We start from the raw sequence: 56044 nt of genomic DNA, 5'->3' as shown, positions 1-56044 counted from the left end.
TTCTGGGCCTTCGGGTACAACACCACCGCGATCCCGATCGCCGCCTTCGGACTGCTCAACCCGATGCTCGCCGGCGCGGCCATGGCCTTCTCCAGCGTGTCCGTGGTCACCAACAGCCTACGGCTGCGCAGGTTCAAGGCCAAAGCCGACCAGCACACCACCCCGGACGCCTCCGAAACCGCACCGGCACGCGAGCCGGTGAACACCTGACGCATCGTCGTCGACACCAGAGAAGGGAACACAGAAGATGACTGCACACGACCACCACGCCCACAACCACGGCGACCACAGCCACGGGGATACTTCTGGCGGCTGCAGCGGACACGCGCCCAAGACCGAAGACCTCGCCGCAGCGCAGGGTGACGATGTTACCGAATGTCTAGTGATGCCCGGGACCCCGGTGATCAAGTCACAAGCCGAAGAGGCAGGGCTCTACCGCGACTACCAGGGCCAGCGGTATTGGTTGTGCTGTGACGCCTGCGGGCCGCTATTCGACGCCGATCCCGACCGGTACGCGAACGCGGCTTGAACAATCAGTATGAGCGATTCCGGGCTTGCCGAGGTGACAGATCGGCCCCGATTCCTCGGTATTCGAAGAACACCGGACCACGGCGGTGATCACGGTGATGAGGACACCGACCCTCACGAGGATATGGACCACCTGGCAGACGGCGGGCCGGTGCCCGAGGGCATGACCGAGCCCGCCGACCCCGAATACCCGGTGGGCAGCGAAGTGAGGTGGACGGCTGACCACATGGAAGGCGTGGAGGGAGTGACGGCCACGATCGCATCATCAACCGAGGAGACCGGCTACGTCGTCAACCATGAAGCTGACGGAATGACGAGGACCAACCACAAATGGGCCGTCGAGAGCGAGATCGACCCCGATGCCCGAGCGGGCCCCGCACAGAGCCAGTAGCGCTCTGTGATGAGGTGCCAGCCGTGCATCGAAGAGGAGGAATGAGACCGGTATGAGCAACCAGCACAATGCGCACGCCCAGCACGAGGGGCAGCCCGATCACCACAACCACCGGGCCAATCCCGGTCACGACCACCAGCATGAGGCTCACCACCAGCACGAGAATACCCACGATGGGCATACCGGGCATGAACACCACGGCGGTCACGACCACGAGGGCCACGAAGGTCACGGGCACGAAGGTGAGCACCACGCTGGTCATGAAGCACATGGCGGGCACGCGGGGCACGGCCACGGCGATCACGGTGACCATGTCGGGCAGTTCCGGCGGCTGTTCTGGATCATGCTCCTGCTGGCGGTGCCGGTCGTGGGCTTCAACCACATGTTCGCCGACTTGCTCGGCTACCAGCTGCCCGATGCCGCGTGGGTGTGGTGGGTCTCCCCGGTGCTGGGCACGATCATCTATGTCTGGGGTGGTCAGCCGTTCCTGACCGGCGCGGTCTCAGAGATCCGCGCCCGCCAGCCTGGGATGATGTTGTTGATCGGGTTAGCCATCACGGTGGCGTTCATTGCCTCCTTAGGTGCAAGCCTTGGCCTTCTGGACCACGAACTGAACTTCTGGTGGGAACTGGCGCTGCTGGTGGTCATCATGCTGTTGGGCCACTGGATCGAGATGCGGTCGCTGGCCCAGACCACCTCGGCGCTGGATTCCTTGGCTGCGCTGCTGCCCGATGAGGCCGAGAAGCTTCAGGGTGATGACATCGTCAAGGTGGCACCGGGCGACTTGGTGCTCGGCGATGTGGTGATCGTGCGGCCCGGATCGTCGGTGCCGGCTGATGGCAGGATCGTGGACGGTTCGGCCAGTATGGACGAGTCGATGATCACCGGTGAGTCCAAGGCGGTGCGTCGTGATAACGGTGACCAGGTGATTGCCGGCACCGTCGCTACCGATTCCGGCCTGCAGGTAGAGGTCACCGCCATTGGCGATGACACCACCCTGGCAGGGATCCAGAAACTGGTTTCCGATGCCCAGTCCTCCTCTTCGCGGGCGCAGCGCATCGCCGATACGGCCGCGGGTTGGCTTTTCTGGTTCGCCCTCGGTGCGGGCCTGATCACTGCGATCGTGTGGTCTTTGCTGGGCGTGCCGGATGCTGCGGTGGTCCGGACCATCACCGTGCTGGTGATCGCCTGCCCGCACGCTCTGGGTCTGGCGATTCCGCTGGTGGTCTCGATCGCCACCGAGCGTGCCGCACGCGGTGGGGTGCTGGTGAAGGACCGGCTCGCGCTTGAGTCGATGCGGACAGTGGATTCCGTTCTGTTCGACAAGACCGGGACCCTGACCAAGGGAGAGCCCACGGTCTCCGGCGTCGAACCGGTCGGGCAGCGCAGTGCAGATGAGGTGCTGGCACTGGCAGCGGCCGCAGAGTACGCAAGTGAGCATCCCTTGGCCAAGGCGATCGTGGGCGCCGCACGCGACCGCGACCTGCACCTTGCCAGTGCCCAGGACTTCTCCTCCTCTCCGGCAGTCGGAGTTAAGGCCACCGTCGAGGGCGCTGCCATCGAGGTGGGAGGCCCGTACTTGCTGGACCAGCACAGCCTGAGCGAACTGGCTGTCGTAGAGGACTGGCGAGCCGAGGGTGCCATCATCCTGCACGTGATAGCCGACGGGGAAATCATCGGGGCACTGCGCCTTGATGATGAGATCCGCCCGGAGTCCCGTGATGCTGTCGATGCGCTGCACGCTGCAGGTGCTCAGGTGGTGATGATCACCGGGGACGCCCAGGCGGTTGCCGATACGGTGGCCGCTGAACTAGGCATCGACCGGGTCTTTGCAGGTGTGCGACCGGAAGACAAGGCAGCGAAGGTCGAGGAACTGCAGAGCGAGGGCCGTAAGGTGGCGATGGTCGGGGACGGTGTCAATGATGCCCCTGCACTGGCTCAAGCAGACGTGGGCATCGCGATCGGTGCCGGGACCGATGTGGCGATCGGGTCCGCAGGGGTGATCCTGGCCTCCTCCGATCCCCGTTCTGTGCTTTCAGTGATCGACCTGTCCCGAGCCAGTTATCGCAAGATGAAGCAGAACCTGTGGTGGGCTGCGGGCTACAACCTCGCCGCAGTCCCCCTGGCCGCTGGTGTACTCGCACCGATCGGGTTCGTGCTGCCGATGAGCGTCGGTGCCATCTTGATGTCTGCGTCCACCGTCGTGGTGGCGCTCAATGCCCAACTGCTACGCCGCTTGGACCTGGAGCCGGCTGTCAGCACCGCCAAGTTCCTCGACCAGGCCCCGGCCGAACGATCGGCCACCAACACCAGTGCAAAGACTCATCAGGAGCAGAGATGACTACCACAGCAACCTCACCGCAGTCCCGAGAAGAACCTGGTCACGGCTACATCAGCGACAAGCACCGCTACCTCGCCCGTCTCAAGCGCATCGAAGGGCAAGTCCGCGGCATCCACCGAATGGTCGACGAAGAGATCTACTGCATCGACATCCTGACCCAGGTCAGCGCCGCAACCTCCGCCCTGGAAAACGTGGCGCTCGGCTTGCTGGAAGACCACCTCAAGCACTGCGTCGTCGGTGCGGCCAAGGCCGGCGGAACCGAGGCCGAAGAGAAGATCAAAGAGGCCTCGCAAGCGATTTCCCGACTCGTCAAGTCCTAGAAGGAGGGCTCGTGGGCACCACCCGCACAGTTCTCAGCACCCTCACTGGACTCCTCACCAACGCGTTGGCGACTGAACTCTTCAGCGCGGCACCACGAGCGTCTCGAAACGGCTGCGAATCCAGCATCACGGCAGTTCCAACGCATTGGGCCCTCGAGATCACGATCCGCGCCAGGGCGCGTTGTTGACCCCATCCCGGTGCACCTGACACAGGCGTGGGCGAGCCGTAACCCTACTCAGGTCGATCGTGACCAAGCCAGCCTCAGTTCATCCAAGCCCGACCGAGTCGTGCTGCTTGGAGACCCGATTCGCGGGGCGCGATGCGCGTACCCACGCCACGACAGCCAAGACGGTTCCGAGAACGCCTATGACGCCCAGAACGAGGGCGATCGCGGGCATGCCGATGCTCGCGCCAAGGATGCCTGCCAGGGGGTAGGTGATAAGGAAGCAGGCGTGGGATAAAGAGAACTGCGCGGCGAACACCGCGGGCCGGGTCTGCTCGGTGCTATTGCGGCGCAGCAGCCGCGCGGAGGGGGTGAGGATGGCCGAGGTCGCGGCCCCGAGCAGTACCCACACCGTCAGTAGCGCGAGCCACTGCGCAGTGCCGTCCATCCACGCGATCACCCCCGCCCCGGTGAGCAGAATGAGCGGCAGGGCGATACCGCCAGTGAGCATGACCCGTTGGTCAGGCAGGGTGTCGAGGAGTTTGGGCATCCCGAGGGCGACAAGCATCGAACCCCCGCCGTAAGCGCCGAGCATCAGGGCGACATCGGCTTGGGAGCGGCCCAGATCGCCCTGGACGAGGACGACGGTGTTGACAATCACCATCGCGGTGGTGGTCGCGACGACGAGGTTTAGCCCCATCAGGCCCCGCAGTTCGCCGCTGGCCCAGAAGGCGCGCGCACCCCGGGTGAGGCGCTCGAAGAACGGCGAGGGTGGCGGTGCTTCGATGTGCGGGAAGCGGGAGGCGATCACCAGGGCCGCCGAGGCGAGGAACCCGAGCACGGTTCCGACGAAGAGGTTGTGGTAACTGATGACTGTGAGCAGGAGGGCGGCGAGCATCGGACTCACGAGTGATTCCAGGTCGTAGGCCAGCCGTGACAGCGAAAGCGCGCGAGTGTACTCCCCCTCATCGGGCAGCACCGAGGGGATGACGGCCTGAAACGCTGGAGTGAACGTCGCCGACGCCGACTGGAGCAGAAAGATCAGGATGTAGATCTGCCAGGCCTCCGTCACGAACGGAAGAGATACGGCGACCGCGGCCCGGATCAGGTCGGCCCCGATGAGCAGTGCTTTGCGGGGCAGACGCGCGGTCAGTGCCGTAGCGATGGGCGAGACGGCGACGTAGGCGACCATCTTGATCGTCATTGCTACCCCCATCACGATCCCGGCGTCACCGCCGGCGATGTCGAAGGCGAGCAGCCCGAGCGCAACGGTGAGCAGGCCCGTGCCGAGCAGTGCGATGACCTGCGCGCTGAACAACTTCGCGTAGGTCGGGTTCCGCAGGACGGCGATCATGAGGTCGGGCCTAACAGGTCGAGAATGAACAATGCGACAGCCCTACTGCGGGGGCGGGTGATGGTGCGGCGGGATCTGTCCGTTCGCCACGGCGTGCTCGGCCTGCTTGATCGCCTCGACCACCAGTGCCACGGCATGCTCATCGGTGAGGCGGTAGAGCACGCTCGTGCCCTCCTGACGGGTCGTGACCATCCGCGCCATCCGCAGCCTGGCGAGGTGCTGGGAGACCCCGGACGGCTTCTTACCCACCAGTTCGGCCAGCGCGTTCACCGGGAGCTCCTCAGCCTGCCGCAGCGCGAGCACGATCCTGATTCTCGTCGGGTCGGACAGGATGCCCAGCACCTCAGCCGCCAGGTCGACGTACTCCGATGACGGGTCCATCCCGCAAGACTTAGTGCCTGCATTCATACGCAGACACTAACACGCGCCGTGTGGCACTGTCCGCGGACGGGGATCCCTTCGTACCACGTTCCATAACTCTCCCCCTCGGACGAAAACCTGGCAACACGCTGACATCGGGGTTCTACCGTGAATTCGGCGGCGATCGAAACCAATCTCCGGAGCGTCCGGCGTGTTTTCTCCAGCGATGTAAAGGAATCAGGCAACGGGGCTTGTCCCACGCAACGGTGTGCTACCCGGGCGCGATCCAACTTATGCCACCCGTATGAATCCACCGAAGACGAACCTTCTAGTTACAACGACGCGGGTGCTCGGCTTCGCAGACTGCACGGAGAACGGGTCGCTGGCACACAAGCCGTACCCCGTGGGGAATTTCGTGCCCCATCGGCTGTTTGCGTCGGGCGCGGTTGTCGCGGGCCGTTAGTCCCAGGCCTTTGCTCTCCGTTGCCCGTAGCCTGGAGGCATACGACCACTTTGGGATGTGACACCATGACGACCTTCGACGTCCAGCCCGATCTCCAGCCCGCGTGGCGTGGGTTCGCCGAGGGGCCGTGGACACGGACGATCAACGTGCGCGACTTTCTCGCCCGTAACTACGAGCCGTACCACGACGGGCCGGAGTTCCTGGCCGGTCCCACCACCAAGACCAGTGATCTCTGGGAGACCCTGGAGCGCGACTACCTGTCGGTGGAGTTAGAGCGGCGGGTCTATGCGGTGGACACCACCACCCCGGCGGACATCGACGCGTTCGCTCCCGGGTACATCAGCGCCGACGATGACGTCATCGTCGGGCTGCAGACCGATGTCCCACTGAAGCGCGCGATGATGCCGGCCGGCGGCTGGCGGATGGTGGAGACCGCGATCGGTGAGGCCGGCGGCGAGGTTGATGAGCGGATCAAGGAGATTTTCACCAAATACCGCAAGACCCACAACGACGCGGTGTTCGACATGTACACCCCGCGGATCCGCTCGGCGCGTACGGCGCACCTGATCACCGGGCTGCCGGACGCCTACGGGCGCGGCCGGATCATCGGTGACTACCGGCGGGTGGCCCTGTACGGTGTCGATGCGCTGATCGCGCAGAAGACCCAGGCGCTAGCGGATCGGGACGGAGATGGATTCTCCGAGGAGTGGGCCCGGTCCCGGGAGGAGCACGCCGAGCAGATCAAGGCCCTCCGCAAGTTGATCACGCTCGGCACCCAGTACGGATTCGATCTGACCCGCCCTGCGGCCGATGCCCGGGAGGCGGTGCAGTGGACCTACCTGGCCTATCTGGGGGCGATCAAGTCCCAGGACGGCGCGGCCATGAGCTTCGGGCGGCTGTCGGGATTCTTCGACATCTACATCGCCCGGGACATCGCCGCGGGCGTGCTGACCGAGAGCCAGGCCCAGGAACTCATCGATGCCCTGGTGATCAAGTTGCGGATCGTGCGGTTCCTGCGCACGAAAGCCTACGATCAGGTCTTCTCCGGCGACCCCTACTGGGCCACTTGGACCGACGGCGGGCTGGGTGAGGACACGCGGACCATGGTCACCCGCACCTCGTTCCGGCTGCTGCAGACCCTGCGCAACCTGGGCCCGGCACCGGAGCCGAACATCACGGTGCTGTGGGACGAGTCGCTGCCGTCGGCCTACAAGGACTTCGCCGCAGCGATCAGCGTGGAGACGTCCTCGCTGCAGTACATCTCCGATGCCCACGTGCGCGAGCATTTCGGTGACGACGCGGCGATCGCCTGCTGCGTCTCGGCGATGCGCATCGGTCGGCAGATGCAGTTCTTCGGTGCCCGGATGAATATCGGCAAGACGTTGCTGTACGCGCTGAACGGTGGCCGTGACGAGAGGTCCGGTCAGCAGGTGGTGCCCGGCTTCGAACCGGTGGCCGGGACCGGACCACTGGACTTCGAGGAGGTCTGGGCGAAGTTCGACGCCATGCTCGGCTGGGTGGCTGAAACCTACGTCGAGGCACTGAACATCATCCACTACAGCCACGACAAGTACGCCTACGAGGCGATCGAGATGGCCCTGCACGACAGCGAGATCGTGCGCACCCTGGGCTGCGGGATCGCCGGGTTGTCGATCGTGGCGGATAGCCTCGCGGCCATCCGGTACGCCCAGGTCACCCCCGTGCGCGACCGGACCGGGCTGATCACCGACTACCCGACGACAGGGCACTTCCCCCGCTACGGCAACGACGACGATCTGGCAGATGACATCGCCCGGCGGGTGGTCACCACGGTGATGAACAAGATCCGCGGGTTGCCCCGCTACCGTGACGCGGTGCCCACCCAGTCGGTGCTGACGATCACCTCCAACGTGGTCTACGGCAAGGCCACCGGCTCCTTCCCGTGTGGGCACCAGGCCGGTACCCCGTTCTCCCCCGGTGCCAACCCCGGCAACGGCCGGGATACCCATGGGATGGTCGCCTCGATGCTGTCGGTGGCCAAACTCCCCTACGGCGATGCGCTGGACGGGATCTCCCTGACTAACACGATCACCCCTTCCGGGCTGGGGCAGACCAAGGACGAGCAGGTGGCGAACCTGACCGGGGTGCTGGACGCCGGGTTCGGCTCAGGGTTGTTCCACGCGAACATCAACGTGCTGAACAAGGACACCCTGACCGATGCGATGCAGAACCCGGAGAACTACCCGAACCTGACCGTCCGGGTCTCGGGCTATGCGGTGAACTTCGTCAAACTCACCCGTGAGCAGCAACTCGATGTGCTGTCCCGCACCTTCCACTCCTCGTCATGACGACCCTGAAAAGCTCGCGCGGTGCAGCCTTGCCGGGCGACGAGGGCTTCATGGCCCCACGGCAGCGGCTGGCCGGCGCCGGCCTGGCCGGGCTGCCTGAGTCGGCATTGGAACACGGTGAGCGCTTCGCGGCAATGCGCAGTGGCGAGTTGGGCTCGGTGCACTCCTGGGAGTTGTCTACTGCGGTCGACGGGCCGGGCACGAGACTGGTGGTGTTCCTTGCCGGGTGCCCGCTGCGCTGCCAGTTCTGTCACAACCCCGACACCGTGCGGATGGAGGACGGGCACGCGGTGATGGCCGACGACGTACTCGCGCTGGTGCGCCGGTACCGCAAGGTTTTCGCTGCCACGGGCGGTGGGCTGACCCTCTCCGGCGGTGAGGTGCTGATGCAGTCGGCGTTCGCGGCCCGCATCCTGGCCGGGGCCAAGCAGATGGGCGTTCATACCGCGATCGACACCTCCGGGTACCTCGGCACGGCCTGCACGGAGGCGATGCTGGGCGATGTCGACCTGGTGCTGCTGGATGTGAAGTCCGGTGATGAACAGACCTATGAGCGGGTGACCCGCGCGTCACTGGCGCCCACGCTTGAGTTCGGCGATCGGCTGGCCGGCGCCGGGGTGGAGATCTGGGTGCGTTTCGTGCTGGTGCCCGGGCTGACCGATGCTGCCCAGAACGTGGATAACGTGGCCGGCCACGCGGCCCGATGGGACACCGTGAGCCGGGTCGAGGTATTGCCGTTCCACCAGATGGGCCGGGACAAGTGGACCGCCCTGGGCCTGGATTACACACTCGCGGACACCGAGCCGCCGTCGCCAGAAATGACCGAGCGGGCGCGCGAGCAGTTCCGGGCCCACGGCCTGACCACGTACTGAGTAGTCAGCCGGTTTCGCTAACGAGGAGCGGATGCAGGCCGATAGGAGGGAGTAGACGACGAACGGAGGACGGTGGACGGGATCCTCGCCATCTCTCATCGCGTGGCGCAGATCGAGGCGACCCTCGGCTCGGTCGCGGCCCCACGCGTGCAGCCCTCCGCAGCACCTGCCGCATCATTCGCCGAAGTCCTCGCCAACGCCGTCGCCGACACGACCCCGACTGTGACCGCAGCATCTTCCAACCTTGGACCATCTGGGTTCCAGGTCAATACCGACGGCATACCGGTCGATCTCGCGGCCTACGGAAACGGCCGCATCCCTCGAGACGCTCTCGAACCAGTGGGCAACACCGGCCACAGACTGTGGGCACCCGCCGCCCAGTCCTTCGAGAAACTGCTGACGGCGGCTGCGGCCGACGGCGTGACCATCGGCGTCACCGACTCCTACCGCCCCTACGACGTGCAGGTCGACGTCGTTCGACGCAAGGGCCTGTACTCCGAGGGCGGCCTGGGCGCCAGGCCGGGCACCAGCCAACACGGCTGGGGAATGGCCGTGGACCTCGACCTGAACGCACCGGCGCAAGCATGGATGCGCACAAACGCCGCACAGTTCGGATTCGTCGAGGACACCCCGCGCGAGCCCTGGCACTGGGCATTCCAACCCTCCTAAATACGGAGATCCGGTACCCGCCGATTTCAGCCCACACTCTGGGTGTTGCACGCGCCGGTAACGCTTGCGGATGACTGCCCGCGAGCCTGGGACCAATACCTGCGCCGACCGCGAGAATGAAGGACATGAATTCGGAACCTTCTGACGTGAACCTGCCCCGAGTACTTGTCGTAGACGATGAGCCACCGCTGGCACGACTGGTCGCGAACTACCTGGAACAGCACGGTTTCGAGGTACAGGTCACTGGTGACGGCAGCGACGCGATCCAGCGGGCTCGCCAGTGGCATCCCGGCGTGATCGTGCTCGACCTCGGCCTGCCGGGAACAGATGGTGTCGAGGTTTGCCGCGCGGTACGCACCTTCTCCGACTGTTACATCATCATGCTCACCGCTCGGGCGGAGGAGGTGGACAAACTCATCGGGCTGTCGGTGGGCGCCGATGACTACGTCACCAAACCCTTCAGTCCGCGTGAGTTGGTCGCCCGGGTGCGGGCCATGCTGCGTCGCCCACGCCAGGACACCGGGCCGCGCGGGGCGGGCGTGTCCTTCGGCTCGCTGAGCATCGATGTCCTGAGCCGGGAGGTATACATCGAGGGGGAGCCCGTAGGGCTGACCCGCACTGAGTTCGACGTCCTCGCGGCGCTGGCGGAGCGCCCGAACATGGCCTTCTCGCGCCGTCAACTCATCGAGACAGTGTGGGGACCGGGGTGGGTGGGTGATGAGCGCTTGGTCGATGTCCACATCGCGCAACTGCGGCGAAAACTCGGGGATGACGCCTCGGCGCCAAAGTTCATCAGGACGGTGCGGGGCGTGGGCTACCGGATGGGCCGCGGGGAGTGATCCCCGCACCGCGCGGTCGGTGGGGTCTCGGCGCCCGGCTCCTGGCCACCCTGAGGCTGTCGGTGGCAGCCGGATCGCTGCGGCACCTACCGTATCTCTTCGAGCGCCTCTACCGCGCCGAGGCGGCTTGGGACCGCGCCTACGAGTGGGCAGGAATCGGGCTCGCCATCAGTCACTCCATCGTCCGAGCCCACGGCGGCACCGTGACCGTGGACAGCGCAGGCCCAGACCACAGCGCTGTCTTCACCGTCGAACTGTCCCTGGTCGCCTCGAACCGGCCGCAGCCCCGCTCAACCTGACGGCGCGCTCTCCTTGGCGATCCTGATCGGGCAACTCGGGAGCCGATCGCGTCTCGTCGCGTGCCTCGGCGCCGGGAAAGAGAGCTCTGATGGCCCACATGCCAAGGGCCATGAAGACCAGGCAGATCGCGAGAAGCGGTATCCAAACGCCGATATCCATGACGGGTCCTCCTGCCTGTCCCGGTCCGGTCACCTGACGGGTTCAGGCACGCCCGGCTCGGGGACCACGTGGTCTGCAGACCACTGATGAGTGCCGCTGCGAACAATCAGCGCGATGCTGACGGCGATGCTGACCAGGGCCCACAACTGGGGCTGTGTCAGGCCAAGGATGACCGGGTCGTTGGTCCGCAGGAACTCCACCAGGAAACGTGACAGGCCCGACAGGCCCAGGTACGCCCCAAAGACTGCCAAGGGCGCCCACCGCCGGACAAGCACCACCAGGACGGCGGCGGCAACCGCTGCCAGGATCGCCTCATACAGCGGGGTGGGGTGGACAGGCACATCTGTGGCGACCACGCCGGAGGGGAAGGCCATCCCCCACGGCAGATCGGTGGGACGCCCGTAGGTTCCATCACCACTGACGAAGCAGCCCAGTCGGCCGATGCCGTACGCCACCGTCAAGGGGACGGCGACCGCCCCAGCGACGATGTCCACCGGTAACTGGTGGCGCCGAATGACGACTAGGGCCGCAATGACGCCCCCCACCAGTCCGCCGTACCAGGTGAAGCCCATCCCGCCCAGGTCGTGCACGGTGATGGCGGGATATTGTTCGAGCAGGTAGTAGATCTTCGCGCCGACGAACCCCCAGAGCGTCGCCCACAGCACCAGCGCGTGAGCGGAGTCCTTCTTCAGCCCCCGCCGTTCGAAGGCCCGACCCAGCAACCACGCAGCCACCAGGGCAGCGGCCGCCTTGCTCACTCCGTAACTTTGCACATCGATCCCGAGGATCGTGAACAATTCCGGACGCATGCTCTCCCCACTTCTCGTGTCACGCATCACCGCTCCGCCGGCGGTGTCTTTCACACCACGATGACCGACGTTCACGAAGAAGACTTGCGCCGTTGGATGAAGGTTCGCTGAAGACACTGAACGCCCGCTTTGAGTAGTCACGGGCGAGTTGCCGCGCGACTGCGCCCACCAGGCCCTCGAGCCCTTCGGCGCCTCCCACCGCGGGGCGGCGGTCGCTTCTTCGAAGGTTCTTCGCTCTGAATTCTCGAATGGGGGTCTGGCCGTGGCCCGGAGGCACCGCTCCCCCGTTCCTTCAAGCCGTGCAGCAACCGCCACCACGTCTTCATGGTTTCTTCATCGTCCCTTCGGCGGTATGGACACATTCGGGTGGTTATCTGGTACGCATACCCAGCAGGGGTATAGGAGGTGTGGGACTGTGAAGACGAAGGTGTATCGAGTGTGGGGGCTGACGTGCGAGGTGTGCCTGGCGCGGCTGCTGGAGCGGGTGCGCAACTTACCCGGTGTGAGGACCGCCGCGCTCGATCTGGTCAGAGATGGTGAGTCGCGTCTGGCGCTCACCGCCAGCCCCGCCCTCCCGCCGCAGGCCGTTCGTGCCGCGGTCGAGGACACCGGGTTCTCCCTGTCCGCCCCGGCTGCCGAGTCAGCAGCATCTACGGAGGTGTGATCGTCATGAGTGTGCTCGATTGGTCAGTGATAGTCGGCGGTGTTGTGTTGACCGCGTTGCTGGTGTGGTACTTCTTCGGCCCGAAGCAGTCGCGCCGCGCCGAAGTCGCCGGCGGCGTGCAGGAAGTGACGGTCACCGTCAGGGGCGGCTACAGCCCCGACCTCATCGAGGTTCAAGCCGGGATGCCGGTGCGGTTGCTGTTCGACCGGCAAGAAGGCGGGGACTGCTCCTCCCGGGTGATGTTCCCCGAGTTCAAAATCAACCAGGGCCTGCCGGCCAACACTGTCACCGCGGTGGAGTTCACCCCCACCTCCGCCGGGGAGTACGGCTTCGCCTGCGGGATGAACATGCTCCAGGGCAGGGTGCGGGTCGTGGGCGAGCCGGGCCACGAGTCCGCTGGCGGGCGCGCGGCAGTTGCGGTGGCCGAACGGCTCGGCCATGACCACGGCGGGGTGGCCCCGCGCATCCAGGACCACCACGGCACTCCGAGCGGCGAGGTCGGGCACGGGGAGCTGGTGGATGGTGTGCAGGTCGCCGAGGTCAGGATCCGTGGCGGCTACCACCCCCAGGTGCTTCGACTGGCGCCCGGTGTGCCGGCACAGTTGGTCCTGGTCAGGCAGGAGAGTGGGGCGTGCTCTGAGCGATTCACCATCCCGGCACTCGACGTGGACGTCGCCGTCCCCGCCTTTGGCAGCACTGTCCTGGACGTTCCCGCCCTTGCCGAAGGGCGGTATGAGTTCACCTGCGGGATGGGGATGCTGCACGGTGCCCTCGAGATCGGTGACCCACCCGGCACAGACACCGGCACCGGCACCGGTTCCACCGGTGCCGAATCCCCGGCCCCGGTGGCGGTTTCACCGCCGGTAGCACCGGAGGAGGACGCTGAGGAGCAGGAGAGAGCCGCAGAGATCACCGACCTGCGCCGGCGGGTGCTGCTGGGGGCCGTGTTGAGCCTGCCGGTCGTGCTGGCGGTGATGGCGGTGGAGTTCTTCGCCGCAGCGTGGGTCCCGGACTTCTTGATGAACAATTGGGTGCAGTTGGCACTGATCACCCCGGTGATGTTCTACACCGGCTGGCCCATCCACAAGACCGGGTGGCTAGCCCTGTCCCACCGCACCGCGGAGATGAACTCCCTGATCACCCTCGGCACGATCGCCGCCTACGGCTACAGCCTGGTGGTCACGTTCGCCCCGGGGCTGCTGCCCGTGGAGACCCGGGAGGTCTATTACGAGGCGGTCGGGGTCATCATCACCCTGATCTTGCTGGGCCGGCTATTGGAGACCAAGGCCAAGGCCGGCACCGGGGAAGCGATCCGGACTTTGATCGGTCTGCAGCCGCGCACCGCCCGGGTGGTGCGCGCCGGGCAGGAGCTGGAGATCCCTATCGATGAGGTCGTGGCCGGTGACGTGGTCGTGGTCCGTCCCGGGGAGAAGCTGCCGGTGGACGGGCAGGTGGTGGAGGGCACGTCCACGGTGGATGAGTCGATGGTCACTGGGGAGCCTATCCCGGTGACGAAGTCCTCCGGTGATGAGGTCATCGGCGCCACCATCAACCAGACCGGTTCTTTCCGGTACGCCGCTACCAAGGTCGGTGCGGACACGATGCTGGCCCAGATCATCAACCTGGTGCGCCAGGCGCAGGGGTCCAAGGCCCCGATCCAGCGCCTGGTGGACAAGGTCTCCAGCTACTTCGTGCCCGCGGTGATCCTCATCGCGATCTGGGCGTTCGTGGTCTGGACCCTCGTGGGCCCCTCACCGGCACTCATCTTCGCCCTGGTCGCCGCGGTCTCCGTGCTCATCATCGCCTGCCCCTGCGCGCTGGGGCTGGCCACACCGCTGTCCATCACCGTGGGCACCGGCAAGGGAGCTACCGCCGGCATCCTCATCCGGTCGGCCGAGGCGCTGGAGACTGCGCACAGACTCGACACGGTGGTGCTGGACAAGACCGGCACGATCACCAAGGGCGCCCCGGCCCTGACCGACGTGCTGCCCGGCGAGGGCTTCACCGACATCGAGTTGCTCACCCTGGTCGCGGCGGTGGAACGCTCCTCCGAGCACCCGCTGGCCAGCGCCATCGTCGCCGGTGCCCAAGACCGCGGCGTGCGGCTTCCCGAGGTGGCCTCGTTCGACTCGGTCACCGGGCAGGGCGTGCGTGCCTTGGTCGAGGGCCGGGAGGTCCTCGTTGGTAACCGGCGCCTGCTGGGCAGTGTCGGGGTGCAGCCGCAGACTGACGCCGCGGACCGTTTGGCCGCGGACGGCAAGACCCCGATGTTCGCCGTCGTCGACGGGCGTTTCGCTGGGGTGATCGGCGTGGCCGACACGCTCAAGGACGGGTCGGTGGCCGCCATCGCCGCCTTGCAGAAGCGTGGCATCGACGTGGTGATGATGACCGGGGACAACCGTGCCACGGCTGCGGCCATTGCCCGCCAGGTTGGCATCACCCGGGTGGTGGCCGAGGTCATGCCCGAGCATAAGGCCGCCGAGGTCAAGCGCCTGCAGGGCGAGGGCCGGGTGGTGGGCATGGTCGGTGACGGCATCAACGACGCCCCGGCCCTGGCTCAAGCTGACGTCGGCTCGGCGATCGGCACCGGCACCGACGTGGCGATCGAGTCCTCCGACATCACCTTGATCTCCGGGGCACTGTCCGGAGTGGTCACCGCGGTGGACCTATCTCGGGCCACGATGCGTAACATCCGGCAGAACCTGGTCTTCGCGTGGATGTATAACGCGATGGGGATCCCGATCGCCGCTGGGGTGCTCTACCCCGCCCTGGGCCTGATGCTCAGCCCGATGATCGCTGCGGCCGCGATGGCACTGTCCTCCCTGTCCGTGGTGGCCAACGCCAACCGCCTGCGCGCTTTCACCCCTTCGACTGTCCCCGAGGTCACCAACATCCCCGCCTCCGACCCGGTGGTGGAGGTTGGGCTCGACGACGAACAAGGAACGCAGAACACCATGTCCAACAACTCTGCACAGGTCACCGACCCGGTGTGCGCGATGAGCATCGACCCAGCATCCGCCGCCGACAGCGCCGAGCACGAGGACAACACCTACTACTTCTGCTCCATCCACTGCGCGCAGACATTCCGGGCAGACCCGGCCAGATACGCCACCTCGCTGGCTCCCTAACCCACACACCCCGCGGGCGCCGGCATCACGCCGGTGCCCACGAAGATCCCGGGAGGCGATCACGATGACCACCGACCAGCACACACGGGCCCTGCTGCTCCGGCTGCGCCGGATCGAAGGCCAGGTCCGCGGCATCGCCCGCATGGTCGAGGACGACAAGTACTGCATCGACATCCTCACTCAGGTTTCGGCCGCTTCCCGGGCGCTGCAGAGCGTGGCATTGGTGCTGCTTGAGGGGCACATGGCCCACTGCCTGCTTGACGCCGCACAAGTTGACGAACTCCAGCAGGAAGCCAGGCTCAAGGAGGCCTCCGATGCCATCGCCCGCCTGGTCCGCAGTTGAGGGAGGGGGAAGTTCGTGGCCATCGACTATGACGCCCCACGCCCCCGCGAGGAGGATGGGCCCGACACGATGCCCCTGACCGCGCTGACCCGGGCAGCGCCGGCGCACCAGGAGGAGGCCGACGAGGCCGAGTTAGCCGAGCAGTATGAGTTGCCCGGCGCGGACCTGTCAGGTGAGGAGCTGGCCGTGGCGGTGGTGCCCCCACAGAAGGACGAGTTCCTCTGCACCCGGTGCTTCCTCGTCCACCACCACAGCCAACTGGCCCACCACGACGCTGGCCTGCCGGTGTGCGCCGAATGCGCGTCCTGACCGCGGGGCCATCGAAGGCATGATGACAAGAACGAAACGAAGGAGAGTTGAGATGAACGTTCAGGTAGCCATCAACGGTTACGGCGTGATCGGTAAACGAGTGGCCGACGCGGTGCGGGCCATGCCCGACATGGACCTGGTGGGGGTGGCGGACGTGGCCACCGACTGGCGAGTGCGTACCGCGACCGAGCGGGGCATCCCCGTCTTTGCCGCCACCGAACAGGCCGGTGCAGCCATGGCCCAGGCCGGGGTGCCGATGGCCGGCACCCTGGATGAACTGCTGGCCCAGGTCGATGTCGTGGTAGACACCACTCCCAAGAAGGTCGCCGCCACCAACGCCGAGGTCTACCGCGCTGCCGGGGTCAAGGCCGTGTTCCAAGGCGGGGAGTCCCACGCCACCACCGGGCACTCCTTCGTCGCCCAGGCAAACTACGACACAGCACTAGGCCTGCAGGCCACCCGGGTGGTCTCCTGCAACACCACCAGTATCGTGCGCGTGCTCGGCGCGCTGCAGGATGCGGGCCTGCTCGCCCGTGCGCGTGGGGTGCTGATCAGGCGGTCCACCGACCCCAGCCAGTCCCACCAGCGCGGCATCATGAACACCGTGGTCCCCGAGGACTCCATCCCCTCCCACCAGGGTCCCGACGCCCGCACAGTCCTGCCGAAGTTGGACGTGGTCACCATGGCCGCCAAGGCGGCCCACACCCAGACTCACAACCACTTCTGGACGCTGCAGTTGACCCGCCCGGCCAGCCGGGAGGAAGTCCTGGTCGTCCTGCGGGGCGCACCCAGGATCGCGTTCATCCGCATGGCCGACGGCCTAACCGCCTTGAATACCACCGTCGAACTCATGGGCGACCTAGGCCGGCCCCGCGGTGATATGTGGGAGGTTGCAGTCTGGGAGGACGTCCTGACCGTCGAGGGCGACGAGGCCTACCTGACCTACCAGGTCAACAACGAGGCCATCGTCACCCCCGAGACCATAGACGCGATCCGGGCCCTGACACAGACCGCCACCGACGGTGCAACGTCGATCGCACTGACCGATGAAGTCCTCGGGATGCGCCGCGAGTTCCTCCCCAGCCCTGTCCCCGTGACCGACTGACACCAGCCGGTGCTCGGCGCCCAGCACATCACGGCCGTGTGGCCGAGAAGGAGGCGATCATGACCACCACTGGTTCCACGGTCATCGTCACGATCAATGCTCTGCTGCTCAAACGGCTCCGGCTGCCCGCCCAACAAGCCCCGGACGCACCCCAGCGCGCCGTCCGGGAGCCGAAGCCCACCGCACCGGTGCCGGCCGGCACCCGCTGACCGGGGTCGACGTGGAAGTACATTCTGGCACCACCGCTTCGGCCGCTTCGGTAGCCGAAGCGGTGCCGCAGCGGCCGCGGCCGTTGCGGATGCTGTGGATCACCGCAGCCTGGGGGGCGTGCTTCGTGGTGATCGAGTGGGGCCTGCGCGACGCCCCGCTGCTGTGGTACGCCGCACTGCGTGCCCTGGTCGCCGGCGCCGCACTGGTGGCCCTGGGAGCCATCCAGCGCCGTCCGACCCCCCGCAGCGCACGTGCCTGGGGGCTGATCACGGTCCTCGGGCTGGTCAACGTCACGCTCGCCTTCTCAACCATGTTCGCCGGGGTTGCCGGTGGTGCGACCGGCACCGCCGCGGTGCTGGCCAACGCCCAGCCGCTGATGATCCTCCTGCCCGCCTGGTGGCTCTACGGGGAGAAACTCTCCCCCCGGACCACGTCCGCCCTGGTCGTCGGCTTCGCCGGGCTCGTCCTGGTCGCGCTGCCCGGCGGCGGGGGTAGCGGCGCCGCCCTGTCGCTGCTCTCGGCAGTGGCCGTGACCGCCGGCACCCTACTCTCCCGCCGTCTGGTCGGACTGGACCTGGTCACGGCCACCGGCTGGCACCTCCTCATCGGTGGGGTGGCCCTTGCCGGCCTCGCCGCGGCCGTGGAGGGTGCTCCGGTGATCAACTGGACCCCCCGCTTTGTTGTGTCGCTGGCGTTCCTGGCGCTGGTGGGCACCGCGGCGACCACGGTGGCGTGGTTCGGCGAGGCCCGCCGCAGCCGACTGGACACCCTGACCACCTGGACTTTCCTGACCCCCGTCCTCGGCATCGCCCTGGCCGCCGTCCTGCTGGGCGAACGCCCGGGCGGGTGGACCGCTGCCGGGCTCCTCGCCGTGCTGGCAGCCATGTGGATTACCCTGCGGCCACCACGCCGCACCACGACTCCCGCGCAGACCACCGGCCCGCCAGAAGTGGGCTTCGTCCCAGACCCGCGCCCGGGCATATCCGACAGCCGCCAGATGGCCACCGCACCGGACTTACCAACCGAAGGAGAAACGTGACGCACCCGACGACCCACCCGAGCCCGTCACCGGCGGCACCGGCCCCCACCGGGGCGGTCCCCCCGCAGGAGGCGGTGATCTTCGAACTAGACGGGGTAGTGACTGACACCGCCACCGAGCACGGAACCAAGGCTTTCCCCGGTGCCGTGGACCTGCTCAACCGGCTGCGGGCCGGTGGGGTGCCGGTCGCGTTAGTCACCGCCAGCCGCAACACCAGCGCGCTGCTGGAGGCCGCTGGCCTGGCGGGGGTCTTCGACGTGATCGTGGACGGGGACCGTGCTGCCGAGTTGGGCCTGCCCGGCAAACCCGACCCGGCGATGTTCCTCACAGCAGCCGCTGAGCTGGGCGTGAACCCGGCCCAGGTCGCCGTTGTGGAGGACGCTGTCGCCGGTGTCCAGGCGGCCCGCGCCGGCGGGTTCAGCCTGGTCGCGGGCATAGCCCGGGCTGGGCAGCGGGCCGAGCTGGAGGCCGCCGGGGCCCACCTGGTGGTCGAGGACGTCGCCCAACTCGACCTGGGTGCGTTACGCGCCGACCCCTGGACGCTCGTATACGAAGGTTTCGACCCCGCCCACGAGGGCCACCGCGAGGCACTGACCACCTTGGGTAACGGCTATCTCGGCACCCGGGGCGCGGCCCCGGAGCGTGCCGCTGACGGGGTGCACTATCCCGGCACCTACCTTGCCGGTGTCTACAACCGGCTCGTCTCCTCGGTCCATGGTCGCCAGATGGAGGACGAGCATCTGGTCAACGCCCCCAACTGGCTGATCCTCGACCTCGGCCCACAGGGCGCGCAGTCGTGGTGGTCCACCGGCGGCCTCACCGTGTCCGGGGAGAGGCGTGAGTTGGACCTGCGCCGCGGTGTGCTCACCCGGACCGCCGTGCTCACCGACCCGGGCGGGCGGCGGCTGCGGCTGCGGCAGCGGCGCCTGGTCTCTATGACCCGGCCGCACCTGACGGCCCTGGAGACGACCATGGTCCCCGACGGCTGGAGCGGGATACTGAAGGTGCGCTCCGGCATCGACGCTGGTGTCCGCAACGGCAACGTCGCCGAGTACACCGCGTTGGCCGACTGTCATTTGCGCACCACCGGCGCCGAGAAGGCCGGGCCGGGCACCCTTCTGGTGGAGGTGGAGACCGTCCAGAGCCAGGTCCGCATCGCCACGGCGGCCCGTACCACCGTCAACGGGGGCATCCCGGACGCAGACTTCGAGCGCGACCACGAACTGCACTCCCTGGTGCTCAAAGTGCCGGTCACAGACGGTGAACCGGTCACCATCGACAAGGTTGCCGCCGTGTACACGTCCAAAGACCCGGCGATCGCCTCGCCCCGGCTGGCGGCCCTGGGCGAGTTGACTGCCGCCCCGCAAGGGTTCGACGGGCTCCTCAACGAACACGTGGCGGCGTGGCAGCGGCTTTGGGACCGCTACGGGATAGAACTGGAGGCCGACACCCAGACCCGGCTGGTGCTCAACCTGCACGTCTTCCACCTGCTCCAGACCCTGTCCACGCACACCGCCGACTTGGACGCCGGCGTGCCGGCCCGCGGCCTGCACGGAGAGGGCTACCGCGGGCACGTGTTCTGGGACGAACTGTTCATCCTGCCGGTGCTCACCACACACCTGCCACAGGTCAGTCGCGGACTGCTGGACTACCGGTGGCGTCGCCTAGACGCCGCCCGTCGCGCCGCAGCGCAGGCGGAACTCCCCGGTGCGATGTTCCCCTGGCAGTCCGGCAGCGACGGGCGGGAGGAAACCCCCGTCATGCTGTTCAACACCCGCTCCGGACGGTGGATGCCGGACAACTCCCACCGCCAGCGCCACGTTGGCCTCGCTATCGCCTACAACGCCTGGGAGTACTACCAGGCCACCGGCGACCTCACCTGGCTCGCCCGTCGCGGCGCGGACCTGATCATCGAGGTCGCACGGCTGTTCACCGCCCTGGCTACGCACGACCCCAGCACCGACCGCTTCCACATCAGGGGTGTGATGGGACCCGATGAGTATCACGACGGCTACCCCGACGCGCCCGGCGAAGGCCTGACCGACAACGCCTACACCAACGTCCTGGCGGCGTGGGTATGCCAGCGGGCACTGGACGTCCTCCAGACCGTGGCCGGCCACGAGTGCGACGACCTACACGCCCGTCTCGACATCGCCCCAGAAGAGCCCACCACCTGGGAGCACCTCAGCCGGCGCCTGGCCGTGCCGTTCCTGCCCGATGGCCTCATCGCCCAGTTCGCCGGCTATGAAGCCCTCGCCGAGTTGGACTGGGACCACTATCGGCGCACCTACGGCAACATCGGGCGCCTGGACCTGATCTTGGAGTCCGAAGGGGATGCGACTAACCGGTACAAACTGGCCAAACAGGCAGACGTCCTCATGCTCATCTACCTCCTGGGACCCGACGGGCTGCTGAACATGCTCCACCGCCTCGGCTACCCCACCACCCGCCAGGTACTGGCCCGGACCGTGGAATACTACCTCGCGCGCACCGCGCACGGCTCCACCCTCAGCCGAGTCGTGCACGCCTCGGTCCTGGCCCGCCTAGACCCTGCCCGCGGGTGGGCCACCTTCCGTGAGGCCCTTGCCGCGGACCTGGACGACACCCAGGGCGGCACCACCCAAGAGGGCATCCACCTGGGCGCCATGGCCGGCACCATCGACATCCTCATCCGGTCCTTCGCGGGCCTTCACACCCAGGGCCCAACCGTTGTCCTGGACCCCGCACTACCGGCCGGACTGCCCGCCATGCGCTTCCGTATCCAGCACCGCGGCCAACGCCTCCACATCATCCTCGACGAGAACACCCTGACCGTCACCGCCGAGCCGTGCGCGGCCAACCCACACATCCGACTGCGAGTCGGGGAGCACGAAAGCGCCCTACCAGCCGGCACCACCCAGCGCTTCTCTGGGATCCCGGGCGCCGCGGTGACTCGGTTGTCCGGCCTATCTGAATAACTCTGGCGTTGTCTGGCCGGGGTGTGGACAGTCTCGAACGCCAGCGACACCAACACCGAGCCACGTGGCGCCACCGCCGCGCGATCACTCATGTCCCCTGAGCGGTCAGCGTGCGCGGCGCTCGAGCATCCACCCGTGCGGACCCGTGAGACGCTCAGCCTCCTGCGGCCCCCACGAGCCGAGCGCGTAAGGCAACGGGGGCGGGCGCTGGGGGCCCTGCACCGGCGCGAAGGCGGTGAAGGCCGCCCGCAGGCAATGGGAGGTGGTGAACAGCGAACGGTCCCCGACAAGAACATCGTGGAGCAAGGAGGCATAGGCGGAGATCGGCTCCCCGCCCGGCACCTCAGCCAAGTCAAGTTCGGTGTGCGCGAAACTCAACGCCCGACCCGGTCCGGGGGTGCTGACAGTCACACCGACAGCAAAGGCCCCGGGGCCACTGAAGTCGATCTCGATCGTGTTGCGCCCAGTGACGGCCGCGCCCAAAAGGACCCTGGGGCGGACGCATGATCAAGGTGATTCGCTGGGCCTTGCGAGCCATGCGCTTGCCGGTGCGCAGCACGAACGGGACGCCCCGCCACCGGTCGGTGTCGATCCACAGCCGGGCAGCGACAAACGTGTCCTGCCCGGAACCAGCCGCCACCCCGGCTATATCGGTATAGCCCTCGAACTGCCCCAGCACGACGTCCCTGACCGGATCCAGTGGCCGGAACGCCCCGATGACCGCATCCCGTGCGGCCACAACCGACTCCGGGTCCTGCACGTCCGCCGGCGGATCCATCGCCACCTGGCTGGCCACGTGGAACAGATGGGTGACCAGCATGTCCAGCGCCGCGCCGGTAGCGTCGTAGAACCCAGCCCGCTGGGCGACGTCGAGGTCCTCGGGCACGTCGATCTGTACCTGCTCAATCCCGTGGGCATCCCATTGCGAGCCGAACAGCCGGTTCGCAAAGCGCAACGCGTAGATGGCCTGCACCGCCTGCTTGCCGAGGAAATGGTCAATGCGGAAGACCTGCTCCTCGGTGAGCACCTTCTTCACCAGCGCGTCCAACGACTCAAAGTCTGCCAGCGACCTGCCGTAGGGTTTCTCGAAGACCACCCGGGCGCCCACCGCCAAGCCATGACGTCCCAGCCCCCGAGTAATCACCGGATACGCCGCCGGTGGCACGGCCAGAAAGTGCACGACCAACGGCTCACCGCCGCCCTCGGCCGCTAACTCACGCCGCGCGCGAACGAGAACCTCAGGCAGTGCACCGGGGTCGTCATCGGTGAACCCCCCGCCCGCGTAGCCGACCCGCAGGCATACCTGGTCCCAGTCCTCGGGCAGACCCAACTCGCTGCCCAGCAGGGAATCCCTCAGCCGGGCACGGAAGGCCTCCTCATCCAACCGGTCTGTGGAACAGCCGATCAAGCGCCACCTCTGGGGCAGCAATCCGCGCTCGTGCAACTCCACCAGGGCCGGCATCACCATGCGGTGAGCCAGGTCACCAGTGGCACCGAACAACACCACGATCACAGACTGAGTGGTTCCGGTCGCACTCCCGGGCGGTGATAACGATTCCAACTTAGACCTCCGTCAAAGATACCGGCGGAACGCTCAGGTTGCCGTGGTGTAGGCCTGCGGGTCGGCGTCGAATTCGGCGCAGCGCCCGCAGCAGACGCAGTAGCGCTCGCCCTCGAAGTCACAGCAGCACCTTTGCGGACCTCGGCTCATCCCCAAGCACCCTCACCGCAGGAGGATCCTCGACCGGGCACAGTCTGAACCCGGGCGAGGGTAACTGGTTCGAATGCAGTCAGATCAAGGGGAGTTCAGCGATGAACTCGTTGAAGTGGCTGTACCAGATGGTGTGTGCCGCACCGGCAATTCCTCGGACCACAACACCTGAGCGTTCAAGGCTGGCAACGGTCTCGTCGGGAACGTACAGACTAGGCTCCGGGCGGATGACGACGGCCCCAGCGGGCAAGGGCCAGGAGCCACCGGCGGCCGCAGAGACGGCGGCCGCAGTCGCTGGGTCAAAGAGTGCAGCGGCTTCGGCCTCAGTGCGGGCGTCGGCCTCGCTGTAGTAGGGGCGGGTGGCCCGCAGCCAGTCAAACGTGCGCACTCTCGCCTCTTGCGCGTAGCCGGCGTGTGCCTCGTCGCGGTCGCGGCCGCCACGAGCCGAGGTCGGGGCATCCACGATCACCGCGTTCTCGGGCCGGAGCTGTTCAAGGGCGGCTGCGAGAATCGTTCCCCCGTACGAATGGCCGATGGCCAACGTCGGCGCCACTGCTGAATGGTGGCGAGACGTCTCGATCACGGCGGCGACTGCGCCGTCAATAGTGAGGTTGGGGTCCCGAGGGGATCGGCCGTGGCCCGGCAGGTCGAACGCCAGGACGCGATAGCCTCGAGCCGCGAGCACCGGACCGACGCGATTCCAACTGCCCGATGACCCCATCATCCCGTGCAGCAGGATCGCTAGGCGCGCTCCGTGGCCCCATTGACGAGCATGCAGCTCCATGGGGACCACCCTCCCATGACGTGGCGATGCCGAGCGGGGTAGCCAACGGCCGACTGGCACGGAGAAGGTAACGACTCTCGGTTGAATTGCCCGCGCCCGCTTGAGGATCCTCCGCCGGACGACACCAGCGCCGCCGTCGAGGAAACGTCCTCACCGCGCCGGAGAGTGAGCAAGGTCGTGGACGTTGGAAGCATGGCTGGGCGTCGTTACGCAAGCCATCATGCGACTGTGGACGTGACTATGAGGGGCGCTGTCGAACTTCCGCGCGCGGTGCTCGTCGCAGGCGACTGCGTCGGACGGGTCCTTCTTGACCTGAGGATCGGTGGAACTGATGTCGAACTGTCATTCCCGACCTTGCCTCGCGAGATATCAAGTACCGGCGTCGACCGCCTGGGGCCCCCTGCGGGAATGGACGACCTGTCTGCAACTCTGGGCGAGCATGGTTGGGGCTACATGGGCTTCGGTGCCACGGCACCCGACTATCCTCCTCCCCTCGCGTCGTGGATGCGCGCGATCGGGATCCGTGCGTCATGGCGCGGAGCCGAGGGCGACGGTACGGAGGAGGCAGAGCACGCGGCTTTATTCGGAGCTGATTTCGACACCTGGTTCGCTCTGTTTGGTCGATGGTTGGAGTTGTGGAGCAGCCAGCGGATCGTGATGGCCGAGGAGCGCGCGTCGGGAACTAGAGGTCAGATGCAGCTCTCAGCTGATTCCCGTCCCGCTATCCGCACCGGCTGGTCCCCTCCGTTCCCACGTGTGACCTTCCACGGGTCTCAGGAAGCGATCCACTACGCAACTGCATCTGCCGCCGCGGCCAACGCATCAGAGGGGATCGAACTTCCGCTCGAGTGGGAACTGTGGCTGCGTGCGAGGTGGACAGATTTCCGCCGCTCTCTGATCGACGCGACAACGGCGGCCGAAACCGGGCTCGCCGCAGCCGTTCGCAGACTCTTGGGCGACGTCGGAGACGCCGCTTCCGAAACGATCATTCAGTCTGCGAATGGGCTCGTAGGCCTGGTAAAGCTACTTGAGTCTCTCCAGCCGGTTGCGAAGAGCCGGATCCCCCGCATCGCGGACCGTCTGGCGGGGCCGCGTAACCGTGCGGTGCACCGAGGTGCCGCTCCGGAACGCGGAGAACTAGAGGCGGCAATCCGCGAGTCGGAAGCCCTTCTTGACTTCTACTCCCCGCGACCGAACCTTCCCGGCGCCTCATAAGCCGATCCTCAAACGGCTGCACCCCGGCAAGCGGAGCGGCTTGCAACGTGGCGATCAGAGATCGTCATTGAGGTCGAGCAAAATCTCGCCGTCCTCCGCGTCACTCTCGGCGACGGCATCAGTCGTAAACGACTCCACCGTTGCGGTGTAGTAGCCGCCGCCCCGTGACACCCGCGTCTCGAAGTAGAACATGCAAGCATCGCCGGTGCTGGAGAGCCTCTGCTCCATCTGGGCAGTTCCCACAATTGATCCGGAGGCGTCCAAAATCTGCACCTGGGGTTCGTCCATCAGATCGGTGACTCGGTCGTGCAGGCTCTGCTGGGGGATCAACGGGAGGCAGTCCCCATCATCAGTCACGAGGGACACGTCCGGTGTGAGTACCAGGCCACCGCGCACAGTGAGCTGCGCTTCGGCCTCGGCACGCGCGCTGGCCTGCTCCTCGGCCAGCCGGTCGAGGATGCCTTCTTCGTATTCCGCCGTCTCGCCATCGGTGGCCGCCTGCTCAGTGGTCGGCGCCTCCTCCGGTGCCTCGTCAACCTGCGACGAGCACCCAGCGGACACGACGAGGGCCGCTGCCCCAAGTACGCCCAGAAGGCGATGCCGCGTCATGCACCTGAGTTTCGCACAGTACGCATCAGGTGACGAGGACTCGCCGGTTTTGCTCGCTGTACACAGTTCCGCAGATGAACAATTTGCGAGTCCGTCCGCACCGCTCGTAGTCCCCCTCGAAGCCGAGGTCAGTTACGTTCCGCAGGGGATTGCCTTGCGGCGTCATCCTGGCTTTGCATAGAGGGCCGCGGTCGGGCAGAGGTCGTTGGGAGAGAGGCTCGATAGGTCAGTGTGTGCTGTATGGTCAGCGCATGCTGACTACTACTTCGCGGCTGGACGTGATGAACCGGTTGGGCCGGGCGATGGCCGACCCGACCCGCTCCCGCATCCTCATGACGCTCCTCGAGGGCCCTGGCTACCCGGCGGTGCTCGCCCGGGATCTGGGCCTGACCCGGTCGAACGTGTCGAACCACCTGACCTGCCTGCGGGACTGCGGCATTGTCGTGGCCGAGCCCGAGGGGCGCCAGACGCGGTACGAGATCGCCGACCCGCACCTGGCCGCGGCGATGACCGCGCTGGTCGAGGTGACGTTGGCCGTCGATGAGAACGCCCCGTGCGTGGATGCCGCCTGCACGGTGCCCGGCTGCTGCCCGAGCGGGACCGTGGCATGAGCGCGACCACCCACGCGCCCGTCGAGGAGCTCGAAAGCGACGACGGCCTGCGCGCCGCACGCGCGCGCTCACCAGCCCGCGCTCGGACGCTGACCCACGGACAACGCGCCCCCCTGACCCACCGCCGCCAGTCCGGCGCGCCCTGAAAGGCACCCGATGGAACTGCTCACCCCGATCCTGCAGGCGATCGGCCTGTTCGTGGCCACGAACATCGACGACATCATCATCCTGTCCCTCTTCTACGCCCGCGGCGCCGGCCAGCGGGGCACCACCCGCAAAATCCTGCTCGGTCAGTACCTCGGCTTCGGAGGCATCCTGCTCGCCGCCGTGGTCGTCTCCCTCGGGGCTCGCTCCTTCCTGCCCGAGGACGCACTGCCCTACTTCGGTCTCATCCCCCTCGCCCTGGGCCTGTACGCGGCATGGCGAGCGTGGCGCAACCGCGATGACGATGACGACGACGAGGAGGCCAAGGTCGCCGACAAGCAGGTCGGAGTCCTGACCGTGGCCGCCGTGACGTTCGCCAACGGCGGGGACAACATCGGGGTCTACGTCCCCGTCTTCGCCACCGCGTCCACCACCGCGATCATCGCCTACTGCCTCGTCTTCCTCGCCCTGGTCAGCCTCCTCGTCCTCGCAGCGAAGTACGTCGCCACCCGGCGGCCCGTCGCCGAGGTCCTCGAACGCTGGGAGCACATCCTCTTCCCGCTGGTCCTCATCGGCCTCGGCATCGTCATCCTGCTCGAGGGCGGCGCCTTCGGCCTGTAGCACCGCGCGGGTGAGTCTGGTAGTCGGCCGCTCCGACGTCGTCAGGACCCCGGGGCGCCTCGGCACACGACCCGCGCCTCTTCTTGGGCGGGAGCAGGGGGAGGTCGGAGCTTCCATGAGCGTTGACCGTCCCGTAGGAGGAACGGTCACCGGGCACTTTCTACCCAGCCCGCCACTGGCGTGATTGCTGCCCTCAGCGGTGTGGACTTGATCAGTAAGTGGCGTGCTTCTGTGAGTTAGTAGGTGGCGTTAGCCGGTGACCAGGGTGCTGGTGGCGGCCTCGATCACTTTGTCAGTGATGAAGTGAGCTGGCTTCTCTTCAGGACGAGGACCATGCTGGCCCGGGTCTGATGCACAGCCTTCGCTGCAGCACGCTGAGCGCCGCACATCGTGACACCCGCGCAGCGGTCCCGGCTCCTTCGGGTTCACCGTGAATTGACGCGATCACGCTAGGTCGTGGTTGCGCCTGGAGGGAGGAACTCGCAGTACGCCGTTAACCGGTGGGATCGCACCTAGCCTCGGAGCTGTCCACTCGCGAAGGAGACGCAGTATGGAGAAGCGCACATTCGGCACCGGCCTGGAGGCCGCGGCGATCGGATTCGGTTGCATGGGGCTCAGTCACGGATACGGCAAGAAGGTCGCGGACGAGCACGGTATCGAGGTGATCCGCCGCGCAGTCGAACTCGGGGTGACGTTCTTCGACACCGCCCAGGTCTACGGCCCGTTCGTGAACGAGGAGCTGGTCGGCAAGGCCCTTGCCCCCGTCCGTGACCAGGTCGCGATCGCCACGAAGTTCGGTTTCGACTTCGTAGGCACCCGCGAGTCCGGGCTGAACAGCACACCGGAGTACATCCGCACGACCGTGGACGCTTCACTGCAGCGCCTCGGCGTGGAGAAGATCGACCTGCTCTACCAGCACCGCGTCGACCCCGACGTGCCGATCGAGGACGTCGCCGGCACCGTCAAGGAGCTGATCGAGGGCGGGAAGGTCGGTCACTTCGGCCTGTCCGAAGCAGGCGTCGCCACGATCCGCAGCGCGCATGCCGTGCAGCCTGTGACGGCGCTGCAGAGCGAGTACTCCCTGTGGTGGCGTGAGCCGGAGGTCGAGATCCTGCCGACCCTGGAGGAACTGGGGATCGGCCTGGTGCCGTTCAGTCCGCTCGGCAAGGGTCTGCTCACCGGAACGGTCGACGGTTCGACCGTGTTCGCTGACGGGGATGTTCGTGCGACGCTGCCGCGGTACAGCGAGCAGAGCCGCGCCGCCGGGGCGCAGCTTGTCGACCTGGTCTCCGAGATCGCCGGGCGCAAGGATGTGACGCCTGCGCAGGTTTCCCTGGCCTGGCTGCTCTCGCAACGACCGTGGATCGTGCCGATCCCCGGCACGACGAAGATCCACCGCCTGGAGGAGAACGTCGGCGCATCTACCGTCGAGTTGAGCGACGAGGAGCTGGCGCAGCTGGCCGAGCAGTCCGCCCTGATCGATACGACGGCTCCGCGCTATCCAGAGAAGATGCAGAAGTGGATCGACCGCTGACCCACCTGAACGCGAAGTGCCCCGCGTGCCGTGAGGCACGCGGGGCACTTGTCTGTGCGGACCCGCCGTCGAGGACATCTCAGCGGCGGCCTGCTGGTCAGGCTTCGGGGATGTCGCGGTGGAAGTTCTCCAGCGTGATGATGTCGGGGTCCGGACCGCTGCGGACGCCGGTGTCGAGTCCGTCGATCCGAGTGAGCTCCTCGTCGGTGAGCTCGAAGCCGAAGACGTCGAAGTTCGCGGCGATGCGCTCGGGCTTGACCGACTTCGGGATCGCGGAGCGGCCCTGCTGCAGGTGCCAGCGGATCATGACCTGCGCCGGGGTCTTGCCGTGCGTGGCCGCGATGTCGCCGATCACCGGGTCATTGAACGTCGAGCGGCTGGAGTCTCCGCGGTAGCTGGTGATCCCGCCCATCGGCGACCAGGCCTGGGTGAGAACGCCATGCTTGGCGTCGGCCTTCTGCACGTCAGGTTGGGTGAAGTAGGGGTGAACCTCGACCTGATTGACGGCCGGGGCGATCTCGGTCTCGGCGAGCAAGCGCTCGAGCACATCGGGCATGAAGTTGGAGACGCCGATCGCGCGGACCTTCCCGTCCGCGAGGAGCTTCTCCAGCGCCTTGTACGCGCCGACCGTCTTGGCGAAGTCCGCGGTCAGCGGCTGATGCAGCAGCAGGAGATCGATCTGGTCCACGCCGAGCTTGCCGGCAGACTTGTCGAAGGAGTGCAGGGCCTCGTCGTAGCCGTAGTCGGAGATCCACAGCTTCGTCTCGATGAACACCTCCGAGCGGTCGATGCCGGAAGCGCGGATCCCTTCGCCGACCTCGCGCTCATTGAAGTACGACGCGGCGGTGTCGATGAGGCGGTATCCGACGCGCAGCGCCTCAGCGACCGAGGCGACGGTCTCCTCGGGCGGGGTCTGGAAGACGCCGAAGCCCAGGGCGGGCATCTCGACGCCGTTGTTCAGAGTGATGGTCATGCTCTCTCCTCGTGGTGCGTGGTCTGGTCGCTGGCGGCGAGGCTTCCCAGCAGTGCCAGGCGGTCCTCGCTCGGGGTCCCGGGTTCGGCGGTGTAGCCGAACATGAACCATTCGGGGTTGGCCGGGAAGTCCATCGCCTCGTACACCAGCTCGAGGTCGCCGACCTCGGGGTGGTGGATGCGCTTGATGCCGGTGCGGTGGTGGCGCACATCGTGGGCTGCCCACCGCACTCGGAAGTCGTCGCTGCGGGTGGCGAGCTCGCCGATCAGGTCGGTCAGGTGCTTGTCCCGGGGGCTCTGCCCGGCGTAGGTGCGCAGCGAGGCGACGATGTTGGTCGCGCTCTCTTCCCAGTCGGGGAAGAAGATGCGGGAAGCGGGGCTGAAGAAGACGAAGCGAGCTGTGTTGCCACGGCTGGCCGGATCCTCCAGCAGCGGCTTGTACAGGGCTCGGCCCATCGGATTGCCGGCCACGAAGTCCATGCGCCGGTCCCGCACCCACACGGGCATCGCGACGGCGTCGATGAACCGCTGCAAGCTCGGCCGGAACGGCTGCTCGGCCTTCTTCCGGCGCCGGGCGGGTTGGGAACCGGCGGCCTCGGCGAGGGCATGGAGGTGGTCGGTCTCGGCCTCGTCCAGGCGCAGCGTTCGTGCGAGGCTGTCGAGAACCTCGCTCGAGACGCCACGGAGGTCGCCGCGTTCCATCCGCGCGTAGTACTCCACGCTGACGCCGGCCAGCATGGCGACCTCCTCGCGACGCAGGCCCGGCACCCGGCGCCGGCTGCCGGGAAGAATTCCTGCCTGCTCCGGCGTGATGCGGTTCCGACGGGTGCGCAGGAAGTCTCCGACCTCGTCCTTCTGGTTCATGCCCTCCACGCTACGGACCGCCGCCGCTCCGAGGGAGGAACTGGCAGTGCACGGATAAGCAGGCCCTCCCGGAAGCAGCTGAGCGCCTGTGGACTGGCACCGTGACCGAGATCAGCCGAAGGACCCTCGTGGGCGCGACCGGACTTGCCGGGCTCGCGACCCTCGCCGGTTGCGCGCCGCCGGATGACTCTCGCTCCGCCGACCCACCGCAGACACCGGATGAGAGTCCCGACATGACACCCAGCGCTGCACCGTCCTCCGGCGCGAGCACCCTGCTCGTCTACTTCTCCCGGGCCGGCGAGAACTACTGGGAGGGCGGACGCCGTGACCTCGAGGTGGGCAACACCAAACGTCTTGCTCAGATGATCGTCGAACGAATCGACTGCGACGAGTTCGAGATCCGCGCCGCCGACCCGTATCCAGAGGCCTACGACCCGACCGTCGAGCGCAACCAGCGCGAGCAGAACGACGATGCCCGCCCTGGCCTCGCGGGAGAGCTCCCGGACGTCAGTGGCTACAACGCGGTGCTGCTGGGCAGTCCGGTGTGGAATGTCCGTGCCCCGATGATTCTGTCCACCTTCCTCGAGGGCGTCGATCTCTCTGGCATGCGGATCCTGCCGTTCGTCACCTACGCCGTCTCTGGCATGAGCGAGATCGACCAGGACTACCGTGACACCCTGCCCGAGAGCAACGTCGCAGACGGTCTCGCTGTCCGCGGAGAAGACGTCGATTCCGCCGCCGCCGACCTCGAGGCCTGGCTCCGGACGAACGGTCTGATGTAGGGCCATCCGCTCGGGAGGGGTGCACTGCCAGTGCCTTCCTCGGCCACCGTCGCGCTGATGCGATGAGGGAGACCGGCCCCAACACAACCGTAGGAAGACTCGAGCCTTGGCAGCACACCGAACTCCCGTCGCATCGTCCGGCATGGGGACAGTCACCTCCCGTGCCACCCGGAGAGCCGCCCTCACTGCAGAGCTCAGCTCACACTCGCTTCCCACCCCTTCCTGAACCTTGATGGAGCGCTCCCCCGGGCACGGTCCTGGGTTGGTGCGTGGCGTCTGCCGCAGCTCAGCCGTGACAGCCAAGCACCCACAGGTGATCACCCGATATCGAAGTCGCGAAAAGCTACAGTTTTACGAGACGCCCCGCTCGACGAGCATGGCGCCGGCACGATGTGAATGTCCGAAGTCGTCTGCACAGGCGACCTGTATGTTCGAGGCAGTGTGCAGCGGAGTTTGATCGCCCGGCGTGTCCGTACCCGTGTGCACGGTCGGCTTGTTGTTCCATAGTCCTGTGCACGACGAAGCGGTCGCTGAGGACCGGGTTCCTGAGCGTGGTCTGCTGACCGTCCCCGATGCCGTGTGGGCGGTCGCAGTGCGCCGGGCGGAGGTGATCGGCCCGCTGGCCGAGGCCGGGACAGCCGGTGAGGAGGTGGTGGAGGCGGCCGCCGAGCAGCTGGGCATCTCACGCCGGCAGGTCTATGTCTTGCTGCGCCGGTGGCGCGAGGGCCAAGGCGTGGTCTCCGATCTGATCCCGGGGCGCTCCAGCGGTGGCCGCGGCGGCCAGCGGCTGTCGGCCGAGGTCGAGGCGGCCATCCGCGAGGTCGTGCGCAAGCACTACCTGACCCGGCAACGGAAGACGACCGCCGCGGTACACCGCGAGATCACGCGGGTATGCCGTACCCGCGGCCTGCCAGTGCCTTCACTCGGCGCGATCACGCGCCGCATCGCTGGCCTTGACCCGCGCGCCGAGACAACAGCCCGTCAGGGAGCAGACGCGGCACGGTCGCTGGAGTCGGCCGGTGGGCAGGTGCCACCGATCACCGGGGTGTTGGAGCAGGTGCAGATCGACCACACCGTGGTGGATCTCATCGTGGTCGATGAGCACCACCGTCTACCGATCGGGCGGCCGTACGTGACGGTCGCGATCGACGTCTTCTCTCGGTGCATCGTGGGCCTGGTGATCACCTTGGAGGCACCCTCGGCGCTGTCGGTGGGGTTGTGCCTGGCGCACATGGTCACCGACAAGCGGGCCTGGCTGGAGCGCCTGGGGATCGAGGTGAACTGGCCGATGGCCGGCAAGCCTGGCGAGCTGTATCTGGACAACGCCGCGGAGTTCAAGAGCGAGGCCCTGCGGCGAGGCTGTGAGGAGCACGGGATCACGCTGCGCTACCGCCCCCTGGGACGTCCGCACTACGGCGGGATCGTCGAGCGGGTCGTCGGCACGCTGATGGAGATGGTCCACGAGCTGCCCGGCACGACGTTCTCCAACCCGGCCCAGCGCGGCAGCTACGACTCCGATGCCAAGGCCACCTTGACGGTCGCGGAGCTGGAGAAGTGGCTGGCCCTGGCGGTGGCGAACTACCACGGGACGGTTCACGGCACGACCGGGCAGACGCCGCAGGCCCGCTGGGTCGCCGGCGCGGCCCAGACGCCGGCGGTGGCCGTGGCCAACGAGACCGCGTTCTTGGTGGACTTCCTGCCGGTGATCCGCAGGACGCTGACCCGCACCGGGTTCGTCATCGACCACGTGCGCTACTTCAGCGACGCGCTCAAGCCATGGATCGCCCGCCGCGGGCAGCTGGACCGGTTCGTGATCCGCCGCGACCCGCGCGACATCAGCCGTATCTGGGTGCTCAACCCCGAGGGCGAGTCCTACCTGGCGGTGCCCTACCGGACGCAGTCCCATCCGGCGGTGAGCGTGTGGGAGCACCGCGCCGCGGTGGAACGGCTCCGGGCGGAAGGCCGGGCGCAGGTCGATGAGGAGGCACTGTTCCGGATGGTCGAGCAGATGCGCACCATCACCGACACCGCTAGGTCCACCACGCGCAAGGCCCGCCGCGACGCTGAACGCCGCAGGAAAGCGGGGGCCGCAGACTCTTGGGACAAGCCCGCCGCGGCGGGCCCGCCTGACGACACCCTTGCTGATGGTGCCAGCAGGGCCAGCGCCTCGGATACGGCGTCCGTGGCGCCGTTCGAGGTGATCGAGCAGTGGTGAGCCAGGGCCAGGACCGGACAGTCGAGGACATCGCGGGTGACGGCCTGGATCATCTGCACGAGAGCGCCCGGCCGGTGGCCCGGCTGCCGGCGGAGGAGCGGGTGCGGCACGTGCGCGCCGACCGGTGGATCGGCTACTCCCGCGCCACCGCGGCGCTGGAGCGGCTGGAGACGCTGTACGCGTGGCCGGGCAAGCAGCGCATGCCCAACCTGCTGCTGATCGGGCCGACGAACAACGGCAAGTCGATGATCATCGAGAAGTTCCGCCGACTCCACCCGCCCACGTCCCACGCCGATCGTGAGCAGATACCGGTGCTGGCGGTACAGATGCCCTCAGAGCCCTCGGTGATCCGGTTCTACGTCGCGCTGTTGGCCGCGATGGGAGCACCGCTACGCCCGCGCCAGCGCCTGGCCGACCTGGAGCAAGCCACCTTGGCGCTCCTGCGCGCGGTCGGGGTGCGAGTCCTGGTCATCGACGAGCTGCACAACCTCCTGGCCGGGCGCGGCGAGACCCGGCGCGAGTTCCTCAACCTGATCCGGTTCCTGGGCAACGAGCTGCGCATCCCGCTCGTCGGGGTCGGGACCCGCGAGGCCTATCTGGCGATCCGCTCCGATGACCAGCTGGAGAACCGCTTCGAGCCATTCACCCTGCCCCGCTGGGAACCGAACGAGGAGACCCGCACACTGCTGGCCAGCTTCGCCGCCGCCTTCCCGCTACGGCGCCCCTCGACGATCGCCACTGAGGACATGGCCCGCTACCTGCTCTCCCGCAGCGAGGGCACCATCGGAGAACTCACCCACCTCCTCACCGACGCCGCGGTGGCAGCAATCGAGTCCGGCGAGGAGGCGATCAACCAACGCACTTTGCTCATGGCGCCCTACGTTGGCCCCACCGAACGACGCCGGATGTTCGAACGCGAGCTGGCATGACCGCTCGCTGGCCCCTGCACCCACCACCGGGTGAGGGCGAGGCGCTGACGTCCTGGCTCAGCCGACTGGCCGAGGTCTACGGCTTGAGCGTCGAGGAACTCATCCGGCACAACCTCGCACCGGACCTCGATCTTCCCGACCACCACACCAGCACCCTGGACCTGAACCCACCCGCAGTGGTGCTTCCCGCGCTGACCGCCCGCACCGGCGTACCGCTGGACCAACTGCGCCAGATGACGATCGCCGGCCAGGTGCCCTGGCTCCTGGACACACTCGATTCCGAGCCAGTGCCCGGGGAAGCGTTCGACACCTACGTCCACCAGGACTCGGTGCTCCTGACCGCCAAGGAACGCCCCCGGCGGGAGGTGCCCGGCTGGCGTGCCTGGTTGCCGACCGACCCCAAACGCGGGCCGCTGCGCCGGGCCTGCCCGACCTGCCAAAGAACCTCCGCGGCCGGCACCTTCGGATTCACCCTGATCTCCCAGCTCCCGCTCACGCTCAGCTGCCCGCAACACGGCTGCTACCTCGACCCCGCCTTCGGCGGCCTTGGCGCCTTCGCCGCCTGGGAGAAGCAGGACACCCGCGCCCGCACTGCACCGGCCGCGGTCCTCGTCATGGACGCACGCACCCACCAGGCCCTGCACACCGGCACGGTGACCCTGCCGCGCCGATCCGTGCACGCGGGAGTGTGGTTCCGGCTGCTACGCACCCTCATCGACGAGCTCTCCGGCCCCGTCTCGGCGCTGCGCACCCGCTCCCACCGAAGCGTCCGGCGCATCTGGCACACCGCCGGTCACCCCGTCCGCGCCGGCATGGTCGCTCCCTGGCACCCCTACGAATCGCTGCCCTGGCCCCGACAGCAGATGCTTCTCGAAGCTGCCGCCGCCACCCTTAACCTCATCGAGACCGGCGAAGTCACCGCCCACGGCACCCTCGCATCTCTCCTGAGTCCTGAGCCTCACCGGCCCGTCCCCGACGGCACCCCACCCGACCGGCACTACTGGCAGGAAGCCGAGGACGCACTCAACACGGCGATCGCGCTCGCCCAGGAAGACCCCGTCGCCGCCCGCCAGCTGCTGGCCACCCTCACGGCCCTGACTCGCAGCGAGGCGACCTTCCAACGTGCTCGCGATGACCTAATCGCCCTCGGCATCCCGGACGACCACCTCCCACGGACGCTGGCGGAGCAGCGTGCACGCCAGGTGCCGGCCGGGCCGGAAACGACTGTCACATCTTGACAGATGGAGACCGTTCGCAGGACGTAGAATAGATGACGGGTTAAGTGACATGGACGCTCCGGACAGCCGTCACGCTGCGGACTGTCACGCAATCGGTCGTATAAGTGATGGGTGGGAGGCGCCTCGTGCTGGTCGGCTACATGCGGGTCTCGAAGGCCGACGGATCGCAGACCACGGACCTGCAGCGCGATGCGCTCCTGGCTGAGGGTGTCGACGCCGAGGCTCTGTACGAGGACCGGGCCTCGGGCAAGAAGGAGGACCGTCCCGAGCTTGCGGCGTCCCTGAAGTCCCTCCGTCGCGGGGACACCCTGGTGGTGTGGAAGTTGGATCGGCTCGGCCGCGACCTGAGACACCTGGTCAATATTGTCCATGACCTCACCCAGCGTGGCATCGGGCTGAAGGTCCTCACCGGGCAGGGCGCGGCCATCGACACCACCACCGCCTCCGGCAAACTCGTCTTCGGCATCTTCGCCGCCCTCGCCGAGTTCGAACGCGAGCTCATCTCCGAACGCACCATCGCTGGCCTCGCCGCCGCTCGCGCCCGCGGCCGCAAAGGCGGGCGCCCCTACAAGATGACCCCCGCCAAGATCCGCCTCGCCATGGCCTCCATGGGACAACCAGACACCAACGTCAGTGACCTGTGCAAAGAACTCGGCATCACCCGACAGACTCTCTACCGCCACGTCTCGCCCACGGGCGAACTCCGCGAGGCCGGACACAAGCTCTTGGCGCAGAGCCGGCGCAAGTGACAGGCCAACCTCGACTCCTGGGGCCGGGCCAAGCGCGGGATGACGATGGCAGCGTGTTGCGCTGGGGGTACACCCCGCGCAACAGATCCGTTGCAAACGGTCTAACACCCCAACGCAACAGAGTCGCCCGCCATGCGGTGCCACGGGCCCGTGACCTTCGGGGTCACAGGTAGCGGCAGACATTCTCGGGGGAGCACGTGGCCGGGTCGCCGGCGGCGGCGTGGTCGCGCAGGGCGGCGATCGTGGTGCGTAGCTGATCGAGCTCGGCGAGCTGTCGCTCGATCACCTCAAGGCGGGTGTCGAGCAGGTCGGTGACGTGCTGGCAGGGGGCCTGCCCCCGGTCGCGGATGTCCAGCACCTGACCGATCTGGGCCAGGGTGAGCCCGGCGGCTTGGCCCCGGCGGATGAAGTCCAGCCGGGCGAGCACCTCGGGGCCGTAGTCCCGGTACCCCGCCGGGGTCCGGTCCGGGTCGGGCAGCAGCCCGACTTCTTCGTAGTACCGCAGGGTCTTGGTTGTCGTGCCTGACGCCTGGGCCACCTCACCGATCCGCATGCCACTCATTCTGCCTTGACCTTCCAGTGCACTGGAAGGTCGATCCTGAGGACGACGAAGGAGGAGCTCGTGACGGTAACGGCTAGAGGTAGGTCGTATGACCTGGCAGTGATCGGGTCCGGTGGGGCGGCGTTCGCGGCCGCGATCCGCGCCACCAACCTGGGCAGGCGGGTGGTGATGATCGAGCGCGGCACCGTCGGCGGTACCTGCGTGAACACCGGGTGTGTGCCCTCCAAGGCCCTGCTCGCGGCCGCCGAGGCCCGCCACATCACACTCGACGCCACCCGGTTCCCCGGCCTGCCGGCCCCCGACGTCCGGCCGGTGAACATCGCCGCCCTGGTCGCCGGCAAGGATGAGCTCGTCGGATCACTGCGCAGCGAGAAGTACCTCGATCTTGCTGCCGAGTACGGGTGGGACCTCCTCCCCGGGGACGCCATGTTCGTCGGCACACCGACCCAGCCGGCACTTCGCGTCACCGGCCCTGACGGCACGGTGGAGACCGTCCGGGCCGCGCACTACCTCATCGCCACCGGCTCCAGCCCCTGGGCGCCGCCGGTCCCCGGCCTCCAGGAGGCCGGTTACCTGACCTCGACCACCGCGATGGAGCTGGACCACGTCCCAGAGTCGCTGCTGGTCATCGGCGGCGGTTACGTCGCCATGGAGCAGGCCCAGCTCTTCGCCCGGCTCGGCGCCCGGGTCACCATGCTGGTCCGCTCACGCCTGGCGCCCCACGAGGAACCCGAGGCCGCCACCGCCCTGGAGGAGATCTTCGCCGACGAAGGCATCGAGGTCATCCGCGGGGCGGTGCCCACCGCGGTCCGTCGCGACCCGGCCACCGGCGAGGTCGCGGTCACCGCCACCACCGCCGCCCATGGCTCACAGGAACTGCGGGCGGCCGAGGTGCTCGTCGCCACCGGGCGCCGCCCGGTCACCGGCACCCTCGGCCTCGACACCGTCGACGTGCGCACCAGCGACCACGGCGCGGTGGTCGTCGACAACCACCTGCGCACCACCAACCCGCGCATCTGGGCCGCCGGAGACATCACCGCCCACCCGCAGTTCGTGTACGTCGCCGCGGCCCACGGCACCCTCGTCGCCGACAACGCCCTCACCGGCGCCGGCCGTGAGGTCGACCACCGCCACCTGCCCCGGGTCGTGTTCACCAGCCCCGCCCTGGCCGCCGTCGGCATGACCGACCAGCAAGCCTCCGCCGCCGGGATCCGCTACGACAGCCGCGTCCTGTCCCTCGCGCACGTCCCACGCGCGATCGTCAACCGCGACACCCGCGGGCTCATCAAGATGGTCACCGACGCCGACACCGGCCGCATCATCGGCATCACCGCCCTGGCCCAGGACGCCGGCGACCTCGCCGCCGCCGGGGTCTACATCCTCGAGGCCGGCATGACCACCGACCAGGTCGCCAACCTCTGGAGCCCCTACCTGACCATGGCCGAAGGCCTGAAGCTCACCGCCCAGGCCTTCACCACCGACATCACCAAGCTCTCCTGCTGTGCAGCGTGAACCGGCCCCACACTGGGGCACCGATAGGGGACCGACGCGCCCGCGGGCGCGGGACAAGAAGACACCCTCTGGGAGGCCGGCACTAGGTCCGGTGTGGGAGTCACTCGGTTGCGATCGGTTCGAAGGCCACCTTTACGTGCTCGACCCGACGAGGACGGCCGTGGACGACGCGATGACTGCCTTGCGGCGTCACCGTGGTTTTCCATAGAGGGCGGGTCGGACAGAGGTTGTTGGACGAGAAGACACGATAGGCCAGCAGGTGCTGTATAGTCAGCGCATGCTGACTATTGCTTCGCGGCTGGACGTGATGAACCGGTTGGGCAGGGCGATGGCCGACCCGACCCGCTCCCGGATCCTCATGACGCTCCTCGAGGACCCCAGCTACCCGGCGGTGCTCGCCCGCGACCTGGGCCTGACCCGGTCGAACGTGTCGAACCACCTGACCTGCCTGCGGGACTGCGGCCTCGTCGTGGCCGAGCCCGAGGGGCGCCAGACGCGCTACGAGATCGCCGACCCGCACCTGGCGGCGGCGATGACCGCGCTGGTCGACGTGACGCTGGCCGTCGATGAGAACGCCTCGTGCGTGGATGCCGCCTGCGCGGTGCCCGGCTGCTGCCCGACCGGGACCGTGGCATGAGCGCGACCACCCAGGCGCCCGTCGAGGAGCTGGCGAGCGACGACGAGCACGAAGCCCCGTGGTGGGCTGACCGCGCCGTCATGATCCCCATCGCCTCGGGGGCTGCCCTCGTCGCCGGGCTGGCCTGTGAGTGGTCCGGCGCCCCGACGGCAGCGCTCGTTCTGTTCTGGGTCGGCCTGCTGCTCGGGGCATCCACGTTCGTCCCGGGTGCGCTGCGCAAGCTCGCCACGGGCAAGCTCGGCATCGCGCTCCTCATGACGATGAGCGCCACCGGCGCGGTCATCCTCGGCCACGTGGAGGAGGCCGCGGCCCTGGCCTTCCTCTACTCCATCGCCGAGGCCCTGGAGGACCGGGCGATGGACCGCGCGCGTGCCGGGCTGCGCGCACTGCTCAAGCTCGTGCCCCAGAGCGCCACCGTCCTCACCGACGGTCAGAGCGTGACCGTCCCGGCCCGTGACCTGACCGCGGGGCAGGTCATGGTCATCAAGCCCGGTGAGCGCATCGCCACCGACGGCATCATCCGTACCGGCCACAGCAGCGTGGACACCTCGGCCATCACCGGTGAGTCCATCCCCGTCGAGGTCGGCCCGGGTGATGAGGTGTCCGCCGGGGCGATCAACACCACCGGAGCCCTGCAGGTCGAGGCGACCGCGGCCGGCACCGACAACTCCCTGACCACGATCGTGAGCCTGGTCGAACGCGCCCAGGCCCAGAAGGGGCAACGCGCGCGGCTCGCCGACCGCATCGCCCGCCCGCTCGTGCCCGGCGTCCTGGTCCTGGCCGTGCTGGTCGCGCTCATCGGCTCACTCGCCGGTGACCCGCAGACGTGGATCACCCGCGCCCTGGTGGTGCTCGTGGCCGCCTCCCCGTGCGCGCTGGCGATCGCGGTGCCGATCACCGTGGTCTCCGCGGTCGGCTCGGCCAGCAAGTTCGGCGTCATCATCAAGAGCGGGGCCATCTTCGAACGCTTCGGGGACATCGGGCACGTCGCGTTCGACAAGACCGGGACCCTGACCAGGAACCAGCCCACCGTCACCGCCGTCGTCCCCACCGCCGACGTCACCGAGGAGCAGGTCCTGGCCTGGGCCGCGGCGCTCGAGCAGCACAGCACCCACCCCCTCGCCACCGCCATCACCCAGGCCGCCCCAGGAGCCCCCGCCGGTCAGGGCATCACCGAGGAAGCCGGTCACGGCATCCACGGCACCATCGACGGCGGCGAGGTGTGGGTCGGCAGCCCCCGCTGGGTCGACCCCGGCGACCTCACCGACCGAGTGCGTGACCTGGAGGCCCAAGGGATGACCGTAGTCGTCGTCCACCGCGACGGCACGGTCGCCGGGGCGATCGGGGTGCGTGACGAGCTACGTCCCGAGGTCCCCCAGGTCATCAAGACCCTGGCGGGCCAGGGCATCGGCGTCACGATGCTCACCGGCGACAACCAGCGCACCGCGCAGGCCCTCGCCGCCCGGGCCGGCATCAGTGACGTGCGCGCCGAGCTGCGCCCCGAAGGCAAGTCCGCCGCCGTGGACGAGCTCAGCGTGCGCCGGCCCACCGCGATGATCGGTGACGGCATCAACGACGCCCCCGCCCTGGCCGCGGCCGACGTCGGGATCGCGATGGGAGCCACCGGCTCGGACGCCGCGATCGAGTCCGCCGACATCGCCTTCACCGGCCAGGACCTGCGCCTGCTGCCCCAGGCCATCGCCCACGCCCGACGCGGGCGGCGCATCGTCAACCAGAACATCGTCCTGTCGCTGCTAATCATCGCTGCGCTGCCACCCCTGGCCATCACCGGCGTCCTGGGCCTGGCCGCCGTCGTGCTCATCCATGAGGTCGCCGAGGTCCTGGTCATCCTCAACGGCCTGCGCGCCGCACGCACCCACCAGCCCGCGCTCGGACGCTGACGCCGTGGGCCAACGCGGCCGCACTGACCCACCGCCGGCGGTCCGGCGCGCCCTGAAAGGCACCCGATGGAACTGCTCACCCCGATCCTGCAGGCGATCGGCCTGTTCGTGGCCACGAACATCGACGACATCATCGTCCTGTCCCTCTTCTACGCCCGCGGCGCCGGCCAGCGGGGCACCACCCGCAAGATCCTGCTCGGCCAGTACCTCGGCTTCGGGGGCATCCTGCTGGCCGCCGTGGTCGTCTCCCTCGGCGCCCGCAGCTTCCTGCCCGAGGACGCCCTGCCCTACTTCGGGCTCATCCCCCTGGCCCTGGGCCTGTATGCGGCCTGGCGCGCGTGGCGCAACCGCGGTGAGGATGACGACGATGACGAGGCCAAGGTCGCCGGCAAGCAGGTCGGAGTCCTGACCGTGGCAGCCGTGACGTTCGCCAACGGCGGGGACAACATCGGGGTCTACGTCCCCGTCTTCGCCACCGCGTCCACCACCGCGATCATCGCCTACTGCCTCGTCTTCCTCGCCCTGGTCGGCCTCCTCGTGCTCGCAGCGAAGTACGTCGCCACCCGCCGGCCCATCGCCGAGGTCCTCGAACGCTGGGAGCACATCCTCTTCCCGCTGGTCCTCGTCGGCCTCGGCATCGTCATCCTCCTCGAGGGTGGCGCCTTCGGCCTGTAGCGAGTTCCCAACCGCATCAAAGAGAGGCGGAGCACCTTCGCCGGAGGGGAAGAACCTCCGCGGAGGGTGAGGCTCACCGTTGCAGTGGGGTGCACCCCCTGCAACGCCCTTCCTAAGTGCATAACCGCTGTTGCACCTGGGTCTCGATTTCGGCAGTGCCACACATGAGTCGAATTGGGTCTAGACGTCGCGCTACACACGGGCGGATGCTGCGCCGCCGCCTGGGAGCGATCAACTGCTTCGCAGTTCGAGGAGCGCCTGCTCTTAGCCTTAAAACCAGCTTGGACTCGACGCCGTGCACGCGAGTACGGATATTCGTGCAGCCGAGTTCGAGAATTGACACCACTGGCGTGATTGCTGCCCTCAGCGGTGCCCGGTAGGGCCGCCCGATATTCTGCCCGGTCGAGGCCCCTATTTGAGACAGTGGTGCCCATGGGTTCGATCAAGGTCGGCTACGCCCGGGTCTCCACCGCGGACCAGGATTTGCAGGCCCAGCACGAGGCACTTGTAAGTCTCGGCGTGTCGCCAGAGCGGGTCTATGTGGACCACGGTCTGACCGGCACGAACCGGGACCGCCCCGGCCTGCGGGAGGCGATGGCTGCGTGCCGCGCCGGAGACACGTTGGTGGTGACCAAGTTGGACCGTCTGGCCCGGTCCCTGCCCGATGCTAGGGACATCGCCGATGAACTGACCGCCGCAGGTGTGGTACTGGACATCGGCGGCAGCCGATACGACCCGAGCGACCCGGTGGGAAAGTTGCTGTTCAACGTCTTGTCGATGGTGGCCGAGTTCGAGGTGGACATCATCCGCGCCCGCACCCGCGAGGGCATGGCGGTGGCCCGCGCCAAGGGCAAACTGCGCGGCAGGAAGCCCAAACTCTCCCCCGCCCAGGAACGCCACCTGGTGACCCTGGTGGAAGCCGGCGAGCACACCCAGGCCGAAGTGGCCGAACTGATGGGGGTCTCCCGCGCCACGGTGCACCGGGCGATGCAGCGAGCACAGGCCCGCAAGAAGTCCGCGGGGTCGAGTGTGTAGCGATCGGCGTTCACGGGGCTTTCAGGCCCTCGTAATTCTCGGCGTGTCATCCCTGCTGGTGGCCCAAGAAGCACGGTTCCGCACACCTGATTGACGACCTGGACGCCCAAGGGGCATGGGAGGTGCTAGCGACGTGAGGATCCTGGTGACCGGTTCACGGAACTGGACCGATACCCATACTTTGCAAGCCGCCCTCGATGAGGCACTGACGCAGGCCGACGATCTCGCCGAGGTGGTCCTGGTCCATGGGGACTGCCCCACCGGCGCCGACCGGATGGCCGCGCGCTACTTCGACCGACTGGGGCTGGCGACCGAGGCCCACCCCGCCGACTGGGGCGCCCACGGGCGGGCCGCCGGACCGATCCGCAACGCCCACATGGTCAGCCTCGGCGCCGACCTGGTGCTGGCCTTCCCGCTGGGGGCTTCCCGGGGGACGTGGAACTGCACCCGCCTGGCACAGCGTGCCGGTATCCCGGTGCGCATCATCACCAGCAGCACGGAGCGAACATGAGCGAACTGGTCCAACCCATCGTCCTGGCCTCCGGCGGCACCCACGCCCGGTCCATCCGCCTGGCAGCCCGCGCCGCAGTGTCCGCCCTTCTCCGGCCGCTCCTGACCGGGCAGGCCATCGCCGCCTCCTGGCAGCCCTGGACCGTCGCCGGCCACCCGGTGCTGGTGCGGAGCCTCGACCCCGGCAAGGTCGAAGAGGTGCACCAGTGGGCAATCACGGCCGGTCTGGACAACAGCGGCCGGTGGGATGAGCGGGCCGACCTGGCCGTTGCCCTGCAGCCGATGGCCCGCCGAGATCTACCCCGCACGGTGGCAAGCGCGGCAGATGGGGACCCGGACCTGGACCGGGAGGCCACCACGGCCGGCGAGGAGGACGGGCCGGTCATCGAGGTCCTGTCCACGCTGTCCACCGGCACGGCGGCAACAGCGGCAGCCACCTTGTTGTGGCAGTGGGTGGCGCCGCGGCTGACCGATGCCCCCGAGGGGGTGGCCGAGTGGTTCCGATCCGGGGCCGGGCTGACCATCAAGACTGGCGCCAGCCCCCAAGGGTTGGCCGACGCAGTAGGCGACCTGCACTACCACGACGGTGGGGACAACCTGGTGGCGGTGCTGCGGGCTAGATAACCCTGCGCACTGCGCAAAGGCCAGCCGAGCCGCATAACCTCGCTGGCCAGCAGCGCCCCGACCCCAAGGAGCCGCAGGTGATCCCCAGAAAGCGTGACCGTGCCAGCCTGGCGCAGATGCAGGTGCAACTGGACCGAACCCGGCAGGCCAAGGAGCAGGCCGAGGAGCGACTGGAGCTAGTCCGCTCCGAGCTGCAGGACCTCTACCAAGTTCACCACCCCGACACCAGGCGACTTATGGGTCGCCTCGGGGATGCGATCAAGCCCAGCGATGTGGCCGCCTGCGCCCACTGCCGCACCCCGTGGCCGTGCGAATCCTGGTGTGCGATCCGTCGCCTGCACGCGGCCTCCTACGGTCACGCCGAGTCCGTCCATCCTGTGTACGAGCCGTTGACGCTGGTGCCCAGCACCGACGAGAACCTGGCCGGGTGACGTGGACGCCCCGGACACACCACCAGGTACTGCAAGCAGTAGCCCATGACGGATTGGTGTGGAGACGAATGGGAATCAGAAGCATGCTCGATGCCCAGGTGGCGGTCCTTGGCCCGCTGGCCCGAGCCCACGAGTTGAACCCCTCCCTGGAGGACTTCGCTAGGGCTTATGCGGTCGGGTTCGCCCGCAGCGGGGGTCAGATGGTCCAGGTGGTCCCCGACCGTGCGCTGGTGCGCTACCTGGCGGGACACCACTCGGCGGGTCTGCGCCTATCCCACGCGGGCTGAGGGGGCTGGTGGCACCTGGCCGGCGGGTCCGCACACCGGTAGGACATGAAGCCGATCATTCCCACCGCCGAGCAGCACGCCGACTTCTCCGCATGGCGTGCCGTCGCCCTGTCGCGCATGCCCTACATGGCCGCGATGCTGTTCTCCGTGCGGGTGCTCAACGCCCCCGGGATGGGCACCTTCGCCGTCGATGCCCACCACCGGCTGTACATCGACTTCGATGAGGTCACCGGCTGGGGCACCACCGCCTGCGCCGAGGTCCTGCTACACGAGGTGGGCCACCTGTTCGGTGAGCACGCTTCATTCGCCCGCGACTTCGGCATCAGCAAGGACGACCACGACGTGTGGAACGTTGCCGCCGACGCCAGCTTGAACGACGACCTGGCTGCCGCCGGGTGTGACTACATCGCCGATACCGGCGTGATGCCGGCCCAGTTGGGCGAGCCGGACTACCAGACCGCCCAGCACTACTTCGGCGTGCTGAAGCGCATGATGCAGAAGCAACAGCAACAGCAAGGTGATGGCCAAGGCCGGCAGCAGGGTTCGGGCTGCGGCCAGGACTCAGGGCAGGGCAGCGGCCAGGATGGTGCCAACGGCCCGTTCAGCGGCTGCGGTTCCGGCTCCGGTGGCCGTGCGGCCCCGATGGAACTGGACGCCGACGACGACCTCGACGGGCAGGCACCCGGTGCCTCCTCCGGTGAGCGCAAGCGGCTGCTGGTGAGCACCGCCGCGCAGATCGTGGAGCACGCCTCCCGTGGACTGGGCACCGTGCCCGGCGGGCTGGTGGAGCAGGCCAACCAGATCCTCACCCCCTCCACCACGCCGTGGCAGCGCATCATAGGCTCGATGGTGCGCCGGGTGGTGCGCCGTCGCGCGGGCCAGGAGCGTACCGATTACACCCGCCGCGACCGCCGTCGTCACAACGTGCGCATCGGCGCGAGCGGGTCGAAGGTGGTCTACCCCGGCCGCAGCGCCCCCAAGGTGCGCCTGGCCGTGGTGCGCGACACCTCCGGTTCGATGGGCGAGCAGGAGTTGGAGATCGTCACCAACGAGATCGTGGGAATCTCCCGCCGCCTGCGCATCAAGGGTCGCGACCTGATGGTCCTGGACGTGGACGCCGATGCCCATGCGGTGCGCGGGTTCACCGGAGCGGCGGCGCTGAGCACCGTCCACGGCCGGGGCGGGACCGACATGACCGAGGGCATCGACAAGGCCCTGGAAACTCCGGGAGGCGTGGATGCCGTGGTGGTGATCACCGACGGGGGCACCCCGTGGCCCACCGAGCGCCCCCGCGTTCCGGTGATCGCCTGCCTGGTGGGGCCGTGGGCGCGGCTCACCCAAGAGGACGTTCCCGACTTCATCCCCCACCTGGTGATCGAGGACCCGGCCCAGCAGGGGTCATGAACCAGCGACGACAAGCAGACCAAGGAAGAACAACGATGGACAAGGTTGAGATCAACATCACGCTGACCGACGCAGTGCTGGAACTGGCCGAGATCGAAGAGGCCGAGGAAAGGCTCGACGCCAGGCGCAAGGAGATCCTTGCCCTCGTGGAGCGGACCCGCAGTGGCAGGCTCACCCAGCGCTGAGATTCAGGCTGCGGTGGAGTGGGGCCAGTTCGTCCTACTCGGCGCCGGGCCTTCCCCAGTGAACCGTGCTGTGCGAATCCTGGGGAGTCTCGGCGTGCCCGCACTGACCTCACGCGCCCGACGCGACGGCAGCGCCAGTGCGCGCACCACCGCCGGGGACTTCACCCTGACCGAGGTGCTGGACCTGACCCAGAAGTTGCGCGAGGCCGGGATGCACCTCACCTTGCGCGCGGGCATCATCAGCACCGACCGGCCCCGCCGGCAGGGCAAGCCCCCGGAGTCCGGCTTGTTGCGTGACCGCCAGCGCACGCTGGCCACCTTCACCTTCCCCGACCCCGACACCTACGACCCGCAGACCGTGGACGCCCTGCTGGAGCGCAACGGGTGGCACCAGCACGGCCAGCGGGTGGTGCTCACCTCTTCAGGCGGCGCCCGAAGGGTGCTGGTCCTAGTGGAGTACGACATCGAGGAGCAACTGACCCGCCGGCCGTGGTGGCCCGCGCAGCCGCAGCACCTGGCGCAGGCGGCAGGGCCGCAGCGCGAGGCGGCCTAGTCTTCGTCCACCTCATAGACTCGTGTCGCAGTTTCCTTTGTGCGCTGGTTGTCCAGCAGCGCCTGGTAGGCATCCATGGAGTCCCGCTGCATCGACGGCATCAGATGGGTGTACAGGTCCATAGTGATCTGGTAGGAAGCGTGCCCGAGGCGCTCTTGCACCGCCTTGGGGTGCCAGCCTGCGATCAGTAGCACGCTGGCGTGGGTGTGGCGCAACTCGTGCACCGTGATAGGCGGCAGTGGGTTTCTGGGGTGGTCCAGGTTGTAACGCTCCACCGCCCTGCTCCACCGTCGGTAGACGAAGTTCGGACGCATCTGGTGGCCGTCTTTGGGGTTGGCGAACACCGGCCGGTCGGCACGAACCCGGTTCATGTCAACTGTGGTGAGCCTGCGGCGGTGGTCTCTCAAAGCCAGGGCAACGTCGGTGTTCAGTTCAATCTTGCGCGGATCACCACCCTTGACCTTCTTCGTCAGATCGTATTCAGGCTGACCTTTCCTTTTGATGGTGGCGACCGTCCGGCGGATCGATGCCGACCTCGGCAGGTCCAGGTCCGACCAGCGCAGTGCGGCCACCTCGCCTCGGCGTACTCCCGTGTGTCCGATGAACGCCCATGCGGGGAACATCTCAGGGTCCTCGCGCTCGGCCCACGATAGAAACTCCGTCAGTTGGTCGATTGTCCAGACCGTGATTTCTCCCTTGGCCTCCTTGATCTGTTTGGCTGTCGGGGGCTTGGCTCCTTTGAGCCTGGTCGGGTTGGCGCGGATCATCCGGTCGTCTAGCGCCGAGTCGAGGGCCACCGACAGGGCCTGGTGAACCTTGTGCACAGTGTTGGGTCCCAGTCCCTCGCCGGTCAGTTCGCCCTTATGGTTGCGCCGCCCTTCGGTTTCCAGTCTCCGGTACAGCGCAGCAAGGCGGGTGGAAGTGAGTTTCGCCAGTTCGACCTCACCGATGTAGGGCTTGATGTGTAGTCGAATCACTTTCTGGTATCCGGCCTTGGTGGACTCTCCCACGCGGTGGCCTTCCACCCACTCGTCCATGAACTCGCCCACCGTGATGCCCGCACGGGCGGTGCTTGTTGCTTCTCCGCGGTCTATGGAGCTGAGTTTCTCCCGTAGCCCGACCGAGGCGCTCTTGGCCGTGGGGAACCCGCCCTTTGACCTTCGCCGCAACGGAGAGTCGGGGTCCTCGGGGTCCGCCCGCTCGTACCACTGGATGCGGTACTTGCGCACCCCGGCATAGGTGTAGGCATAGATGCTGCCCTCACCGTGCTTACGCCTGCTCATGCGACGTCGGCACCCAGAAGGGCCATGAGCTTCAGGCGCGGGATGAGCCGCTTGGTGCCGACCTGTAACGAGGGCAACTGCTCCTCGTCTATGGCGCGGTAGACGGTGCGCACGTCCACCCCCAGCAGACTGGCGACCTCCTTGACGGTCAGCGTCGGGCGGTCGGTGGCGAGAGCGTCGGACATCGTGGTGATGGTGTTGTTAGCGGTCATGCCCTCCATGTGTGCGGGCGATGTCTTCTTGTGCCACGGCATGTAATCGCGTGCTCGCTCTGCCCGATCTGGAGCCTGTTGGCACAACAAATGGCACAACAGCGCCATTAGCAGCACGAAGAACCGATGGAAAACGTTGCTATTCTGCGGATGTCCGCCACCCTTGGCGTGGGGGTTCAAGTCCCCCTCTGGACACTCACAGTTGGACCACACTTGTTTCTCAGGGTATCTGAGGCCATCCCCTCCTTCGACACCGAGCCACTGTGCTGGACCTCGGCGGGTTCCGCCGCTCTGAGGAGCCGAAGGTCGCCGCCCTGTCCGTCCTCGACCACCTCTGGGCAACCCGGGAGAGCAGTCGGCCCATCCTCATCGTCATCGACGAGTCCCATAATCTCTGCCCCGCCGAGCCGTTGACGCCGGTGGAGCGGGCGCTGACCGAGCGGATCGTCCAGATCGCGCCGAGGGCCGCAAGTTCGGACTCTGGCTGCTGCTGTCGACCCAGCGGCCGGGCAAGATCCACCCGAACGCCGTCTCGCAGTGTGACAACCTCGCGCTGATGAAGATGTCCTCCCCGCGGGACCTCGTCGAACTCGCCGACCTGTTCGGCTACGCACCCCCGGAGTTGCTCCAGCGCGCAGTCGTTCACTCAGGGCCTCTCACTCATGGCCGGCGGGTTCATCGCCGAGCCGACGGTCGTCCAGATGGGTTCACGGCTCACCGAGGAGGGCGGCTCGGACGTCAGGGTCCCGCTGCGCCGGCCATGAAATTCACCGGCAAGGATCGCTCCTGCGCCTGGCTCCGGCCCGTCGCGGGTGGCCCTCTACCGAGGTCGGTCGTCGTCAGTCGTGAAACCCTCTCGGGTTGCGCGTTCTTCCAGGGTCTCGAGTTCCTGGAAGAAGGTGACTTGCCAGCCAGCCGGACCTTGTACTCGGGCGTTGATCGTGCGGAAAGGGGTGTGCGTCGCAGGTGCCAAGGTCTGCGCGCCATGCTCGCGGGCGGAGGAGACGGCAGCTTCGGTGTCCTCGACCTCCAGGGCGATTCGAAGGGTCGGCCCCGGAGTCGTGGGAGCCTTCTCGATCGCATCGATGGTGCGCACGTGGGTGGGAGTGGCGAGTTCGATCGTGGCGATGCCCGCGTTCAGGATCGACACGCGGTCATCGCCTTCGGTTGCGAAGGCGGGTTGTTCGGCCATCCCCAGAACATCCCGGTAGAACCGGACGGCTTCATCGAAGTCGTCGGTCTCGATGATCAAACGCAGTTGCTTGGGTGTATTGGAGCGAGTCATGAGGCCCATCTTGTGGGGTGACATGCGTGTCAGGTGCAAGCCCCAGCCGGACTCGCAGTCGTCGCAGGCCCGCCATCTCAGTCTCGATCGAGCGCTTTTCGCTCTCCAGTCGGGCTTGTGCCGCAACTAATGCCTTGTCCAGAAGCGAAGCATCCTGATCGGGACGGGTGAGGGCGGGGAGCAACTCCTGGATGACAGAACTACAGAATCCAGCCTGGAACAGTTCCTGGATCTGCACGACGCACGCCTCGTGTTCGGCCGTATATACGCGGTGACCTGCCGCGGTGCGATCGGGATCGAGAAGCCCCTGCTGCTCGTAGTACCGAAGCGAACGCACGCTGACACCGGTCCGCGTGGCAAGTTCACCAATTCTCATCGTGGAATCCTTGCTGAGGTGGCTGCTGGTGCGCCGGCGCAAGCAGACTACCCGCCTCTCCAGCCAGCGATACAATCTGCTGTGTTCCATGTGATGTTCTTCGAACCCCGGATCCCCCCGAACACCGGAGCGGCAATCCGGATGTCTGCGGTCACCGGTACCACCTTGCACCTGGTCGAGCCCCTCGGCTTCGATCTATCGGACGCGAAACTGCGCCGTGCGGGACTGGACTACCACGACCTTGCGCACGTGATCGTCCACCCGGACTTCGACGCCGCGATGGCCTGGGTCGGTGAGCACGCCAACGGGACCGTGTACGCCTTCACCGGGCGCGGGCGCACCATGTTCGCCGATATCGCCTACCAACCGGGCGACACTCTGCTCTTCGGCCCCGAGCCGGCCGGTTTCCCCGACCACATCGGCACCGACGAACGCGTCAGCGACACGGTCCGCATCCCGATGCGTCCGGGCCTGCGCTCGCTGAACCTGTCCATTGCCGCAGCGATCGCCACCTACGAAGCCTGGCGCCAGCACGGATACGTCACCGGCGAGTAAGCACCATTCGAAGAGGGCCGGCGGCATTAAAGTATGGGCCGTGACCCAGCCCCCTCCTGCCGTCCCGATCCCCCACGCACTGAGCACCGGAGCCGGCTCCACCCCCCAGGGTGCGGAGTGGATGCGGCGAGTTCCGGAACTGGTGGCACGGGCCGTGCGTCGCTGGTCGCTGCATCTGGGCGAGCCATTCGGCGTGGGCACCGCGTCCTGGACCGCACCCGGAAGGTTGTCCGATGGGACCCCTGTGGTGCTGAAGGTCGCCTACCCCCACTCGGAGGCGCAGTTCGAGGCGATCGCACTGCGGATCTGGCAGGGCCATTCGGCCGTGGAACTGCTCGATCACCACGGCGGTGACTGGGCGCTGCTGATGCGCCGGGCCATGCCGGGCGACCTGCTGCTGAACGACCAGGCACCCCCGGAGCACCGGCTGCGGATCGCGATGGACATCCTGGCCGATCTGCACCAGGCGCCGCTGGCGGAGTTCACGATGCCATCCCTTCGCAGCGTGGCCGCCAACTGGTCCACGACCGCCACCGAGCGTGCCAATACCTGGTCCCACCTGTACGAGGGCTTCCGGTCCGAGATGCAGTACGGACTGGACCTGCTGGCCGCCTTCGCCGACCCAGTTGCCACCCCGGCCCCGACCGTGGCCCTGCACGGCGACCTCAACCCCGGCAACGTGCTCATGGATGCCCCCACCGCCGGTCCGGCCCGGTGGCTGGCGATCGACCCCAAACCGATGGTCGGCGACCCCGGCTACGATCTGTGGCCGATCCTGGCCCAGATCGATGACCCGTTCGCTCATCCCGATCCAGCCGCTGTGCTGGCGCCCCGGATCGGCATGGCTCAGCAAGTGCTGGGGGTGCCGGCCCGGCGCATCTGCGAGTGGGCGTGTGCCCGCACTGTGGAGTCGGTGCTGTGGCGGTTGGAGACCTGGCCCGACCCGGCCCAGCAGCAGCACAACCTGCGCGACCTGCCTGCGGTACGGATCTGGGCGATGCTGGCCCAGCAGTACTGACCTCACCGTCGGATCTGGCTTGAGGTATTTCCATTGCCTCGGGGTCGGTCTGCTGGGAGCGTCATCCGTGTGAGCACAACACAGGTGTCCCCGTTCCACATCGAGATCCCGCTCTCGGCCGTGGCCGATCTGCACGCCCGCCTGGACAACGCACGCTTCCCCACCCCGCTCCCCGGCGATGACTGGAGCACCGGAGTCCCGGTCGAGGTCCTGCGCACCTACACCGCGCGCTGGCGCGAGCACGATTGGAGTGCCACCCAGGACCGGCTCAATGCCCTGCCGCAGTTCACCACTGACATCGAGGGCCAGACCATCCACTTCGTGCACGTTCGCTCCGCGGTACCGGATGCCACCCCGCTGATGCTGGTGCACGGATGGCCCGGGTCGTTCCTGGAGTTCGAGCAACTGATCGGCCCACTGACCGACCCGATCGCCCACGGCGGCCGCGCCGAGGACGCCTTCGACGTGGTCATCCCCTCCCTTCCCGGGTTCGGATTCTCCACCCCCTTGGCGGAGCCGGGCTGGACCACCCACCGGATCGCCTCAGCCTTCACCGAGTTGATGGACAGGTTGGGCTTTCCCAGGTTCGTCGTCCAGGGTGGGGACATCGGCGCCGGTGTCGCGCCCGAGATGGGCAGGGTGGCGCCCGAGAAGGTGATCGCGGTGCACGTCAACGGTGCGCTCGGAGGGTTCGTCGGGGAAGTCGACGACGAGACGTACGCACAACTCTCCGAGGTCGAGCAGGATCGGCTGCGCAGGGTCGGGGAGTTCATGCAGAGCGAGTTCGGCTACATCGCCATCCAGTCCACCAGACCCGGGCTGATCGGGGCCATGGCCGCCGACAGTCCGGTTGCCAGTTCGTCCTCGCCAACGCCTCCCTGTACTGGTTCACCGCGTCGGCGGGTTCAGCAGCCTATGTCGGTTACGGCATGAATGAGGGCTGGGGCGAGGTTCCTGTCGATTCCGGCGTCCCTACAGCAGCGATCCAGTTCGCCCACGACATCGGCATCCGACACGTAGCCGAGACGTCCAACACCATCCGCTGCCCTGGAGGAACCGGAGATCCTGGTCCACGACCTGCGTGAGTTCGTGCGATCAGCACGGTCTAGTGAAAATCCCGGGACTTCGCCGGCACCCGCAGGCTGAGCGGGCTGATCTGATCGGCGGTCAGGTTGGTCACGTTCTCGGCGTACTCCACCACCCCCCGGACCACCAGGGCCGCGCTGGTGCGGGCCACCTTGCGGTACTTGGCCCACACCCCCGGTGAGCAGATCACGTTGATCAGCCCGGTCTCATCCTCCAGGGACAAGAACGTCACCCCCCGGGCGGTGGCCGGGCGCTGCCGGTGGGTGACCACCCCGGCCACCCGGATCCGCTGCCGGTCCAACCCCGCGCAGGCCCGTGCCACCGTGAGCACCCCCTGGGCGTCCAGATCCTCCCGCAGGAACTGCGTGGGGAAGGAGTCCACCGAGACCCCGGTTGACCAGACATCGGCGACGGCGGTACTCACCTCGTCCATCCCGGTCAGTTCGGGCACATCGAGCCCGACGGCGGTCAGCGGCAACACGTCCTGCACCCAGTCCCCGTGCTGGCGTCCGCTCTCGGCTGCCAGGGCCCCGGCCAGCCACAGCGCCTCCCGTCTGGAGTGCCCGAAGCACTCCAGAGCCCCGGCGGTGGCCAGCGCCTCCACCTGCGCAGCGCTGAGGCGTACCCGGCGGGTCAGGTCGGCCAGGTCGGCGAAGGGAGCCTGCTCGCGCGCCGCCACGATCCGCTCTGCGGTCTTCTCCCCGATCCCCCGCACCGGTGCCAGGCCGAGTTGGACCGCCAAGGTGCCGTCATCCTCACGCACCACGATCGCCTGAGCAGCCGAGCGGTCCAGCCGGGCCCGGTGCACGACCACGCCACGCCGTCGGGCATCAGCCACCAGGGACTGCGGTGAGTAGAACCCCATCGGCTGGGCAGCCAGCAGCCCGGCGTAGAACGCCTCGGGGTGGTGCACCTTCAGCCACGCACTGGCGTAGACCAGGTAGGCGAAGGAGAAGGCATGGGACTCAGGGAACCCGAAGTCGGAGAAGGCCTTGAGTTTGTCGTAGATCTGCTCCCCCACCTCCATGCTGATCCCGTTGGCCGCCATCCCGGCCATCAGCCGCTCCCGCAGGGCCTCCATCCGTTCGGCCGACCGCTTGGATCCCATCGCCCGGCGTAGTTGGTCGGCCTCGGCGGGGGTGAAGGAGGCCACGTCCACGGCGATCTGCATCAGTTGTTCCTGGAACAGCGGGATCCCCAGGGTGCGCTTCAGGGTGGGCTCCAGCAGGGGGTGCAGGTAGGTGACCTCCTCCTTGCCGCGGGCCCTGCGGATGTAGGGGTGCACCGAGTTCCCCTGGATGGGTCCCGGGCGGATCAGGGCGACCTCCACCACGATGTCGTAGAAGGTGCGCGGCCGGAGTCTGGGCAGGGTGGCCATCTGTGCCCGCGACTCGACCTGGAAGACCCCCACCGTCTCGGCCGCGCAGAGCAGGTCGTACACCGCCGGGTCCTCCTGACCGATCGAGTGCAGATCCAGTTCGATCCCCTCGATCCGGCCGATCATCGTGAAGGCCAGCCGCAGCGCGGTGAGCATGCCCAGGCCGAGCAGGTCGAACTTGACCAGGCCGGCGTCGGCACAGTCATCCTTGTCCCACTGCAGCACGGTGCGCCCGGGCATGGTGGCCCACTCCACCGGGCACACATCGATCACCGGTCGGTCGCACAGCACCATTCCCCCGGAGTGGATGCCCAGGTGGCGGGGCAGGCGCAGCATCTGCTCGGCGATGTCGATCACCGGTTCGGGGATGCTCTCCAGATCACCACCGGCGGCGTCGGCTGCGGCGACCACCTCCGGCCCGGGCGTCCAGGGACCGTCGCGGCGCAGTCGCTCCTGTTCACTGGTGCGCTCCTTGGGTGCCTCGATCGGCGGGCTGGGTTTGAGACTGCCCCACCGTTCGATGCTCTTGGACCAGGCGTCCTGCTGCCCCACGTCGTATCCGAAGGCACGGGCCGCATCACGCACCGCCGAGCGTGGCCGGTAGGAGATCACGTTGGCGACCTGGGCGGCGTGGGTGCGCCCGTAGCGGGTGTACACATGCTGGATCACCTCCTCGCGGCGGGCCGACTCGATGTCCAGGTCGATATCGGGCGGCCCGGAGCGGCCCGGGGCCAGGAACCGCTCGAACAACAGGGTGTGCTGGACGGCGTCGACGGCGGTGATGCCCAGGGCGTAGCAGACCGCGGAGTTGGCGGCCGAGCCCCTGCCCTGGCACAGGATCTGGTTCTCGCGGCAGAACTGCACGATCTGGTGCACGATCAGGAAGTACCCCGGGAAGCCCAGTTCGGTGATGATGTCCAGTTCGCGGGCGATGGTGGCATAGGCCTTCGGATGCTTGGGAGCATCGGGGGGGCCATAACGTTCCAGCGCCCCACGGCGCACCAACTCACGCAGCCAGGTGGCCTCGGTGTGCCCCTCCGGCACCGGGTACGGCGGCAGATTCGGCGCGATCAGGTCCAGATCGAAGGCGCACTCGGCGGCCAGCGCCGCACTGGTGGCCACCGCCTGTGGATGGCGGTGGTGCCGGGCGTACATCTCCGCCGCCCCGCGTAGGTGAGCCGGGGCGGGTGGACGACGGGCGTCCATCTCCTCCAGGGTGGAGCGCTGGGCCAGGGCGGCGAGCACGTCGGTCAGCGGCTGCTGGTCCGGGCGGGCACAGTGCACCGCACCGGTGGCCACCAGCGGCAGTCCGGCTCGATCGGCGAGTTCGGCGAGGGCGTCCGAGCGCACCGAGTCCCACGGGGCACCGTGGTCGGTGATCTCCACCGCCACGTTCTCCGGCCCGAACGCCTCGGTGAGCTCGGCCAGGGCACGTCTGGCGGCGGGCAGGTCGAACCTTCCTGGCTGGGGTTCCAGGGCCTGACGGACCGCGCCCTGCCGGCACCCGGTGAGCACCAACCAGTTACCGGCGGCCAGGTCGGCCAGTTCGGGGAGGTCATAGGTCGGTGTCCCCTTCGCACCACCGGCCAGGTGCGCCCTGGCGATCCCCCGGGACAGCCGCCGGTACCCCTCCGGCCCACGGGCCAGGGCCAGTAGGTGCTGATCGGGCAGTCCCAGCTCGGCACCGTAGAGGGTGGGCAGCCCCAGCGTCCGGGCCGCCTCGGCGAAGCGCACCACCCCGTACAGGCCGTCGTGGTCGGTCAGGGCCATCGCGGACAACCCCAGCCCGGCGGCTTCGATCGCCAACTCTTCCGGCTGGCTGGCGCCGTCGAGGAAGCTGAACGCCGAATGGGCGTGCAGTTCGGCATAGGCACTCATCCGGCACGCACCAGTACCGCACCGAGGG

58 protein-coding genes (2 of these 58 only partly in view) are annotated in these 56044 nt (G+C 67.7%); 42 read left to right on the top strand and 16 right to left on the bottom strand.

Annotated elements, in window-relative coordinates:
• The 5 genes from ACPL7H_RS15250 to ACPL7H_RS15230 form a co-directional block, all read left to right on the top strand.
• Positions 1-210, top strand: the end of a protein-coding gene (locus ACPL7H_RS15250; RefSeq protein ID WP_424789187.1) for a heavy metal translocating P-type ATPase. Its footprint begins 2121 nt before the window's first position; 210 of the gene's 2331 nt are visible here — the last part of the coding sequence; its start codon lies off the left edge, out of view; it ends in the stop codon at positions 208-210.
• Between the two features lie 37 nt (positions 211-247).
• Positions 248-529, top strand: a complete 282-nt coding sequence (locus ACPL7H_RS15245) for a YHS domain-containing protein (RefSeq protein WP_424789188.1) — start codon at positions 248-250, stop codon at positions 527-529.
• Positions 530-652: 123 nt separating this feature from the next.
• Positions 653-919, top strand: a complete 267-nt coding sequence (locus tag ACPL7H_RS15240; protein WP_424797671.1) for a DUF1541 domain-containing protein — start codon at positions 653-655, stop codon at positions 917-919.
• A gap of 52 nt (positions 920-971) precedes the next feature.
• Positions 972-3260, top strand: a complete 2289-nt coding sequence (locus ACPL7H_RS15235; RefSeq protein WP_424789190.1) for a heavy metal translocating P-type ATPase — start codon at positions 972-974, stop codon at positions 3258-3260.
• Complete coding sequence (locus ACPL7H_RS15230) at positions 3257-3580, top strand: metal-sensitive transcriptional regulator (protein ID WP_424789191.1); 324 nt, start codon at positions 3257-3259, stop codon at positions 3578-3580. The genes ACPL7H_RS15235 and ACPL7H_RS15230 overlap by 4 nt, the downstream gene beginning before the upstream one ends.
• A 267-nt stretch (positions 3581-3847) precedes the next feature.
• Here the strand turns inward: ACPL7H_RS15230 and ACPL7H_RS15225 are convergent, their stop codons facing one another.
• Positions 3848-5098: an MFS transporter gene (locus tag ACPL7H_RS15225; protein ID WP_424789192.1), complete on the bottom strand. Its 1251-nt coding sequence runs from the start codon at positions 5096-5098 to the stop codon at positions 3848-3850.
• 42 nt (positions 5099-5140) lie between these two features.
• On the bottom strand, positions 5141-5506 hold the full coding sequence (locus ACPL7H_RS15220; protein ID WP_424789193.1) for an ArsR/SmtB family transcription factor: 366 nt from the start codon (positions 5504-5506) through the stop codon (positions 5141-5143).
• Positions 5507-5986: 480 nt separating this feature from the next.
• On the opposite strand from ACPL7H_RS15220, the gene ACPL7H_RS15215 reads away from it, so the two are divergent.
• The 5 genes from ACPL7H_RS15215 (at position 5987) to ACPL7H_RS15195 (ending at position 10927) form a co-directional block, all read left to right on the top strand.
• Positions 5987-8248 carry a formate acetyltransferase gene (locus tag ACPL7H_RS15215; protein WP_424797670.1) on the top strand — a complete coding sequence of 754 codons (2262 nt, stop codon included), beginning with the start codon at positions 5987-5989 and terminating at the stop codon, positions 8246-8248.
• A complete protein-coding gene (pflA, locus tag ACPL7H_RS15210; protein ID WP_424797669.1) occupies positions 8245-9120 on the top strand; it encodes a pyruvate formate-lyase-activating protein in 876 nt (291 codons plus the stop codon). Before ACPL7H_RS15215 ends, pflA begins: the two co-directional genes overlap by 4 nt.
• 72 nt (positions 9121-9192) lie before the next feature.
• Positions 9193-9789: a M15 family metallopeptidase gene (locus ACPL7H_RS15205; protein ID WP_424797668.1), complete on the top strand. Its 597-nt coding sequence runs from the start codon at positions 9193-9195 to the stop codon at positions 9787-9789.
• Positions 9790-9914: 125 nt separating this feature from the next.
• Complete coding sequence (locus ACPL7H_RS15200) at positions 9915-10628, top strand: response regulator (protein ID WP_424797667.1); 714 nt, start codon at positions 9915-9917, stop codon at positions 10626-10628.
• A 62-nt stretch (positions 10629-10690) separates the two neighbouring features.
• Positions 10691-10927 carry an ATP-binding protein gene (locus ACPL7H_RS15195; RefSeq protein ID WP_424797666.1) on the top strand — a complete coding sequence of 79 codons (237 nt, stop codon included), beginning with the start codon at positions 10691-10693 and terminating at the stop codon, positions 10925-10927.
• 189 nt (positions 10928-11116) lie between these two features.
• On the opposite strand, the gene ACPL7H_RS15190 is transcribed toward ACPL7H_RS15195, so the two are convergent.
• Positions 11117-11923, bottom strand: coding sequence for a prolipoprotein diacylglyceryl transferase (locus ACPL7H_RS15190; protein ID WP_424797665.1), 807 nt, complete (start codon positions 11921-11923; stop codon positions 11117-11119).
• A 388-nt stretch (positions 11924-12311) separates the two neighbouring features.
• Between ACPL7H_RS15190 and ACPL7H_RS15185 the strand changes: the two genes are divergently transcribed.
• The 8 genes from ACPL7H_RS15185 to ACPL7H_RS15150 all read left to right on the top strand — a co-directional run bounded on the left by ACPL7H_RS15185 (position 12312) and on the right by ACPL7H_RS15150 (position 21651).
• The gene (locus ACPL7H_RS15185; protein ID WP_424797664.1) at positions 12312-12560 is read left to right on the top strand and encodes a heavy-metal-associated domain-containing protein; all 249 of its coding nucleotides are present in this window, start codon (positions 12312-12314) and stop codon (positions 12558-12560) included.
• A 5-nt stretch (positions 12561-12565) separates the two neighbouring features.
• Entirely contained in the window at positions 12566-15688 is a 3123-nt protein-coding gene (locus tag ACPL7H_RS15180; protein ID WP_424797663.1) for a heavy metal translocating P-type ATPase, read from the top strand.
• A gap of 64 nt (positions 15689-15752) precedes the next feature.
• Entirely contained in the window at positions 15753-16031 is a 279-nt protein-coding gene (locus ACPL7H_RS15175; protein ID WP_424789323.1) for a metal-sensitive transcriptional regulator, read from the top strand.
• Between the two features lie 15 nt (positions 16032-16046).
• On the top strand, positions 16047-16340 hold the full coding sequence (locus ACPL7H_RS15170; RefSeq protein WP_424797662.1) for a DUF4193 domain-containing protein: 294 nt from the start codon (positions 16047-16049) through the stop codon (positions 16338-16340).
• A gap of 52 nt (positions 16341-16392) precedes the next feature.
• Entirely contained in the window at positions 16393-17445 is a 1053-nt protein-coding gene (locus ACPL7H_RS15165; RefSeq protein ID WP_424797661.1) for a type II glyceraldehyde-3-phosphate dehydrogenase, read from the top strand.
• A 59-nt stretch (positions 17446-17504) separates the two neighbouring features.
• On the top strand, positions 17505-17654 hold the full coding sequence (locus ACPL7H_RS15160) for a hypothetical protein (protein ID WP_424789321.1): 150 nt from the start codon (positions 17505-17507) through the stop codon (positions 17652-17654).
• Between the two features lie 11 nt (positions 17655-17665).
• Positions 17666-18694, top strand: coding sequence for a DMT family transporter (locus tag ACPL7H_RS15155; protein WP_424789320.1), 1029 nt, complete (start codon positions 17666-17668; stop codon positions 18692-18694).
• Positions 18691-21651 (top strand): HAD-IA family hydrolase, encoded by a 2961-nt coding sequence (locus ACPL7H_RS15150; protein WP_424797660.1) that lies wholly within the window; start codon positions 18691-18693, stop codon positions 21649-21651. Before ACPL7H_RS15155 ends, ACPL7H_RS15150 begins: the two co-directional genes overlap by 4 nt.
• 105 nt (positions 21652-21756) lie before the next feature.
• Here ACPL7H_RS15150 and ACPL7H_RS15145 read toward each other — a convergent pair whose 3' ends face one another.
• The 3 genes from ACPL7H_RS15145 to ACPL7H_RS15135 form a co-directional block, all read right to left on the bottom strand.
• Complete coding sequence (locus ACPL7H_RS15145) at positions 21757-22062, bottom strand: hypothetical protein (RefSeq protein WP_424797659.1); 306 nt, start codon at positions 22060-22062, stop codon at positions 21757-21759.
• Entirely contained in the window at positions 22004-23158 is a 1155-nt protein-coding gene (locus tag ACPL7H_RS15140) for a glucose-6-phosphate dehydrogenase (protein WP_424797658.1), read from the bottom strand. The genes ACPL7H_RS15145 and ACPL7H_RS15140 overlap by 59 nt, the downstream gene beginning before the upstream one ends.
• A 283-nt stretch (positions 23159-23441) precedes the next feature.
• Positions 23442-24146 (bottom strand): alpha/beta fold hydrolase, encoded by a 705-nt coding sequence (locus ACPL7H_RS15135; RefSeq protein WP_424797657.1) that lies wholly within the window; start codon positions 24144-24146, stop codon positions 23442-23444.
• 408 nt (positions 24147-24554) lie between these two features.
• Here ACPL7H_RS15135 and ACPL7H_RS15130 point away from each other — a divergent pair, with 408 nt between their 5' ends.
• On the top strand, positions 24555-25361 hold the full coding sequence (locus ACPL7H_RS15130; protein ID WP_424797656.1) for a hypothetical protein: 807 nt from the start codon (positions 24555-24557) through the stop codon (positions 25359-25361).
• Positions 25362-25415: 54 nt separating this feature from the next.
• On the opposite strand, the gene ACPL7H_RS15125 is transcribed toward ACPL7H_RS15130, so the two are convergent.
• Positions 25416-25970 carry a hypothetical protein gene (locus ACPL7H_RS15125; protein WP_424797655.1) on the bottom strand — a complete coding sequence of 185 codons (555 nt, stop codon included), beginning with the start codon at positions 25968-25970 and terminating at the stop codon, positions 25416-25418.
• Positions 25971-26221: 251 nt separating this feature from the next.
• Between ACPL7H_RS15125 and cmtR (ACPL7H_RS15120) the strand changes: the two genes are divergently transcribed.
• From cmtR (ACPL7H_RS15120) to ACPL7H_RS15110, 3 genes are all read left to right on the top strand, one after another.
• Positions 26222-26581, top strand: a complete 360-nt coding sequence (gene cmtR, locus ACPL7H_RS15120; protein WP_424797654.1) for a Cd(II)/Pb(II)-sensing metalloregulatory transcriptional regulator CmtR — start codon at positions 26222-26224, stop codon at positions 26579-26581.
• A gap of 156 nt (positions 26582-26737) precedes the next feature.
• Positions 26738-27346 (top strand): cadmium resistance transporter, encoded by a 609-nt coding sequence (locus ACPL7H_RS15115; RefSeq protein WP_110854002.1) that lies wholly within the window; start codon positions 26738-26740, stop codon positions 27344-27346.
• Positions 27347-27896: 550 nt separating this feature from the next.
• The gene (locus tag ACPL7H_RS15110; protein WP_424792961.1) at positions 27897-28880 is read left to right on the top strand and encodes an aldo/keto reductase; all 984 of its coding nucleotides are present in this window, start codon (positions 27897-27899) and stop codon (positions 28878-28880) included.
• Between the two features lie 97 nt (positions 28881-28977).
• Here ACPL7H_RS15110 and ACPL7H_RS15105 read toward each other — a convergent pair whose 3' ends face one another.
• On the bottom strand, positions 28978-29853 hold the full coding sequence (locus ACPL7H_RS15105; protein WP_424792962.1) for an aldo/keto reductase: 876 nt from the start codon (positions 29851-29853) through the stop codon (positions 28978-28980).
• Positions 29850-30716, bottom strand: a complete 867-nt coding sequence (locus ACPL7H_RS15100; protein ID WP_424797653.1) for a helix-turn-helix transcriptional regulator — start codon at positions 30714-30716, stop codon at positions 29850-29852. The genes ACPL7H_RS15105 and ACPL7H_RS15100 overlap by 4 nt, the downstream gene beginning before the upstream one ends.
• A 233-nt stretch (positions 30717-30949) precedes the next feature.
• On the opposite strand from ACPL7H_RS15100, the gene ACPL7H_RS15095 reads away from it, so the two are divergent.
• The 5 genes from ACPL7H_RS15095 to ACPL7H_RS15075 all read left to right on the top strand — a co-directional run bounded on the left by ACPL7H_RS15095 (position 30950) and on the right by ACPL7H_RS15075 (position 36629).
• Positions 30950-31498, top strand: coding sequence for a flavodoxin (locus tag ACPL7H_RS15095; protein WP_424797652.1), 549 nt, complete (start codon positions 30950-30952; stop codon positions 31496-31498).
• Positions 31499-31994: 496 nt separating this feature from the next.
• Positions 31995-33713, top strand: a complete 1719-nt coding sequence (locus ACPL7H_RS15090) for a Mu transposase C-terminal domain-containing protein (RefSeq protein ID WP_424797676.1) — start codon at positions 31995-31997, stop codon at positions 33711-33713.
• Between the two features lie 29 nt (positions 33714-33742).
• Positions 33743-34642 (top strand): TniB family NTP-binding protein, encoded by a 900-nt coding sequence (locus ACPL7H_RS15085; RefSeq protein ID WP_424791541.1) that lies wholly within the window; start codon positions 33743-33745, stop codon positions 34640-34642.
• Positions 34639-35880: a TniQ family protein gene (locus ACPL7H_RS15080; protein WP_424791524.1), complete on the top strand. Its 1242-nt coding sequence runs from the start codon at positions 34639-34641 to the stop codon at positions 35878-35880. Before ACPL7H_RS15085 ends, ACPL7H_RS15080 begins: the two co-directional genes overlap by 4 nt.
• Positions 35881-36005: 125 nt before the next feature.
• Positions 36006-36629, top strand: coding sequence for a recombinase family protein (locus ACPL7H_RS15075; RefSeq protein ID WP_424791523.1), 624 nt, complete (start codon positions 36006-36008; stop codon positions 36627-36629).
• Between the two features lie 163 nt (positions 36630-36792).
• Here ACPL7H_RS15075 and ACPL7H_RS15070 read toward each other — a convergent pair whose 3' ends face one another.
• Entirely contained in the window at positions 36793-37182 is a 390-nt protein-coding gene (locus ACPL7H_RS15070; protein WP_424791522.1) for a heavy metal-responsive transcriptional regulator, read from the bottom strand.
• A 69-nt stretch (positions 37183-37251) separates the two neighbouring features.
• On the opposite strand from ACPL7H_RS15070, the gene merA reads away from it, so the two are divergent.
• The 12 genes from merA (at position 37252) to ACPL7H_RS15010 (ending at position 46945) form a co-directional block, all read left to right on the top strand.
• On the top strand, positions 37252-38703 hold the full coding sequence (merA, locus tag ACPL7H_RS15065) for a mercury(II) reductase (protein WP_424791521.1): 1452 nt from the start codon (positions 37252-37254) through the stop codon (positions 38701-38703).
• A gap of 277 nt (positions 38704-38980) precedes the next feature.
• Positions 38981-39340 (top strand): Cd(II)/Pb(II)-sensing metalloregulatory transcriptional regulator CmtR, encoded by a 360-nt coding sequence (gene cmtR, locus ACPL7H_RS15060; RefSeq protein ID WP_424791520.1) that lies wholly within the window; start codon positions 38981-38983, stop codon positions 39338-39340.
• The gene (locus ACPL7H_RS15055) at positions 39337-41241 is read left to right on the top strand and encodes a heavy metal translocating P-type ATPase (RefSeq protein WP_424791519.1); all 1905 of its coding nucleotides are present in this window, start codon (positions 39337-39339) and stop codon (positions 41239-41241) included. The genes cmtR (ACPL7H_RS15060) and ACPL7H_RS15055 overlap by 4 nt, the downstream gene beginning before the upstream one ends.
• 66 nt (positions 41242-41307) lie before the next feature.
• A complete protein-coding gene (locus ACPL7H_RS15050) occupies positions 41308-41916 on the top strand; it encodes a cadmium resistance transporter (RefSeq protein ID WP_424791518.1) in 609 nt (202 codons plus the stop codon).
• A gap of 432 nt (positions 41917-42348) precedes the next feature.
• Complete coding sequence (locus tag ACPL7H_RS15045; protein WP_424797651.1) at positions 42349-42951, top strand: recombinase family protein; 603 nt, start codon at positions 42349-42351, stop codon at positions 42949-42951.
• A gap of 133 nt (positions 42952-43084) precedes the next feature.
• A complete protein-coding gene (locus tag ACPL7H_RS15040) occupies positions 43085-43462 on the top strand; it encodes a DUF2493 domain-containing protein (protein ID WP_424797650.1) in 378 nt (125 codons plus the stop codon).
• Positions 43459-44085, top strand: a complete 627-nt coding sequence (locus ACPL7H_RS15035; protein ID WP_424797649.1) for a hypothetical protein — start codon at positions 43459-43461, stop codon at positions 44083-44085. Before ACPL7H_RS15040 ends, ACPL7H_RS15035 begins: the two co-directional genes overlap by 4 nt.
• A 77-nt stretch (positions 44086-44162) precedes the next feature.
• Positions 44163-44516 carry a hypothetical protein gene (locus ACPL7H_RS15030; RefSeq protein ID WP_424797648.1) on the top strand — a complete coding sequence of 118 codons (354 nt, stop codon included), beginning with the start codon at positions 44163-44165 and terminating at the stop codon, positions 44514-44516.
• A 68-nt stretch (positions 44517-44584) separates the two neighbouring features.
• Entirely contained in the window at positions 44585-44803 is a 219-nt protein-coding gene (locus tag ACPL7H_RS15025; protein WP_424797647.1) for a hypothetical protein, read from the top strand.
• Between the two features lie 45 nt (positions 44804-44848).
• On the top strand, positions 44849-46207 hold the full coding sequence (locus tag ACPL7H_RS15020; protein WP_424797646.1) for a DUF2201 family putative metallopeptidase: 1359 nt from the start codon (positions 44849-44851) through the stop codon (positions 46205-46207).
• A gap of 35 nt (positions 46208-46242) precedes the next feature.
• Positions 46243-46392 carry a hypothetical protein gene (locus ACPL7H_RS15015; protein WP_277051078.1) on the top strand — a complete coding sequence of 50 codons (150 nt, stop codon included), beginning with the start codon at positions 46243-46245 and terminating at the stop codon, positions 46390-46392.
• Between the two features lie 94 nt (positions 46393-46486).
• Positions 46487-46945, top strand: coding sequence for a hypothetical protein (locus tag ACPL7H_RS15010; protein WP_424797645.1), 459 nt, complete (start codon positions 46487-46489; stop codon positions 46943-46945).
• Here ACPL7H_RS15010 and ACPL7H_RS15005 read toward each other — a convergent pair.
• The 4 genes from ACPL7H_RS15005 to ACPL7H_RS14990 form a co-directional block, all read right to left on the bottom strand.
• On the bottom strand, positions 46942-48228 hold the full coding sequence (locus tag ACPL7H_RS15005; protein WP_424797644.1) for a tyrosine-type recombinase/integrase: 1287 nt from the start codon (positions 48226-48228) through the stop codon (positions 46942-46944). The two genes, ACPL7H_RS15010 and ACPL7H_RS15005, sit on opposite strands and share 4 nt — an antisense overlap.
• A complete protein-coding gene (locus tag ACPL7H_RS15000; RefSeq protein ID WP_424797643.1) occupies positions 48225-48440 on the bottom strand; it encodes an excisionase family DNA-binding protein in 216 nt (71 codons plus the stop codon). Before ACPL7H_RS15000 ends, ACPL7H_RS15005 begins: the two co-directional genes overlap by 4 nt.
• An 820-nt stretch (positions 48441-49260) precedes the next feature.
• A complete protein-coding gene (locus ACPL7H_RS14995) occupies positions 49261-49725 on the bottom strand; it encodes a VOC family protein (protein ID WP_424797642.1) in 465 nt (154 codons plus the stop codon).
• Positions 49664-50101, bottom strand: coding sequence for a MerR family transcriptional regulator (locus tag ACPL7H_RS14990; RefSeq protein WP_424797641.1), 438 nt, complete (start codon positions 50099-50101; stop codon positions 49664-49666). The genes ACPL7H_RS14995 and ACPL7H_RS14990 overlap by 62 nt, the downstream gene beginning before the upstream one ends.
• An 81-nt stretch (positions 50102-50182) precedes the next feature.
• On the opposite strand from ACPL7H_RS14990, the gene ACPL7H_RS14985 reads away from it, so the two are divergent.
• The 3 genes from ACPL7H_RS14985 (at position 50183) to ACPL7H_RS14975 (ending at position 52607) form a co-directional block, all read left to right on the top strand.
• Entirely contained in the window at positions 50183-50656 is a 474-nt protein-coding gene (locus tag ACPL7H_RS14985) for a tRNA (cytidine(34)-2'-O)-methyltransferase (protein WP_424797640.1), read from the top strand.
• A 40-nt stretch (positions 50657-50696) separates the two neighbouring features.
• Positions 50697-51674 (top strand): aminoglycoside phosphotransferase family protein, encoded by a 978-nt coding sequence (locus ACPL7H_RS14980; protein ID WP_424797639.1) that lies wholly within the window; start codon positions 50697-50699, stop codon positions 51672-51674.
• 69 nt (positions 51675-51743) lie between these two features.
• Positions 51744-52607: an epoxide hydrolase family protein gene (locus ACPL7H_RS14975; protein ID WP_424797638.1), complete on the top strand. Its 864-nt coding sequence runs from the start codon at positions 51744-51746 to the stop codon at positions 52605-52607.
• 172 nt (positions 52608-52779) lie between these two features.
• Here ACPL7H_RS14975 and ACPL7H_RS14970 read toward each other — a convergent pair whose 3' ends face one another.
• Both ACPL7H_RS14970 and ACPL7H_RS14965 read right to left on the bottom strand, forming a co-directional pair.
• Positions 52780-56016, bottom strand: a complete 3237-nt coding sequence (locus ACPL7H_RS14970) for an error-prone DNA polymerase (RefSeq protein WP_424797637.1) — start codon at positions 56014-56016, stop codon at positions 52780-52782.
• Positions 56013-56044, bottom strand: the end of a protein-coding gene (locus ACPL7H_RS14965) for an HNH endonuclease (RefSeq protein WP_424797636.1). 1303 nt of this gene lie beyond the right edge of the window; the window shows 32 of its 1335 coding nt (coding positions 1304-1335); its start codon lies off the right edge, out of view; its stop codon occupies positions 56013-56015. Before ACPL7H_RS14965 ends, ACPL7H_RS14970 begins: the two co-directional genes overlap by 4 nt.

Origin of the sequence: Pseudactinotalea sp. Z1732, assembly GCF_049724975.1 — a bacterium.
Taxonomy (GTDB): domain Bacteria; phylum Actinomycetota; class Actinomycetes; order Actinomycetales; family Beutenbergiaceae; genus CALKWS01.
This window is presented reverse-complemented; position numbering and strand designations above follow the sequence as displayed.

What these genes read in the sequence shown, in the direction of transcription:
- pflA (WP_424797669.1), top strand. Translation starts at nt 8,245, where the DNA reads ATGACGACCCTGAAAAGCTCGCGCGGTGCAGCCTTGCCGGGCGACGAG.
- ACPL7H_RS15095 (WP_424797652.1), top strand. Translation starts at nt 30,950, where the DNA reads ATGACACCCAGCGCTGCACCGTCCTCCGGCGCGAGCACCCTGCTCGTC.
- ACPL7H_RS15135 (WP_424797657.1), bottom strand. Translation starts at nt 24,146, where the DNA reads ATGGAGCTGCATGCTCGTCAATGGGGCCACGGAGCGCGCCTAGCGATC.
- ACPL7H_RS15165 (WP_424797661.1), top strand. Translation starts at nt 16,393, where the DNA reads ATGAACGTTCAGGTAGCCATCAACGGTTACGGCGTGATCGGTAAACGA.
- ACPL7H_RS15220 (WP_424789193.1), bottom strand. Translation starts at nt 5,506, where the DNA reads ATGAATGCAGGCACTAAGTCTTGCGGGATGGACCCGTCATCGGAGTAC.
- ACPL7H_RS15105 (WP_424792962.1), bottom strand. Translation starts at nt 29,853, where the DNA reads ATGACCATCACTCTGAACAACGGCGTCGAGATGCCCGCCCTGGGCTTC.
- ACPL7H_RS15175 (WP_424789323.1), top strand. Translation starts at nt 15,753, where the DNA reads ATGACCACCGACCAGCACACACGGGCCCTGCTGCTCCGGCTGCGCCGG.
- ACPL7H_RS15000 (WP_424797643.1), bottom strand. Translation starts at nt 48,440, where the DNA reads ATGACCGCTAACAACACCATCACCACGATGTCCGACGCTCTCGCCACC.
- ACPL7H_RS14995 (WP_424797642.1), bottom strand. Translation starts at nt 49,725, where the DNA reads ATGACTCGCTCCAATACACCCAAGCAACTGCGTTTGATCATCGAGACC.
- ACPL7H_RS15130 (WP_424797656.1), top strand. Translation starts at nt 24,555, where the DNA reads ATGGACGACCTGTCTGCAACTCTGGGCGAGCATGGTTGGGGCTACATG.
- ACPL7H_RS15225 (WP_424789192.1), bottom strand. Translation starts at nt 5,098, where the DNA reads ATGATCGCCGTCCTGCGGAACCCGACCTACGCGAAGTTGTTCAGCGCG.
- ACPL7H_RS15190 (WP_424797665.1), bottom strand. Translation starts at nt 11,923, where the DNA reads ATGCGTGACACGAGAAGTGGGGAGAGCATGCGTCCGGAATTGTTCACG.
- ACPL7H_RS15050 (WP_424791518.1), top strand. Translation starts at nt 41,308, where the DNA reads ATGGAACTGCTCACCCCGATCCTGCAGGCGATCGGCCTGTTCGTGGCC.
- ACPL7H_RS15215 (WP_424797670.1), top strand. Translation starts at nt 5,987, where the DNA reads ATGACGACCTTCGACGTCCAGCCCGATCTCCAGCCCGCGTGGCGTGGG.
- ACPL7H_RS15240 (WP_424797671.1), top strand. Translation starts at nt 653, where the DNA reads ATGGACCACCTGGCAGACGGCGGGCCGGTGCCCGAGGGCATGACCGAG.
- ACPL7H_RS14990 (WP_424797641.1), bottom strand. Translation starts at nt 50,101, where the DNA reads ATGAGAATTGGTGAACTTGCCACGCGGACCGGTGTCAGCGTGCGTTCG.
- ACPL7H_RS15125 (WP_424797655.1), bottom strand. Translation starts at nt 25,970, where the DNA reads ATGACGCGGCATCGCCTTCTGGGCGTACTTGGGGCAGCGGCCCTCGTC.
- ACPL7H_RS15245 (WP_424789188.1), top strand. Translation starts at nt 248, where the DNA reads ATGACTGCACACGACCACCACGCCCACAACCACGGCGACCACAGCCAC.
- ACPL7H_RS15110 (WP_424792961.1), top strand. Translation starts at nt 27,897, where the DNA reads ATGGAGAAGCGCACATTCGGCACCGGCCTGGAGGCCGCGGCGATCGGA.
- ACPL7H_RS15200 (WP_424797667.1), top strand. Translation starts at nt 9,915, where the DNA reads ATGAATTCGGAACCTTCTGACGTGAACCTGCCCCGAGTACTTGTCGTA.
- ACPL7H_RS15180 (WP_424797663.1), top strand. Translation starts at nt 12,566, where the DNA reads ATGAGTGTGCTCGATTGGTCAGTGATAGTCGGCGGTGTTGTGTTGACC.
- ACPL7H_RS15100 (WP_424797653.1), bottom strand. Translation starts at nt 30,716, where the DNA reads ATGAACCAGAAGGACGAGGTCGGAGACTTCCTGCGCACCCGTCGGAAC.
- ACPL7H_RS15080 (WP_424791524.1), top strand. Translation starts at nt 34,639, where the DNA reads ATGACCGCTCGCTGGCCCCTGCACCCACCACCGGGTGAGGGCGAGGCG.
- cmtR (WP_424791520.1), top strand. Translation starts at nt 38,981, where the DNA reads ATGCTGACTATTGCTTCGCGGCTGGACGTGATGAACCGGTTGGGCAGG.
- ACPL7H_RS15015 (WP_277051078.1), top strand. Translation starts at nt 46,243, where the DNA reads ATGGACAAGGTTGAGATCAACATCACGCTGACCGACGCAGTGCTGGAA.
- ACPL7H_RS15230 (WP_424789191.1), top strand. Translation starts at nt 3,257, where the DNA reads ATGACTACCACAGCAACCTCACCGCAGTCCCGAGAAGAACCTGGTCAC.
- ACPL7H_RS15115 (WP_110854002.1), top strand. Translation starts at nt 26,738, where the DNA reads ATGGAACTGCTCACCCCGATCCTGCAGGCGATCGGCCTGTTCGTGGCC.
- ACPL7H_RS15055 (WP_424791519.1), top strand. Translation starts at nt 39,337, where the DNA reads ATGAGCGCGACCACCCAGGCGCCCGTCGAGGAGCTGGCGAGCGACGAC.
- ACPL7H_RS15025 (WP_424797647.1), top strand. Translation starts at nt 44,585, where the DNA reads ATGGGAATCAGAAGCATGCTCGATGCCCAGGTGGCGGTCCTTGGCCCG.
- ACPL7H_RS15045 (WP_424797651.1), top strand. Translation starts at nt 42,349, where the DNA reads ATGGGTTCGATCAAGGTCGGCTACGCCCGGGTCTCCACCGCGGACCAG.
- ACPL7H_RS15035 (WP_424797649.1), top strand. Translation starts at nt 43,459, where the DNA reads ATGAGCGAACTGGTCCAACCCATCGTCCTGGCCTCCGGCGGCACCCAC.
- cmtR (WP_424797654.1), top strand. Translation starts at nt 26,222, where the DNA reads ATGCTGACTACTACTTCGCGGCTGGACGTGATGAACCGGTTGGGCCGG.
- ACPL7H_RS15070 (WP_424791522.1), bottom strand. Translation starts at nt 37,182, where the DNA reads ATGCGGATCGGTGAGGTGGCCCAGGCGTCAGGCACGACAACCAAGACC.
- ACPL7H_RS15160 (WP_424789321.1), top strand. Translation starts at nt 17,505, where the DNA reads ATGACCACCACTGGTTCCACGGTCATCGTCACGATCAATGCTCTGCTG.
- ACPL7H_RS15020 (WP_424797646.1), top strand. Translation starts at nt 44,849, where the DNA reads ATGAAGCCGATCATTCCCACCGCCGAGCAGCACGCCGACTTCTCCGCA.
- ACPL7H_RS15005 (WP_424797644.1), bottom strand. Translation starts at nt 48,228, where the DNA reads ATGAGCAGGCGTAAGCACGGTGAGGGCAGCATCTATGCCTACACCTAT.
- ACPL7H_RS15235 (WP_424789190.1), top strand. Translation starts at nt 972, where the DNA reads ATGAGCAACCAGCACAATGCGCACGCCCAGCACGAGGGGCAGCCCGAT.
- ACPL7H_RS14970 (WP_424797637.1), bottom strand. Translation starts at nt 56,016, where the DNA reads ATGAGTGCCTATGCCGAACTGCACGCCCATTCGGCGTTCAGCTTCCTC.